Consider the following 57,053-nt stretch of genomic DNA (forward strand, 5'->3'; position numbering starts at 1 on the left):
AAGCAGTATTAATCCAATCGTCTTTTTTATTGGTTATTTTGCCTCCTGCTTTTTTGGTATTTATCTTTTTAAAAAATCGGATAGCCCCTCAGTGAGCTTTATTGGCTATAACTTTGTTGTGGTTCCCTTTGGATTCATTATTAACCTGGTTGTAAGTCAATATGATCCATCTATTGTATTAGAAGCGATCAGAGTTACCGGTATGGTAACCTTTGTTATGATGCTTTTAGGCTCGATGTATCCTGCCTTTTTCCAGAAAATAATAGGCGGACTTTCTATTGCACTGTTGTGTGTCATCGTGGTCGAGTTAATTGAGGTATTCATCTTTAATACCCATCACGATATCTTAGATTGGATCGTTGCTATTATCTTTTGCGGTTATATTGGTTACGACTGGGCGCGCGCTAATGCTATCCCTAAAACTTATGATAATGCTGTAGATAGTGCAGCTGCCTTATATATGGATATTATCAACTTATTTTTACGCATACTCCGGATTTTGGGTAGAAAATAGCCGAGCAACAAAACCGGTGGCATTAATGGCTAAGGGGATGGATGATGTTTAGAGCAACGGCGTTTGTACTTTTACTTTGTTTGCTGGGTTGCTCCGACGCATCGTCGTCCGCTGATCAGGAAGTGGGGCCGAACGGTGAGCCACCTAAAGCCCTTCAGCTTATCTATCAAAAACAGTTTGTTGCCGAAGAGAAAAACTACGTTCTGGCTTTCGGGTTTATCCATGCTTTTCTGGTTGAGAGACAGTTTTCTGTTAAATATTCTCGCTGTTTTGATGATGTGCTCGATGTGAGAAAACGAGGCAAAGGTTTCACTTGTCTTGCTCTACAGGCGGAACAAGGCCCTCCCACTAAGACCTATGTTCGGGTGAAAGTGGAAGAGGTTCTGTTTAACCAGTTAGATGATAATAATAGGTTGAGCTTTTCCGTTGAAATTTATGTGCTTGATGGGTACGTGAAAAATGGGAAAGGGGCACTGTTGGTGGATGGATTTACCACTGATGTCGAAACAGAGTTGGTATCGCTTTATAAAGGTAGATGATCTATATGCTGATTTTCTATTGAGAATAAAGGCTATTTATAGGGTTATAGCTTACGGGGATATTGAGTGATTATTTGGCCTGCGGTGATTAAATATGAGGGAGAAGGTGAGCTGGCTTTTGTCCCAAATGAATCTGAGTGGATATCGAATAGCGATTTGCATCTAGCATCTTATGTTGATGGGGATCTGTTAATTGATGCTATGGGAGCGATATATAGTTTACATGATAAAGCGAACACCCAGATCATGCCCAGTTTTACAGGTCTATATTTTGATAAAGCAAAGGTGAACCAGATAGTTAAAGAGCATATGTCTTGTCTTGACCAATGCTGTGTTGCTAAGTTTTCTATCGACTCAATAGCCGAGGGCTGGTTAGCGGTGGGGTTAACGGTTGTCGATAATGCGCCTTGATAAATTTGTTTGCAAAAGCACTGAGCTAACAAAAACTGAGGCGATCGCGCATATTCATTCGGGTGCTGTGCGTGTGAATGATACTGTTACAACGCAGGAGGCGACTCAGGTTCATGAAAATAATCAGGTTACGTTAAATGATCGTCGACTGAAGGCTCGGGATTTCCGCTATCTATTAATACATAAACCTGCAGGTACTATTTGCTCTAATATAGATGAACTCTATCCCTCTATTTTTAACTATCTTGATGTTGATAAAGTATCCGAGTTGCATATTGTGGGCCGTTTGGATGTAGATACCACAGGCTTAGTGTTGATGACGGATGATGGCCGCTGGTCATTTAATATTACGCGACCCGCTAAAGGGTGTTGCAAGGTTTATCGTGTACACTTGGCCAAAGAGATCTCTATTGAGGTCGTCTCTAAATTTAAAAACGGCGTAAACTTACAAGGGGAGCAACAGCCAACCCTACCTGCGCTATTAGAGATCATTACACCTAAAGAGGTGCTTTTGACGATTACTGAAGGCCGATTTCATCAGGTAAAACGTATGTTTGCGGCGGTAGGTAATCGTGTACGTTCACTCCATCGAGAACAGATTGGCGATATTCGTCTTGATGTAGATGTAGGTCAGTGGCGTTACTTGTGCCATGAAGAGGTTCAATCTTTTAGTAAATAACCCCATCTGTTGTTGTACAGTCACAATGGGCTAGCCTACCCACCAACAGATCAACACACTTAATTGTCCAGAGTTATTAAAGCGATACCATGACGAGAAAAATATTAAGTTTGAAGGTAAAAAAGAATAAAGACGTTAAGCCTCAGGTTGAGGATCTTTTTCCTAATGATCCAGAAAAACGTTTTTTAAATGGTGTTGCTATTCATCCATCCCCACGTATCTGCTTAGAATCGGGCTCGCAGCAACTGTCTATGAGGGCGATGGATCTGATCACACCTATAGGTATGGGGCAACGAGGATTAATTGTCGCACCACCGGGATCGGGTAAAACGACTACGTTAAAACATATTTGTCAGGCGGTAGGTACCGCTTATCCAGAGATCAAACTTTATGCACTGTTGATCGATGAGCGGCCGGAAGAGGTGACTGACTTTAAGCGTAACGTAACCGCCGAGGTGCATGCGTCCTCTTCTGATGAGAGCTATGCTCAACATGTTCGTGTGGCCAATGAGTTGCTTGCTAAAGCACGTAAAGAAGCGGGCGAAGGGCATGATGTACTGATTGTTATTGATTCACTAACACGGTTGTCACGGGTTCATAATGCGGAGCAGAAAAGCAGTGGTCGTACCATGTCGGGTGGGGTTGATGCGAGAGCATTGGAGATCCCTCGAAAGTTGTTTGGTGCAGCTAGGAAGATCGAGAACGGCGGTTCGCTTACCATACTTGCGACTATATTGGTGGACACCGGAAGCCGAATGGATCAGGTGATCTTTGAGGAATTTAAAGGCACTGGGAATATGGAAATTGTTTTATCACGGGATGCAGCTAATTATCGAATTTTTCCTGCGTTGGATATTGCTAAAAGTAGTACCCGCCGTGAAGAACTTCTATTAGACGGGAAGGACCTTGCTAAGGTGAGAACCTTAAGACGTTCACTCACATCATTGAAACCGGTTGATGGGGCGAGAAAGTTGGTTGAGCTACTGGAGGAGTATCCAACTAATGAGGCGTTATTAAAGGCGTTTGAGCCTGAGTAAATAAATCGCTGGCGTTTTAGAGAGTAAGAGCGCCTAAAGGCGCTCTTTTTGTATCTACCTTAGGTTGGTTTTAAGACTCTTTTTAACTGTAGTAACTCAGGTTTCAGTTGATCTTAACCCCATATATCTTTGTTTTTTCTATTCTCAGGTCTATCGGTTGAGGTTGTTTTTCGTGCCGACTTTTCTCTTGGTTTTGCTGTGGGAGGCTTGCTCTTGCGGACATAATTTAAGATTGAAATAGGTACAACTTTTCTTACAGGAAAACCTTCAATCTCTTTACGCTCGATTATATGGTCTAAACGGCTTTCAATCGCACAGAGATTTTTAAAGTCACCCATTGCGACAAAAGATATAGCTTCACCGGTGGCTCCTGCACGGCCAGTTCGGCCAATACGGTGGATATATTCTTCTGGTTTGAAGGGGAGGTCGTAATTGACCACACGGCTTAATTCACCAATATCTATACCGCGTGCTGCGACGCCTGTCGCCACTAAATATTTTAGTGCGCCTGACTTAAAATCCGCTAAGATTTTTTCACGCATGGCTTGGCTTCTATCGCCATGAATTGCTTCTGCTACAATCCCGCGTTTTGCCAATTGGTCGACCAGCTTGGCTGCGCCGTGTTTTTTCTCAATAAAAATCAGCGCTTGATCCCATTGCTGATCCTTAATTAAATGGCTCAGGAGTGCAGATTTAGTGTCTTTATCAACAGTGATTAGCCACTGATTTATGGTTGTAGCCGTTTTGGTTTTTGGTGAAACTGAGATCTCAACAGCAGGTTTACTAATTTTGCTATCAGAAAAATCGTCGGCTAGTGCGCGGACACCATCACTCATAGTCGCAGAAAATAAAAGATTTTGACGTTCTCTTGGCAGGCGTTCGATGATTTTATGAATATCATCCACAAATCCCATATCGACCATTCTATCCGCTTCGTCTAAAACTAATACTTCCAGTTCGTCAAAATGTAGAGCTCGCTGATGGGCTAAATCAAGTAGACGACCGGGCGTTGCGACAAGAATATCTACGCCTTGAATTAAACGCTCTTTTTGTGGCTCGCTATCTACGCCACCATAAACGGCTAATGAGCTTAGATTAAGGTGTTTACTGTATTCAGCAACATTGCCCGCCACTTGTACGGCTAATTCCCGTGTTGGGGTAAGAATGAGTACCCGTATGCGCTTGCCTCGAAGAGTGCGTTCTTTATTGAGCTTTTCGAGTATAGGTAGAACGAAAGCAGCGGTTTTACCTGTGCCTGTTTGGGCTGTCGCAATTAGATCTTTTCCCGCCAAAATAAGGGGAATCGCTTGCTTCTGAATTGGTGTTGGCGCGGTATAGGCCAGATCACTTATCGCTTGTAAAAGGGGATTGCATAACCCAAGGTTTGAGAATGGCATAAAGACTCGGATAGGTTGTCATAAGAAGAGTAGAGCGCAGTATAGCGTAAAACAAACCTCTCGTTGTTCTAACACTCAAAAAACGTTAGTTAAGGTTTATTGTAAGTTGATATGTGATGTTGATCTATAAAGTTAAGATCTGGAAAGTGGACCGTAAGGGCCTAGATGTTGTTAGCCATCTTCAGTTAATATATGAGCGTAATCGCCATAGGATGGCTCCTCGCATCAGGATGATGCTAATAGCTCCTTTCAGCGTTAAATGACTCAGTATCACCATTCATATCACAGGATAATAATGAAGAAGTTAATTTTACTTTGCTTAATTGGGGTAAGTTTTTATGCGTACCTTCAAGATAATCCTCAAGTTATTGAACGTATAGAAGAAACCGTAAATACGGAAAACTTATCTAATAGTAATACCTCCGAATACTCATCTAGTGATCGAGCCTTAGCGCAGGCCTTTAAAAATAAGCAGAGTGATCTACAAATTGGAGGTTCGGGAAAAGTTGTAAAGGTTCTTGCTGATGACTTGAAAGGTAGTCGCCATCAAAAATTTATTCTGGAATTATCAACAGGACAAACCTTGTTAGTTGCTCATAATATTGATTTAGCGCCTCGAATTAATGGGCTTAGCATAGGTGATAGGGTCAAATTCTTTGGTGAATATGAGTGGAGTGCCAGAGGCGGGGTGATGCATTGGACCCATCATGACCCACAAGGGCGTCATGAAGGAGGCTGGCTGCTGCACAATGGGAATATATACCAGTAGCAGAGATGATTTAGCCCTAAGCTGAGTCTGTATTATACTCGATGGGTACGTCACGCTTATCTTCTGTACAAGTAGGGCGCATAAAATTACACTGTGCCCTTGTATTATCTGTGAGAGCCCTATGAAAAATACCTTGAGAAAACTCTTTGCGCCTATCTTAAATATTTTCGAATCCGGTGAAGGTGAATATAGCTATAAAGCGTCTCATCGTAAGATTTTGATGTATATGGGACTCTTATTTTTTGTGCTTTCGACGTTGTCAGGTATTACAGCCATTGCTTCTGATCAATTAGGTGGTCTTATCCCTATTCTGGTCTTTTTCGTAATTGGTTTTGTGTGTTTAATCGTTGGTTTCTTAGGAAGTGATCGCGCGGTTGCTAAAATCTGGGGCAGTCGATAGTTCGCACTAAAGAGATAGAGAAAACGAGGATGGCTGGTAACCATCCTTATCGAATCCTCTTGGCTTCTACTTATTTAAACCTTGTTTCTCACCTATTCAAAATAGTCACTATTCAGCAGTAGAGGGCCTTGTAACGACTAGGCTAGATCTGATTGGCTGCGGGAATTTCTGCAAAAACGCTACTATCCATCCAACTATTTATATTATTAGTGAGTGCGCTCGGTCCTACAAGTTGTAGCTTTTGTGCACGAATCGCTGTTTTATAGGTGGTGTAACCCATCCAAATTTCGATCATGGTGCGAAGGTCTGTATTGAACCAGATATCTACCTCTTTGCCTGGATCCACCGTACATACGTCAACCTCTTCGTTACTGACAACAATCCACCATTTAGCCATCTGGTTTTGATCAGAAAAGTTAAATGAGATGATCGTATTATCGCCCGGTAGGTTGTGTGGGTTGATGCTGCGTTCTAGATAAAGCATGAGTAACTCTATATCGAGCTCTGAATTAGGTAGTTGACTACGTGTCCAACGCATTCCCCATTCACCTATTTGTTGGATGATAGGAGCTAACTCTTTGCCCGATTCAGATAGGAAGTATTCATAGCCCCGTTGACCGGATATCTTTTTACGCACGACTAGCCCGTTATCTGTTAATTCGTTTAGGCGCTTAGTCAACATGGTAGGGGAGATAGATGCCATGCCCCGTTGAAAATCATTAAAGCGTTTCCCTCCCATTAAAAGCTCCCTGATAATTAATAGTGTCCATTTTTCACATAAGAGTTCGGAGGCTTTGGCAAGGGGACAAAATTGTAGATATTGCATAGCGTTACTCAATCAGGTTTTCCTAACTACAGAATCTGTAGTTGAGTGCTACAGTTTACATAGCATTTTTAAGGGATAGTTGGTTCTAGTATAATGCACTAGATAACAACAAAAACATTATATGGAGTTCTTATACATGCCTAAGTTCATTATTGAGAGAGATATTCCGGATATAGGTTTGGCTGATGATGCAGCGTTAAGTGCCGCGGCCGAAAAATCAAATGAAGTGCTATCTGCTATGCAGTCAGAGCAAAAAGATATCAGTTGGGAAAACAGCTACGTTGTTGGAGATAAAACCTTCTGTATCTATAACAGCGCGGATGAAGCGTTAATTCATGAACATGCGGAGCGAAGTGGGTTTCCGGCTAATACCATCTCAGAAATTAAAAGTGAGATAGATCCTACGACCGCAGACGCCTAATTCAGGCCATTTCTTAAGCTTTACGTTAGGTAGTGGTTGTCGCCCTTTCATTGCCTAGCGTATCCTTACTTCGTTTGATCTTTCTATTCATCCGTTACTGCATAAACGTAACACTCAAAAAAGCCCTCAAACTTAACGATTTTAGAACATTTATCGCATCGCTGTTTGAGTCTAAGCGGTAGCTTAGTCGTGTGTGTCGCTATAAGAAATTGTTGTTTTTTGTCATATTTCTGTCATCTATCGGTAGTCTAATAACGCGCATTCGGAATTAATATTTCCGTAGAAAAAGGACGTTCATTTTTTAATCACATGTTGTAATGGCGTACAAATCTATGAAAATCTCTTTGCTGACTAAGCTCACCTCACTTGCTCTTTTCCTTATCCTTGCTGTGCTTACTATCTCTATAGTGTGGTCGCTTGATCGTCTAAACGATGCCTATCAGACCAGTACGAGCTATTACGAATATGAAGCGAGTACCCGTCACGCAATTGAAAAGCCTATAAACACCTACCTGCTGACAGGTGATGCAACACTGCTTAGTAAAATTAATAATGATATTAATGAACTGATTGGGGAAACACAGCAGAACCGTTTATTGCCGTCAGACATTAAAACCCCTGCGGTGGAGCAGATGATATTGGTGCGAGATAATGCTTTGAGTACTTTACGAGAAGCGGGGAAATTATCTAATCCGGAGCTTTTGCTAGTAAATAGTGAGCGAGAAATGTTCGCCGAGATAACGGCAATAATGGAATATGTTGCTAAAGCGGAGAACGCTCCAATCGATCTTAAGCAAAAGTATTTGAACTTGTCAGCTGAATTTATCAATTATCTAGTACCGACCATTTATGTGAGACAAAATAGCGCTTCAAAAGGCGATAGCTCAATATTAAAGAGCAGTGAAAGTTATTTAGTTGGCATGCAAGAGACGGCCGAAAAACTCTATGCTTTACCTCGTTTAGGTGTTTATAAAGAGGCTGAGGTTGAGGAAGATGAACTGGCTAGTGTATTAGGTTGGGATACCGAGGAAAGTAATGGCCCGGCAGAAGATATTGGTGAAGCATCTTTGCAAATTATTAAAAATTTAGCAGGGCGCTACCCTAAAGAGTTAGATAATATCGCTAAATTTACTGAGCAAAAACAGCAAGGTAGTTTGGCCGCAAAGGAGCAAGTGCTCAAGCTTGAACAGTCTCTCCAAGGTTTAGAAGGTACACTGGAAGAACACTATCAGAACATTTTACAGGATGTATACCTGTTACTGGCGGTCTGTGTTGTATTGATCATTATTACAGGCGCCTGTATGTCGATGATTAAATACCGTCTGGCTGCCATTCTTCATCGTGCAACTGATTATGTAAGTCGCTTATCTGAAGGTGATTTAAAAATGCAGATGGATATGCCTAGTAAAATCAGTGAAGTAGCAACGTTACGTATCTCTATCAACAGTTTAAAAGATTACTTCTCTGACCTGCTGACGAATATTAAGCGTGAAACTGGCGTACTTAAAGAGCTAGAGTCAAATATGAACACTAGTGCAAAAAACCTTAGTTGTATTGTGGCTGAGCAACAAGCTAGTACACGCAGTACTGCAGAGCAGATGGAGCAGCTAAAGAGCTCCTTTGTAGAAGTGGCTGACCATGCTGCTCATACACGTGAATACACAAATCAAGCTAATGATCTGACTCAGAAAGGTATTAGCTTGATGAGAGATACTCATAACAATATTTCTGAACTTTCGAGTGACGTTGCAGGTACTAATGATGCGCTTGTTTCCTTGAAAGGGGATACGGAGTCAATCCTACAGGCGTTGTTAATCATCGAGGAGTTTTCGGATCAAACCAATTTGTTAGCACTTAACGCGTCAATTGAGGCGGCAAGAGCCGGTGAGATGGGACGAGGTTTTGCGGTAGTTGCTGATGAGGTGAGAAATTTAGCAGGAAATACTTCGCGTGCTGCGAGTGATATTAAGAAATTGACCAATAAGCTTAATGCAACCACCAATGATGTAGTGGATCGCACTCAGCTCTATATGCAAAAAACTGAAGAAACTATGCAGATTGCAAATGAAGCGGAACAAGCGATTGGTGAAATAGCAGAGGCTAATTTGAGTATCAGCCAGATGAGTTCACAAATAGCTTCAGCAACAGAGCAGCAGTCTCAATTAACGGCGGAGATTGTTAATGTTATGTCGCAAAATACTGATTTAGCGAATAACAGCTTAAATGAAGCGGAAAATAATAGACGTTATGCAGACAACCTTGTTGTTATTAGTGGCAAGCTTAATCAGATGATTGTTCAATTTGAATAGATGTATTGTTTCTCTATCAGCCGCTGGCCTAAGTACCTTTTATGGTCAGCGGTGAAGTGAAACCAAAGGATTGCTATAACCTTGAATGGGGGAACGCCATTTAAGGTTTATAGATAACTTTTTAGCCTTATACCTGCCTGTTATTGTCCTTTCCCTTTCCCTTTCCCTCGTGATCTCTAAAAAGCTATATTGATTCAGTGCTATTAAGGGGGAGTTGTTATGTCTGATAAACAGCTAGTCACTACACATTATACGCATGGTGATTTACTGACATCTATTGAGAATGCGTTAGTTAACTCAGGAAAGTCTTTGCATGATCTTAATATCGAAGATCTGGCGAATGTTGATGAATTCCATATAGGTGGCCGCCAAGCTACAGATAATATCTTAGGCTGCTTAGGGCTTTCAGAGCAGGATCACTTGCTCGATATAGGCTGTGGTTTGGGAGGGGCTTGTCGTTATGTATCTAATCGATATAACAATCCTGTTACGGGTATTGATTTAACTGAAGAGTATGTTGAAAGCGGTAATGTCCTTTGTTCATGGGTGAAACTTGATCGGCGTATTAAATTATATACAGGTAGTGCGTTAGATATGCCCTTCGCTAGTGGATCATTTAACGGCGCTTATATGTTACATGTTGGGATGAATATTGAAGATAAAGCAAAGCTATGTGCAGAGGTTTATCGTGTATTAAAACCGGGTGCCTATTTTACTATTTACGATGTGATGCGGGAAAAAACAGGAGTGATTAGTTATCCGGTGCCTTGGGCTGATCGAGAAAGTATGAATTTTTTAGCCTCAAGTGAACACTATGCTGATGCACTAACCCGTGCTGGATTTGAAATTACGTTGGTGAAAAATCATTCTCAATTTGCTCTGGATTTTTTCAAAAAGGAACGGGAGAAAAACCAAGTAAAAAACGCTCGCTCTCCGCTTGGACTTCATACATTAATGAATGAAAATAGCGGAATTAAAGTTAAAAATATGCTCCAAGCACTGCGTGAGGGATATATTGCGCCAGTTGAGATTAAGGCTAAAAAGCTAAGGTAGTAGGGTGACGTAGTAGGGTGACTTGGCTTTCTTCAGGTGTTTGTTAGTAACTATCTAGTTTAGACAATCTTTACTAGTATTAAAAAGTACGCGGCATAATTGGGCGCGTCAGTTTTGCTTTTTAGGTTTAATGAGGGGTTTGGCATAAGCTTCTGTAGTTATGTAATATGCCGAAACGTTAAGATCGTTTTCTTATCCATAAGGGAAGTGCTATGGAATGCATCGAATATAAAAAAGGATATAAATATCAGATCGTTGATAGCTATGTAACTACTATTTCGTTTATGCCTGATAAGGATGTTTTATCTCCTTCTGGCTATATAGAATTAACGAAAGAGGGAGTGCTTAAGATAAAAAAGGGTTATGCATGGGATGGTCCTTCAGGCCCGACCTTTGATACCCGCGATTTTATGCGAGGCTCCCTAGTTCACGATGCTCTATATCAGTTAATGCGTGAGAACTTGTTGGATAAAGATAAAGACCGCGATGCAGCTGACCGGCTCTTACAGCAAATATGTAAAGATGATGGAATGTGGGTATTAAGGGCGTGGTGGGTCTATATTGGGTTGAAGTTTTTTGGTGATCCCGCCGCCGATCCTGCTAATAAACGACCAGTAACTAAAGCACCGACCGTATAACAATTAGCTTAGGTATACAAAAAAGAGGCCCGCACATAGGTGCGGGTTGGGGAAGTAGCGCACAGATTTTATGCATTACAGCAGGATAATATAGAGCTTCAATTTTTACTTAAAATCGATAAGCTCTACTTCAAAAACAAGCGTTGATCCAGGGGTGATTATACCTGCCGAACCATTGCCGTAAGCAAGTTCGCTCGGAATATAAAAGCGTGTTTTTTCTCCCACAACCATCAACTGTACACCTTCAGTCCAGCCCTTGATTACTTGATTTAGGCCGAACTCAATCGGTTCGCCACGTTCTACTGAACTATCAAAGACTGAGCCGTCAATTAAGGTGCCGTGGTAGTGTACTTTTACTTTTGATGTAGCTTTTGGATGTTCCTCCCCCGTACCTTTTGTTAACACTTCGTACTGTAAGCCGGAGTCGGTTTGTGTAACGTTTTCTTTGGTCAAATTAGATGCTAAAAAAGTTTTTCCTGCTTCTAGGTTATAGGCCAATTGCTGCTTTGAGTTTTGATTGTTTTTATAGAGAAAAAACAAGATGGCAATAATTAGGATAGGAAGCAGGTAATTCAGCATTGTATAGATCCGTAGTAGGTAAGTGTATTTGGGGCTTGTTGATTATCTAGATTCTGAGCAGTATGACATAGTGTTACTGGTTTTGATTGAAGTTGTCATTCCTTCTTCGGCTAGATAGTTTACAGTGAGTTTTTGAATTATCTATATGTGAGGCTGGGATGGATCTGGAAAATAGTAAGTTAATATATAGCTGTTCTATTCCTGTTCGTTGGGGGGATATGGATGCTTATGGGCATGTTAATAATGCGATGTATATGCGTTATCTTGAAGAAGCGCGGGTGCAGCTTTTAGATAATATGAATGTGGAGCTTGATCCTAATGGGCTGGCCCCCGTCGTAATTGATATAGGATGTTCATTTATTCGACCTGTTGTTTACCCTGACCTATTACGGATTGATTGCTATATTAGCGATCCTGGTCGATCCAGTTTTATGACCTATTACAAGGTTTTCAGTCAGCATGATGATAAAGCTGTTGTGAGCCAAGGGCATGCAAAGGTTGTATGGATTGATCACAGGATTGAGAAATCAGTTCCATTACCTGAAGTTGTTCGTGCCTTGTTTGATTAAGAGTTTTCTTTGTTCTATTTGTCGAGAACAGAGATTCTGGGTATTAATAAGGCCATAGGTAGGACACTCTCGGCGGGGATTAAACGCGTTTGTATAGTGTAAAAAATTGAGCTTCGTGGGCGATTTTTTAGCTAACTATGGCGTAATTATTAGCTAGAAGAGTCGTGACTATATCTTCCTCTACTGGTGCAGGGTCGTTGGTGATTGTTTTTGGGATCTCTGATTCTTCAGCAGAAATTTGTGCAAGGTTAAAATATAGATAGTCCTGCATCCATTGCTGATACTGTTGTAGCCAATCACACATTAACTCCTCTAAAGATGTTTCATCAATTGTGAAACCCGCTTTTAAGTCTGCTTTTGTATATAACGAGCCTTTAAGTAAATCTCCGTGCGTAGGGTAGTTTTTAGAGTAGTACTCTAGTGTGACATGGTCCGATAGACGGCTCTCTAATATGAAACTGACACGATCAAGGCTTAAAGGTGCATAGTTGATCGCTTCTATAAGTGACTCTACTTTTTGATCGAAGCATAAGATGGTTGAATCGGTATAAAAAGCAGCGACAAGAATTCCATCCACTCTAAACAAAGCCTGAATTTGTTTCTCTTGCTGAGCTAAGTAATATTTTTTTTGTGTAACGGGAGAGAACTGCTCGAGCATTGTTAAATAAAACTGATCCATCTGTTGGATAGAAATAGCGCTCTTAGTTGCAGGCAGGTGCTTTTTCAAAGGCTCATCAATAGGAATATGCGCCTGAGCATTAAATGATGCCAGTGTATTATGCATAGAACTGCTCTCCGTAAGTTTGCTGTACATAATCTATAGCAAAGGCAGTGCCAATTATCTAAGCCTATGTTTTTTAAAAGAGAAGTTATGTGAAAGGTGATTCTCGTCTATTTTAAGGCAAAGGGTTGCCGTAGAAGCGGCAATACTTAGCGGGAAGTTATTTTAGGCCTAAAGAGAGTTGTTAATATAATAGCCAACGTCGTTGCACAAGCACAAAGGAGGTAGCTTGATGTGAATGATTCGGTTTGTTCTGCTAAATACCCGGCTAATGTTGGCCCTGAAATTTGGCCTATAGCAAAGAAAAAGGTGACATAACCAAAGGCTTTCCCTGCAGCGGATATAGGTAAAATATCACTGATCGTTGCAGCGATGATTGCGGGAATGCTAAAGGCTGATATGCCAAATAATGCCATGGATAAAAATAGGGTGAATGTTCCTATTTCTGATGCCGCTAAAGAGTATGCAAGTGTTTGTAATATAAACACTAATATTAGGCCAAATCTGCGCCCAAACCGATCAGATAGACTGCCAAAAATAGCACCTGAGAAAATACTCAGAATGCCCATCGTCATCCATAGTGATCCAGCGTCACTTTCTGTGAAATGATATTGCTCAACCAGAGTTGTTACGATAAAAGTTGCATAGATCACATAGGTAAAACCAAATAAGAAATAGATTGAGCCTATATGAAGGATCAATTTACTGATGGATTTAGCTGCTTGTTTATCAGATTCTAAGCCTGCGGGTTTGGAGGTGGCTTGCAACGGATCGGTAGAGGATGAAGACTCATATCCATAAGGTTTTAAATTTAGTTTAGCTGGGTTGTTACGAAAGAGAAACGCTGTGATGCATGCGGCCAGAATGATGATTAATCCAAATGCTCCCCAGCCGACTTTCCAGCCATCGTCGAGCCATGTGCTATTTAGCCAAGGAATTAATGCGCCACTAGCAACAATGCCTAAGCCGTTACCCATGATCATAAATCCCGCTGCACGGCCTCGATGCTGCACAGTAAACCAATGGGCGACTAAGCTCATAACCGCTATGTTAGCAGTACCACTACCTATACCCGTTATGAAATATAGAAGTGTGATAATCATAAAATGGCTGCTGAAGCTGATTAGGAACATGCTTATGCCAACTAAGATTAAACCTAAGAATATAGAGTAGCGTGCGCCAAACTTATGAATAAGGTGATGACAAAGTAATACAGCGAATAGATAGCCAATAAAATTACCCGTACTGATAAGCCCCATCTGTGTATAGCTTAGTTGAAGGCTGCTGCCCATAGAGGGTAGTAACATACCGAGTGCAAAACGGCCTAGTCCTAAGCAAGCGAAGAGAGATATCGCGCCAGACAGAACAATAATCCAAGCATAGTGGAACTTATTAGTAAGCATCTATAGGGCCAATAAAAAATAGGAATTATTGATAATAACGAGTGCGTGAAATAAAGGTAAGAGGAGAGGATGTTATTCTAATTTATTGAAATAAAAAAGGACGCCGAAGCGTCCTTTTTTAGTCTGAAGTGCTTAACAATTAACCGAACTGGTTAGATGTGTTTTTCGCACCGCCAGCTTTAAGCGCATTCTCACCCGCAAAGTATTCTTTGTGGTCATCACCCATGTCTGAACCAGACATGTTCTGATGTTTAACACAGGCGATACCTTGGCGGATCTCTTCACGCTGAACATTCTTAACGTAGCCCAACATACCTTGCTCACCGAAGTACTCTTTCGCTAGGTTGTCTACAGACAACGCAGTTGTGTGGTAAGTCGGTAGAGTGATCAAGTGATGGAATACGTTCGCTTCACGTGATGTATCAGCTTGGAATGTACGTGTACGTTCATCAGCTACAGCAGACAACTCAGTTTCGTCATACTCAGCGCTCATTAGGTTAGCACGGTCGTATGCAGACACATCTTTACCTTCAGCAGCCCAAGTATCGTAAGTCTGCTGGCGGAAGTTTAATGTCCAGTTGAATGATGGAGAGTTGTTGTAAACCAATTTAGCATCTGGGTGAACTTTACGTACGTCATCCATCATGCCTTTGATTTCGTGTACGGTTGGTACTGCAGTTTCGATCCATAGTAGATCGGCACCCGCATTGATCGCTTCAATACAGTCAAATACGCAACGCTCATGACCTGTGCCTTGACGGAACTGGTATAGACCGGATGGTAGACGCTTAGGACGTACTAGCTTGCCGTCACGGTTGAAGCATACATCGCCTTCAGCCATATCAGCTACATCGATCTCTTCAACATCAAGGAAAGAGTTGTAAACATCGCCTTGATCGCCAGGTTCATTAACAACAGCGATCTCTTTAGTTAGGCCCGCACCTTCAGAGTCAGTACGCGCAACGATGATGCCGTTGTCGATACCTAGCTCAAGGAAAGCGTAACGTAGAGCACGTAGCTTAGCGTGGAAGTCAGCGTGAGGAACGGTTACTTTACCATCCTGGTGACCACACTGTTTCTCATCAGCTACTTGGTTTTCGATCTGCAGTGCACAAGCACCGGCTTCGATCATCTGCTTAGCCATTAGGTAAGTCGCTTCAGCGTTACCGAAACCAGCATCGATATCTGCAACGATTGGCACAACGTGAGTCACGTGGTTATCAATCTGATCTTGGATTTTAGCTTCAGTAGCAGAATCGCCTGCTTCACGTGCAGCGTCTAGTTCACGGAATAGACCGCCTAGTTCACGTGCATCAGCTTGACGTAGGAAGGTGTAAAGCTCTTCAACTAAGTTAGCAACGGTTGTTTTCTCGTGCATAGATTGGTCAGGAAGAGGACCGAAATCAGAGCGTAGCGCAGCAACCATCCAACCAGAAAGGTACAAGTAACGACGGTCAGTTTTGCCACCGAAATGTTTCTTAATGGAGATCATTTTTTGCTGACCAACAAAACCATGCCAGCAACCTAATGACTGAGTGTATAAGGATTTGTCTTTATCAAATGCTGCCATGTCAGCACGCATAATGTCTGCAGTGTACTGAGCGATGTCTAGGCCAGTTTTGAATTTATTCTGAGCGCGCATACGAGCTGCAGATTCTGGGTTAATAGCGTCCCAAGGGCTACCAGCAGCTGCTTTTGCAGCAGAGATAGTTTCAATGTCTTGGTTCAATGCGGACATGGTCAATCCTCTACAGAGTAATCTGTTCAATAAATTAAATTTTGGCGAGTCACAAGCCCAAGCCGGTATTTCCCTTAGCTCAACTTATATTTTTGATTACCGTGTAAACGATAATCTGACCAAGCAATGTTGTTGAATACATTGAGTGGTTATGTGAGTAAATAATGGGGGTATTTTAGAGCTTCGTAAAGCTACTTTTTGTGCACGTGCAAAACTGTAGTATTGCTACATAATGCCTATCTATAAAAAGGTAAATTAACTACAAGAAGGAAGAGCGGGAAATAGCATTAATCCCTATAGATAGGAGCTTTTAAAGCTCATCACTAAGTAGTAGCGACTTTGGTATAGCGCTTTATTTTACTCAATTACAAGATTTTTAGTTATTTAAAGTATGTTTTATATTCCAATTAATTCTAAGTGTTTTTGACTACATAAATCATATGATCGCTTGAATTTAAAGGCTTTCCAGCTATTTGCTGGATATTTTATAGATTGTTTAACGTCAAAATAAATTACAAAGCTATTTTGTCATTGGATTGATTCATATTATGAGATGAAGTTAGTCAGTAAATCGGCTTAAAGTCATCATATAATGGAGGAAAGTTTGTCAATATTACGTGGATTTCTTCCAAATGCCTCTACGTTATTTTTATTTGATCTCTTTGTTTTTACGCGTTCGCAGCATGATTTTTTTGGTTAGGATATAAGTTCTTTTTTTGGGTAGGTTTTATGAGCGCTTTTATAGCGCTTTAATTTCCGCCTGTTTTGTAAGAAATAGATTTTTAGATTGTGTTTTTTGTTTAAAAGGATAATCTCTGTAACCAGTTATTGGTTATGAAAAGAGAGACATTATTGTGGATTTAAAACGTAAATTTACAGTGCATTTAGATGCCTTGATTGTTATTGGCTTGCTCTTTATCTGTTCTATAGGATTTAACTTTGTTCAACTTCAGCAAGTAAAAGGCTTAAGTCGAGATGTGGTTAATTTAGAAGGTAAAGTTTTAGTACATGAATTAAATCTTAGCTCGCAGAAAGCTTATATTAATCAGTTGAAGTCTAAGTATGAGGGAGAAGAGGGTATTGCAAAGATTAAGGATGAGTAGGTGATTACAATGGGGTAGATCTAGTTGAATATAGCGCGGTTATGTAAATACTAAATAGTTGGGCTTCAAACGGATCTATCTATACAGAAACAATAATTAAAAAGGACGCCGTAGCATCCTTTTTGTAAATTATGTAGAACAAACTGGTGGGTATTAACTAGTGATGGTGTCTAGGTATACAGCATCAATATCGGTATTAATGTACGCCATGCCTAATTTGTTTAGGTATTCCATTCGGTCAGCTTTCATTAAATCTATTTCCGGCGCATCAAAGCCATTTTCTTGATAAATACCTGCAAGGTAGGCCATAAAGTGCTCGCCTTCTTTTACTAATAATAAGCTAGCCGCACCTACATCTGGTTTTACTTGTGTATTTAACGCTTCTGGAAGATTTACAGCAAGAACAACGGGTTGCTCATCACCTTCGATTCTTACACTGCGGTTTCTGATTGTTTGTTGTGCCCAGTAAAATGCTAATTCTTTACTTTGCGTCAAAAAAACAGGTTCAACTGATTCTGTATAGGCATTGCCGATTGTCGCCATCGTTTTCTTAGCAGCATCTTTTAGCGCTCTATCCCCTGAGCGTTGTAGCCCTTGTTTTTTTATGGAGTCGATCAGTGCTGAGGATGTTCCATGATACCAAGTATTACCTGTAGTAAATCCTTGCTCAGTTAACAAATCTTTAGCATCTTTAAGAAAATCAGGTGTATCAGTCATATTCGAAATCACTTAATCAGTTTGCAGTAGAAAACGGGGTAGAATTTTAACGTAAAAAGCCATTCGAGTCTTTCGACAGATCTTAGAAGTAATCTTATCTATAAAAAAGGCGGCCCTTACTACAAGGTGCCGCCTTATGCTCCAGTATAGGAGTCTGCCCTAATTAACGCTGGAAAATTAATTAAGGCAGTTAACGCTAATTATGCTTAGTTAAACTGGTTAGAGGTGTTTTTCGCACCGCCAGCTTTAAGCGCATTTTCACCCGCAAAGTATTCTTTGTGGTCATCGCCGATGTCTGAACCAGACATGTTCTGATGTTTAACGCATGCAATACCGCGACGGATCTCTTCACGCTGAACATTCTTAACGTAGCCCAACATACCTTGCTCACCGAAGTACTCTTTCGCTAGGTTGTCTACAGACAACGCAGTTGTGTGGTAAGTCGGTAGAGTGATCAAGTGATGGAATACGTTCGCTTCACGTGATGTATCAGCTTGGAAGGTACGTGTACGTTCGTCAGCTACAGCGGACAATTCAGAATCATCATACTCAGCGCTCATTAGGTTAGCGCGGTCGTATGCAGACACATCTTTACCTTCAGCAACCCAAGTATCGTAAGTCTGCTGGCGGAAGTTTAGTGTCCAGTTGAATGATGGAGAGTTGTTGTAAACCAATTTAGCATCTGGGTGAACTTTACGAATGTCATCCATCATGCCTTTGATTTCATGTACGGTTGGGATTGCAGTTTCGATCCATAGTAGATCGGCACCCGCATTGATCGCTTCAATACAGTCAAATACGCAACGCTCATGACCTGTACCTTGACGGAACTGGTATAGACCGGATGGTAGACGCTTAGGACGTACTAGCTTGCCGTCACGGTTGAAGCATACATCGCCTTCAGCCATATCAGCTACATCGATCTCTTCAACATCAAGGAAAGAGTTGTAAACATCGCCCTGATCGCCAGGTTCATTAACAACAGCGATCTCTTTAGTTAGGCCCGCACCTTCAGAGTCAGTACGCGCAACGATGATGCCGTTGTCGATACCTAGCTCAAGGAAAGCGTAACGTAGAGCACGTAGCTTAGCGTGGAAGTCAGCGTGAGGAACGGTTACTTTACCATCCTGGTGACCGCACTGTTTCTCATCAGCTACTTGGTTTTCGATCTGCAGTGCACAAGCACCGGCTTCGATCATCTGCTTAGCCATTAGGTAAGTCGCTTCTGCGTTACCGAAACCTGCATCGATATCTGCAATGATTGGCACAACGTGAGTCACGTGGTTATCAATCTGATCTTGGATTTTAGCTTCAGCAGCAGAATCGCCTGCTTCACGTGCAGCGTCTAGTTCACGGAATAGGCCGCCTAGTTCACGTGCATCAGCTTGACGTAGGAAGGTGTAAAGCTCTTCAACTAAGTGAGCAACGGTTGTTTTCTCGTGCATAGATTGGTCAGGAAGAGGACCAAATTCAGAGCGTAGCGCAGCAACCATCCAACCAGAAAGGTACAAGTAACGACGGTCAGTTTTGCCACCGAAATGTTTCTTAATGGAGATCATTTTTTGCTGACCAACAAAACCATGCCAGCAACCTAATGACTGAGTGTATAAGGATTTGTCTTTATCAAATGCTGCCATGTCAGCACGCATAATGTCTGCAGTGTACTGAGCGATGTCTAGGCCAGTTTTGAATTTATTCTGAGCGCGCATACGTGCAGCAGATTCTGGATTGATAGCGTCCCAAGGGCTACCAGCAGCTGCTTTTGCAGCAGAGATAGTTTCAATGTCTTTGTTTAGTGTAGACATGCTCATTCCTTCCATAATGTTCGAGCAACGTTTTGTGTTGCCCTTTGTAATAGTTTCGATGTGGATTTTAGTGTGTGGAGACGCATAATTGAAATAAATGGCTCTTATTTGCAGTATTTATTGTGTGAATGTAGATGTGGTATTATTAGCTTTCTTCAGTGTTTATGCGGCGTTGCTATGAATTTGGATAAGATCGACTTAAATTTATTAGTGTATTTAGATATTTTATTACGTGAACGTAATGTCACTCGCTCTGCCAGTTTATTAGGTATAACGCAGCCTGCTATGAGTAATGGCCTGCGTCGCTTGCGCGAAACATTCGGTGATCCTTTGCTGGTAAGAACTAGTGAAGGGATGGCGCCGACTGAGCGAGCCCAAAGTCTCCAGCCCCTATTGCGGCAGGTATTAGCATCGGTTGAGCAGGTAATTGAGCCGGCAGCCAATTTTGATGCAGCGTCCAGTGATCGTGTATTTCGTATTATGACCAGCGACTACGGTGAGTCGACGTTAATGCCGCGACTCTTAAACCGCCTAAGGGAAGAAGCACCTAATATTGTATTGGATATTCTTACACCGAGTGATATGAGTTTTCAGGAGGTGGAGCAGGGGCTTGTGGACTTGGTGATTAACCGCTTTGATACGATGCCACAATCATTTCATCAGAAAACATTATGGCGAGACAGCTTTTCCTGCCTTTTTTCCGTTGATAACCCTATAGCCGATGATTTCCGTTTAGAAACTTACCTGCTTGCACGCCATGTTTGGGTTAGTAAAACAGGGATGGGGGCTGGAATGGGGATTACGCCGAAGGATACTAAACGTTTAGGTTGGGTTGATGAGGCATTAGAGAAGTTACATGCGAAGCGTCATATCTCCGTTTTTACGCGCCATTATCAATCAGCAGCGTTGTTGGCTGAGGAAAAAGGGTTAATCGCCACTATACCGACTAAAGCGGCAGCCCAGTCCCAATCGAATAACTCGCGTTTAGTGATGAAAACGCCACCTTTTGATGTGCCTGAATTTGAACTGAAAATGGCTTGGAGTCCGCTTCTGCAGCATAACGTGGCGCATCAATGGATACGCCGTGTCATTACTGAAGTAGCACAAAATCATACTGAATAACTTCTGGTTGTAAGGGGAATTGCGCCCGTTTCACTTTCTAGTATTGTGACGTTATTCAAAGCATTAGGTAGTAAAAACTGACGGGCTGTCGGATTTTTAGATAATCATTCAATTACAGATGTGCGTACTTTAGTTAATCTGTTATAAGTATATTTATATCTTTGATAGGGTGCTTATCGAGTCAGTAAAGACTTTATGTCTTCTCATTAGCGCCTATCGAATTTAAGACTAAGATAACCTGTTGATTGATTTTATTATTTAGGGTGAATATTGTGAAAAAAGGATTACAAAAAACATTATCGGTTGCTATGGCTTGCTTAGCACTGAGTGCTAATGTGGTTTTAGCGTCGCCTGATAAAGCATGGAGTTTAGAAGGTTTTGATGAGCCTGAATCGGTTTTAGTGCATCCAACAAAGCCATTGCTTTTTGTTTCCAATGTTAATGGCCATCCTGCTGCGTTAAACGGTAAAGGTTATATTAGTCTGTTATCGGATGAAGGTAAGGTTATTCGTCACGTTTGGGTTAATGGAATGGACGCACCTAAAGGGTTAGCAATGGATGAGAAATATCTCTATGTTGCTGATATGCAGCAAATGCATATTGTTGACCATGAAAAAGGTGAACTGGTTAAATCAATCAAAGCTGAAGGCAGTGTTATGCTGAACGATGTAGTTATTGATGATAAAGGTGTTGTTTACCTGAGTGATATTCTTGGTGGTGGTGTTTATCGTTATGAAAATGACGCACTGACTAAGTGGATTTCGGCTGAGGCGCTACCCCATCCTAATGGACTTCTTTTTAATCATGGACAATTAACTGTTGCTACTTGGGGTACGGGTCTGCACGAGGACTTTACAACGGATGTTCTAGGCGGCCTTTCTATTATTGATAGAGATACGAAACAGATAACCGCTTATAAAAATGCGGAAGCCTTTGGTAACCTTGATGGTATTGCTGAGATAAAGGGTGCGCTCTTTGTTAGTGACTGGATGAATGGCAATATTTTTAAATATAAAGACCAAAAGCTAGAGTTACTTTTTAATGAACCTAAGAAGTTTACCGGTGACCTTTCCTCGAAAGGAGACCTTTTATTTGTACCTTTAATGTTCTCACAGCGTATTGATGTTTATAAAATTGAACCATAAATAAAAGCTTTTTAGCTCGTCTGTTTTAGACAAAAATAGACGATTATGGACAAGATATAGAGGTCTGCTTGCAGGCCTCTTTTTATTGTCTAAAAGGTTTGATGACGGGCTATTAATAATCGAAAGGGGATATCTCCCCTGAATAGCTTAGCTTTTCTCCGCAATGCCGACAGTAGCCTGAGTTCGCTTTTTCTTGGGAATCGCAAGCGGGGCAGTGTACCGTGATTGTATCGCGTTCCGCTCGATCAGAGATGACCTTTGCCATCTCTCCTTTGAGGTCCGATCTAGAGTCTAACTCACTATCCTCAAGTAGATTCCAGAGTGACTCTGTAATAATCGATAAGGTTTCTAGCTTTAACTCAAGTGCGTTTATACGGGCTGAATTGATCTCTGATTCTAAAGAGGGATTAGATTCGACTACTTTCTCTTGTTGGCTGTTGTTTTCTGAGATCATCGGTTTATATGCCCTAGTGTGTAGCTGTTACGGGGTAAGTTGTACAGGGGTCTTTGTTCATGCATTTTATTGTCGGGATGGCTTATAGCCAGATACTGGCAATAATAAATGCTGAAATTATTATTGAAGAGGATGACAAGTAGAGACGCCAACCTTTGCAATTACCTAATGCAACTAGATTTGCAATGTAAGCACAACTGATAAGTAGTATAGGTAGTGCCATTTGAGCGGCCACATAGATAAAAGTGTGGGTGTCACTAAGTCGTTCGCTTGTGTAGTAGATCGAACAGGCAAGTAGGGGCACTAGGCAAATTACAGTGGCTTTAATCAGTATATTGGCTGATTTCATTTTATCCTTATTGCGTTAAGTTTGGCTTTTTAGGCTAACTTCTTCATTTAGCACGAATCTTGTTAGTGTGAGATCACTCCTTATCAAAACTGTCGACGACAATAGCCCCCATTGAAGCAGGCATAGTGATTACAATAATACGTTTAAAGGATGTCAGCGGATCTTCAAATAATGGAAGCTTGTTAAGACAAAATAGGACTAAGGCTACTACAAGCGCAGTCATAAGGTATGCGATGGCGATTCGGGATATAAAGACAAGCTTTCTAGCCTTAACATCGGTTTGAAATACACTCTCATAGGTATAAAGGCCAAGAAAAGTGATGGATAGGATAAACAACATCAATAGGTTATAACCGGGTAGGGTTTCGCCTAATCGCCAAGCTTCTTCAGAAAATGATATAGGTACAGCAAGCGCAAAAGCGCCTACAAATATCTGACTTGCGTCTTCAACGTTAAAACTTAACTTCATGTGAGTTCCTATTGAATCACTTAGCTACTGAGAGTGTGTAACCCTCAGCAGCTATTTATGGGCTATATGTTAACGATGGAGCTCGCCCGCTCGTTCTGGTTGGTATAATACTTCTGTTAGCTTAACTTTTAGATCCCCACCACCAGGTTTTGGCCATTCGATTTCATCTCCTATAGATAGGCCTAAGAGGGCGCTACCAATGGGTGCTAATATAGAAATCTTTTGACCGTCAGCATCTACATCTTTTGGGTAAACGAGGGTTAATTCAAACTCATCATTAGTTGATTCGATAACAAATTTAACGGTCGAGTTCATAGTAACGATTGTTGGCGGAACTTCGTCAGGCGCTACGACATTGGCCCGTTCAAGTTCAGCTTCTAGCTCCGTTTGGCCGGCAAAGCTGTTTTTTGGCAGGGACTCAATCAAATTATAGAGCCGATCTGCATCTAATGAAGTAATTGTTATTTCTGGCCTTGTGTTCATTTTTCTCTCTCAAGGTATTATTTGAAGCAATCTGTTATTAAATATTCACACCGATACATAAAAGCTTTTGTTCATCTTTTATGACCGCCCTCTATTCAATGTAATGACAGACCATAACCTTGTATCAATAAGGTTGGGCAATCGCTATATCCATTTAGTCTATTCTTTAGTATTGGTTTGATATCTGCTGTTCAAAAAATAATTATGGAATAGCTATCAGGTTAATCTAAGAATCGGTAAGGCTAAAGGTATAATGTTTACATTATGTGTTGGATTTAACTATATGTTTTTAATGGAATTTTATTCTCATTTTTGTTTTCGTTTTACAGAGGTTTTTGTGAATATCAGAGGATTATTCTTTTAATCTTACTCAACTCTAAGCTAGCTGATGTTGTGTTTAAAAGCTAGTTTAAAAATGATGATTTATTGAATGTTCGAGCGGCTTTTTTATAGCTCAGAGAGGGAGAGAGCTAAAGACAAACAGGCTAGCAGTGTTTGTCTTTAGCTAAGGTTGGGCTATCTATTCATCTTCTAAGAAGTAGACAGAGCCTTGTAGAAGTAATGCCTTGAGTAGTTCAATATTTTCTTCACTAGGATCTATTTTTTCTTGGTATAAATTTGCACATAAACTTTCCGCTAATTGAATCTGACCTTGGCTACAGGCGCAGCCTTTACCATCGACGAAAAGGATAAAGTGATTATCTACTCTATTAAAAGCAAAGCGAGAGCCTTCGCTTCGGCATAAAGGAGTCTCGTCATCTAGCAATTGTTTAATTTCAGCTTCATCTAGCTCGCAGCTTTGATCTGCACCTTGTTCCTGGTTTTTGGGCTCTGTCATAAATTGACCAAACCAGTGGGCGAGGAGTTCAGGGCTGTCGATATATTCGTGCATAATCGCTTTTACGCGATCCAGCGCTTCGCGGGTGATTTCACCTGGATTATCTTGCTGTTTCAGATCAGCATCACTGTAGCGGTCTTCAGCGGTAGTTATATTGTCTAGATAGTCAGTGAAGTCTGCCATCATCTCTTGATGGGAGGGCGCTCTGAAGCCTACGGAGTAGGTCATACAGTCATCCCCAATGGCGTAACCATTATGGCCAAGCCGAGGCGGGACGTAGAGCATGTCACCTGGATTTAAATCCCAGCTTTGTTCGGGGATCCATTCAGGGAGAATCATAACGGGGACATCGTTACGGCGGGGTGAGTCTTCGCCATAAGTGCCACCAACTTCCCAGCGTCGAGTCCCCGATGCTTGGATTAAAAATACATCGTAATTGTCGCAATGAGGGCCAACCCCGCCACCATCAGTAGCGTAACTTACCATAAGGTCATCAAGTCGCCAGTTCGGTACAAAGCGGAAATATTCTAATAACTCGTTAGCCTCGGGAATCCAATGATCGACCGATTGCACTAAGAGTGTCCAATGGCTATCCGGTAGATCTGTAAAAGTGCTTTCGCTCAGAGGACCATGTTCAAGTTTCCAGTCTTTGCCATCTGGGGACTGGATAATTAAACGTGATTCTACTTCCTCTTCTAAGGCCATGCCTGCTAGCTCGTCAGGGCTTACTGGGGCTTCAAAGTTAGGAAAAGCATTACGTATGAGCAATGGCTTTTTCTGCCAGTACTCGCGTAGGAAGGTTTCTACACTGATATCGCCAAATGGGGAGTTCACTACTTTATAAACTCCATTAACTCTTCAACGGCTTTCTCCATTTCGTCATAAACTTTACGTTTATCACGATTGGCTAAAGCTGCAATCTTATTATTCCCTACTTTTTTAAGGCATTTTTGTATTGTTTCGGCGCTTTGGCGTATACCTACAGCGTTGTAGCCCATCATTTTTGATTCGTCCTGCATCTGTTTGATGCCTGCACGAAGTTCATCCGTTTGTTTTAATAAAGATTGTAGAGTGTCTTCCATCGTATTTGGTCTCAAGTAATCGTTCAGTGATGAAACTGGTTTAATAGTTACTTTTTTAGCTTTTCTACGGTCTCTTCAATCGAAGTTAATATACCTCGAAGCATATTAAGCTCTGTACGCTCTGGACGAGAGCGATTGAAAAAACGACGTAACTTATCTAGTACTTTACCCTCATGTTGAGGAATTATAAATTCCGTTGTGCGTAACACTTTTTCTAGATGGCTATAAAACAGAGTCATCTCTTTTTGGCGAGGGTATTCTTCTTCAATAGGGGTATACGTTTTTTCTTCTGCTGCCACATAGACTTCATAGCAAAGCAGTTGGATCGCTTGGGATACATTGAGTACGGGATACTCAGGATTGGCAGGAATGTAAATATGAACATTGCATTGCTGTAGTTCATCGTTATGTAGTCCCATGGTTTCTCGGCCAAAAACCAGTGCTACATTGCCTTGTTCTGATTCTGCTACGATCCGCTCAGCGCCTTTTCTCGCATTGAGGAGAGGAAGGTCGAAGGTGCGTTTGGTTCGTGCGCTGGTACCTATCACTAACTGGCAGTCTGAAATAGCTTCTTCCAGTGAACTGACGATTACCGCATTGTCTAACAGATCTTTGGCACCCGCAGCTCGGGAATCCGCTTCACTGCTTGGAAACTCTCTCGGTTCCACAAGGTATAAATTGTTTAGACCCATGTTTTTCATAGCGCGGGCTGCGGCGCCAATATTACCTGGGTGGAAGGTGTTGATTAGTACAACTCTAATGTTTGATAGCATTTCAGGAGATCTCACAAAGCATCAACAAAGCGGTTAAGGTTATAGATAAATTTTTGTCTATGCCACAAATGGGGTGAGTGGTCCGCGCTAGGGTAGACAAGCAATTCGGAATTTTCAATATGTTGATGAACCCAGTTTTGTAACTTTGCGCAATAAAATTGGCTTTCTTCACCATAAATTAGCAAGGTCGGTGTATTTATTGTAGGTAGGACATCACGATAATCCTGCTGTGTAATGTTTTCCCAACACGCGATAAGTAATGGCGCATTTTGCTTTTGTAAATAATCGCGCATTTTTTGAAAACTGTGGGAGTTTTGTTGGAAGTTTTGTAACGATTGATAGTGCATACCATAGGCTATGAGTTCTAAAACACTTTGAGTGAAGTCTTGTTTTAGTAGTTGGATAAAGGTTTCATTGTTTTTGCTGCTAAATTCACCATAAACACCATGATTCCATTCATCGTCGGTAAGTAGTTTCGGCGAGTGATCAACCATACATAACCCTGCAATACGGTCTTGGCCATATTTACGAATATATTCCCAAGTCGTTAAAGCGCCCAGAGAGTGGCCAATAATGACAGCTTCTTGAATATCTAAATAATTAAGTAGTGTATGAAGATCGTCAGCCATTTCGGGGAGTGTCATATTCGTGCCTTCGGAATAGGGGTGCTCTCCGTGTCCTCGCGCATCCCAACAGACGACTCGGTGCTTCTGGGCTAGCTCTGAGGCAAAGGGTAGCCATTCACGTACACAGGCGGTCCAGCCATGAAGGAATATTAAGGTCTTGTTTCCTTCACCAAGTGAGACGAAATGAATCTTAGTTAAGTCGGGGCGAGTAAGGTATTCCATAAGGCTTAATCCATAATAATAAAAACGGGGCCATAGCCCCGTTTTTAAAATCTAAATTGAGCCCAAAGCACCATTTTTAGATTTTCTTCGCCTGATCTACCGCATTACCAATATAAGTGTGTGGTGTTAATGCCTTAAGAGACTGTTTGGCTTCTTCTGGCATATCAAGCGTATCCACGAAGGCTAGAATGGTTTCTTTATTCATATCCTGACCTCGGGTTAGTGCTTTCAGCTTCTCGTAAGGTTCTTCGATAGCGTAACGGCGCATAACGGTCTGGATTGGTTCAGCAAGGACTTCCCAAGCATTTTCTAAGTCTTCATTTAGCTTAGCAGGGTTTAGCTCAAGTTTGCTGATCCCTTTTAAACTAGATTGATAAGCAATTAGGCTATAACCAAAGCCGACACCCATGTTACGCAGCACTGTGGAATCTGTTAGATCGCGCTGCCAGCGGGAAACGGGTAGTTTTTGTGCTAAGTGACCCATGATCGCATTCGCTATACCTAAGTTACCTTCGGAGTTCTCGAAGTCGATAGGGTTAACTTTATGCGGCATAGTGGATGATCCAACTTCGCCGGCGATTGTTCTTTGTTTGAAGTAACCCTGAGAGATGTAACCCCAGATGTCACGATCGAAATCGATCAGGATCGTGTTGAAACGCGCAACAGTATCAAAGAGCTCTGCAATGTAGTCGTGAGGCTCGATTTGAGTTGTGTATGGGTTGAAAGTTAAACCTAAGCTTTCAACAAACTCTTGTGCATTTTGTGCCCAATCTATATCGCTATAAGCGGATAGGTGAGCGTTGTAGTTACCTACAGCACCGTTGATCTTGCCTAAGATCTCAACAGCTTTTAACTGTTTAATCTGGCGTTGCATGCGGTATGCAACATTTGCAAACTCTTTACCTACTGTTGTAGGTGATGCTGTTTGACCGTGGGTACGGGATAGCATTGGTTGTTCTGCGAATTCGCGGCCAAGGGTTGCTATCTCATCAGCGACTTGTTGCATCTGTGGTAAAACAACATCTAAACCATGTTTAAGCATTAAACCATGGGATAGGTTGTTAATATCTTCAGAGGTGCAGGCAAAGTGAACAAATTCATTAATTGCCATTAATTCGGCGTTATCTTTGAATTTGTCTTTGATGAAGTATTCAACTGCTTTTACATCGTGATTTGTTGTACGTTCGATGTGTTTAACAGCTTCTGCATCATCAGGACCAAAATCAGTCACTATAGCGTTTAAAACAGAATTAGCTTCAGCGCTTAATGCTGGAACTTCACTAATCTGGGCGTGAGCCGCTAGTTTCTGTAACCAACGTACCTCTACTTCTACGCGAAAGCGTATTAGGCCATATTCACTAAATACATCACGTAGGTCAGCTGTTTTGCTGCCATAGCGCCCATCAATCGGCGAAACGGCCGTCAGTGCGGAAAGCTCCATGAAACGATCTCTATCTTGATTAAAAAGAAGGCGCGCATTATACCTGAGTAGGCGTCACTTTCGTAGGGTTAGTGCCGACAAATCCAGACAATAAACTAATGCAGGGGTAGAGAGCGTTATAAGGAGCAACTTAACCCATTATTTTTTTCAATGAAGGACGAAGGCGTGATTTAAAAAAGAGTAGGTGCCAACGTTTTCCGCCTTTTTGTCGCCACAACATCGCACTACGAATACCTGCAAGGAGCAGGGCGCGAATTTTTGCCGCATTTTCACTGTTCTGTAGATGCCTTGGATCGCCTGTTACTTGGATACGGAAGCTGAATGAGCTTATGGTGTCTTGATAAAGGCTTGCAAGATTTGCGACAACGTTCGGGTGGCAGTATGTTGATGGCGTCAAAGCAAGCTCTTGCTCTGGCGCTAAATTTGCTTCGGAGTACTGGTTTTCGAAATTAAAGTATTTTGCTTGTTCTGTGACTTGCTTCAAACGATGGGCAATGGTTTGAAGCATTTCGGGATTTGAGCTTAACTTACGCTCCAAATGCACCATGCTAAGTACGTAGCGAATAACATCTTTATTATGTTCAGCCCGCGGCTTATCAACGATATCTTTAAGATTTTGTAGGCCTAAGTGTAAGTTGTAGGGGAGGTCATCCACGCCACCATAAATATCTTCAGAACAGGCGGGATCGAGCTGCATAATACTGTAGATAGAGGTTTCAAGGCTGTTTTGGGCAACCATTCCGCGTGTAGCTATCTGCTCGACTAAGGCTGCTGCTTGGAAAATTCCGGCCAGGCCTAATGTTTGTTCATCATGTTGACGTGACACCTTAAACCTCTCAGCTATCTAACGATTCATTCTTGCCAGTGTTTTCTATTACGCCACCACCCAAGCATACATCATCACTATAAATAACAACGGATTGGCCGGGTGTGACTGCTCGTTGGGGTTCATTAAAACGGATGAGGTAACCGGAATCACCGTGGCGTTCAATAATACACTCTTGATCAGATTGACGATAACGTACTTTAGCTTTGCAACGATAAGGTAGTGGTGGCTCTTCGCCATTTATCCAAAAAATCTCATCGGCGGTTAGCCAATCGGTAAACAGTAGATCGTGCTGCTTACCTTGTACGGCGATAAGTACATTGTGCTCTAGATCTTTGCCCGCGACAAACCAAGGTTCTTCTGGGTAATCTTTAAGCCCACCAATATGCAGGCCTTGGCGCTGCCCTATGGTGTAATACATTAAGCCCGCGTGTTCGCCTATCTGGTCGCCTGTCGGTGTTTTTATCTTACCGGGTTGAGCTGGTAGATACTGTTTCAGAAAATCACTAAAGCGACGTTCGCCAATGAAGCAGATGCCGGTGCTGTCTTTTTTATTATGCGTAACCAGATCATGAGCTTCTGCGAGCTTTCTGACCTCTGGTTTTTCCAATTCTCCTACGGGGAAAAGGGTTTTCTCTATCTCTGGTTGGCCTACTTGATGTAGGAAGTAACTTTGATCTTTATTGTTATCAAGCCCTTTAAGTAAGCGGGTTTTCCCCTCACGTAGACCTCGGCGAACGTAATGACCGGTAGCGATCATATCCGCGCCCAACTCTATAGCGTACTCAAGAAAGGCTTTAAATTTGATTTCACGGTTACAAAGGATATCGGGATTGGGGGTGCGACCTGCTTTGTACTCTTCAAGGAAGTGTTCAAATACATTGTCCCAGTACTCTGCTGCAAAGTTGGCGGTATGTAATTTAATACCTAGCTTATCGCAGACGGCTTGCGCATCAGCTAAATCGTCTTTAGCTGTACAGTATTCAGTACCATCATCCTCATCCCAGTTTTTCATAAACAGGCCTTCAACCTCATATCCTTGCTGTATAAGGAGTAGGGCTGATACGGATGAGTCAACGCCGCCGGACATGCCGACGATCACTTTAGTCTGGCTATGATCAGTCATGGGTTTTTTCGATTAGTTACTGTATTCGTGAATGAGTTCTAACGGGTATTGTTTGCCTGCAATATAGTCATCAATGCACTGTAAGACCATAGGGCTACGTAGCTTATGCATATTACTTTCAACTTCATCACGGGTCATCCAAACGGTTTGAATAATACCTTCATCTAAGGTTCTATCCGCATCGTGTTTGATAGCTTCTGCGTAGAAACAGGCGCGATGATAAGTTTTGTTGTTTGTGCTCGATCTATAAACATAAAAACCGATAAGGTAGCGGGGTTTTACATGCCAAGCGGATTCTTCTAGTGTTTCTCTACAAGCCGCTTGAACAAAGGTTTCCCCTTCCTCAATATGGCCGGCTGGCTGATTGAATACAATTTCACCGGAAGATTGTTCTTCTATGAGTAGAAATTTTCCGTCTTTTTCAACGACGACAGCAACAGTGGCATGAGGATACCAATCCATCATATTCCTCAGAAATTTGATCGTAATTATTCGAATTTATACGTATAAAATAAGCGCCACACAATAGCATCAAATGCTGTTGTTTGATAGATAAAAACACTCGTCTATGGTGACGCATCTCTATGCGCCTTAGTGCTATGATCGGTGTTATTAGTTTAAGAGGCAAAGTGATATGGCAACGACTCAGGTATATGTCCAAACGGATGACTTTGATATAGGGGATCTTTCTGAACGTGTGAGAGCAAATGACGCGACTAGCGGTGCCATTGTTACATTCACCGGAATAGTACGAGAATTGGCGACTACAAATGATACATTAGATGCACTGTTTTTAGAGCATTATCCAGGCATGACTGAACGGGCTTTAGAGAAAATTTCTGAGCAAGCACGGGAGCGCTGGAATCTAGGTAATATAGTGATTAGTCATCGTGTAGGGCGGCTTAGGCTTAATGAAAATATCGTCTTTGTCGGGGTGGGTAGTGCGCATCGAATCGACGCTTTTGAAGCCGCTCAATTTATCATGGATTATCTAAAAAAGAGTGCGCCTTTTTGGAAGAAAGAGATCTCTTCTGGAGGAGAAAGCTGGGTTGAGCAGAAACAGAGTGACTTAGATGCGGCAAAAAGATGGTAGGCGAGACACCTATAATGGCTTTGCCTAAAAAGTTAGCCTGTTAATGCTGATTAAATCGGTAACCTATACCGTGCACCGTCTGAATGACTTTAGGCGCTTTGGCATCGACTTCAATCACTTTTCGTAATTTAGAAATATGTTGATCGAGTGTGCGACTGCTTGGTAAATAGTCTCTTCCCCAACATTCGTTGAATAGCATGTCCCGATCAACAACTTTTCCCTGTTCGCGGTGGAGGAGTTGGAGAATTTTAAGATCTCGCAGGCTTAATTCAAATGTCACCTCTTCGCGTTGTGCTCGTAGTTGAGCTGGAAAAACGTGTAGATCATCCATCCAGAATGTTTCCGCTTCTTGTTGATCACTCGGCTGCTGCGTTTGTAGGCAGCGGCGTGTGACTGCTTTTATACGTGCGATGACTTCTCGGGTGCCAAATGGTTTTTTGATATAGTCATCAGCACCGAGCTCGAGTCCAAGAACTTGGTCGATCTCTTCTGATTTTGCCGTAATAAAGATCACTGGAACGGTTTCGTTAAGCTGGCGAATTTTCCTACACAGGGTGTAACCATCCATTTTGGGCATCATAATATCGAGTAAGATCAGGTCGGGTTGATGTTCAATATATAAGTGAAGGGCGCTCTCGCCATCATCGGCTTCTATACAAGTGTAACCTTCATTATCAAGTAGATCGAAAAGTCCCATCCTAATATTAAGATCATCTTCTGCAATAAGAATTTTCATAAACTACCTTTAGCGGGTGAATGGCTTAGGCTTACGGGTGTGTAGAGGCTAAGTAGGAAACTGGCGCCTTGAGTCGTTGATTCTAAAATCAGATCACCGCCATGCTTGCGTGCCAGTTCGCGCGCAATGCTTAAACCTATGCCGGTACCGCTAATACCATCAGTAAGTTTGTTACTGGCGCGATAAAATTGTTCAAAAATAGATCTTGATGAGTACTCATCTATACCGGGGCCGTTGTCATGGATGCGAATAAAACTGTAGTCACCTTCCTGCCAGCACTCTATCTGTAGAACACCGCTATTAGCTGCGTATTTCTCAGCGTTACTGAATAAGTTATTTAAAATCTGTTCAGTACAGTGAGGATCTAATAAAACGTTTGTGTCGCAGTGGCTGGTAAGCTTAGGGTCTAATCCTCGCTGAGCAAAGGCAGGGGCAAATGCCTCTAATGTGTTATTAATACATTCTTGAACAGTACCCATCTGCAGATTTAGGTCTAGGCTGTCACGTTCTAACTTTGAAAAGCTGAGTACGTTATCGATTAAGCGTGTGAGGCGCTTGCTTTCGTTATTAATAATATTTAAGTAACGCTTTTGTTTAACCTGTTCATCATCAAGTTGGTTTTCCAACATCTCGGTATACATGCGTACATTGGTCAGTGGTGTTTTTAATTCATGGGAGACCTGATTAACAAAATTTACCCGTTGGAGGGCTAAACGTGACTCGCGGGTTTGCTCTCTGTATACGAGCCAGCCAAGTACCGATAAAGCACTTAAGGTTATTACTATAATGAGCAGTTTTTCTAACCAGTTTTGCTGGGGTTTGTTAAGACTAGTCGTCGTGTATTCTAATCGCCAACTACCTAGAGGGTGGCTAAGGTTTAATGTTTTGACCGGCGTTAGGTGATCGGAGCTTTCCTTTGCGTTGCCCCATTCGTAACTGACTTCACCACGACTGTTTTTGAGGGTGATAATTGAGTTGTTCAGAGGGTGCTCTGCTGTTATCTCTGACTGATCAGGGAGTAAATTAATTAAATCAGAGAGTAAGCGGGCACGGCTAATGGCAAATCCCATAACACGATTATCGGCTGTTGTTTGCCAGTAGATATGCTGAAGTTGGGTGTTGTTATACCAAGCGATCCAACCGGAATCTGTAGGCTCTACCTGTTCTACTTGCTTGTCGCTAATATTGGAAGAGGCTATAGGGCTATCAGCAGCTATTGATGATGTTGCTTGGGAGCGACGACTGATAAGGGGAGCTATTTCAGTCTCAGCATTAATGCTTTTTTCTGTTGAGCGTGTTAACCGTTGTGTTTGTGGCACTGATTTCAATTGTGCGCTGTAAGGCGCTTGGGCTACTAGCTGCGCTGGCCCATTAGCTTTTTGTATTGTGGTATTACTTTCTTGCGAGTGGGTAAAGAGAGAAGGTGTTTCCAATAAGGTTTTTGTTTGCTGAAGAAATTGGATTTCCTGAGCAGTAGCATTCGTTGGGGTGGGGTAGATGGGCTTTCTTGTTGGATCAAGAATGAAAACTTGCTCTATATAAGGACTTGATTTACTGAGCTCTCTAAGTGCTTGAGGTGAAGCGTTTTGCTTGAGTTCAGACGCTTCTGATTTTAAAACCGCCTCTAAACGTTGAAAGTGGCCTTGGAATAAGCCATCAACAGATTTTAGTTTAACTTCCACTAAGGCTTGGAATTGATGCTGAATCAGCTGCTGTTGGTTTTGTTCTAGACGCACAGATAACCAGCCAAGAATAAGGATAGGTATCAAAATCAATCCACAGAGTAACAAGGCTGTTTTTTTCAAATCATTCTCGCTTTGCTGATTCAGCCCCCAAGATCTGAGGGCTGATTTATTGGTGATTAAACCTTTATGTGGTCAAATTAGCTTAGTAGCTTTGCTGTTTAGAGCGTTTGAACTGACGTTCTTTTAGCTCTTTACGTTTTTTACTCCACTCTTGCTCATCATCAAGTTCGTCTGCATCTTTAAGCGCTTCCTCTTTCTGCTCGATCAATTTGGGTGAAGCTAATGCTTGGCCTAAATTATCTAAGTAGTCAGCGCTTTTTTGCAAGATACTTTGTGCTCCTTGAATATCACCTTGATCTCTTTTTTCTACCGCCTCACGATTGAACTCATTAGCGACTTGTTCTGCAGCGGCTTCATAAGTTTCAGTATCTACCGCCTCATCAATCTGCTCTTGAGAGCGACTAAACTGTGCAACAACGTTACTCGATAATTGCTCGTTACGTTGATTAAATAGATCATTATAACGGATATTAACATCGACAAGTTCTAAGTTTGAGCGATCTTCTTGGGCGGGGACCTCTACCTCTAGGATGATAAACTTCTCTTGTTCACTATAAAGCTGGTTCATTCGTGTGCTAACCATATTCCCGCTGATATCAGCCTCACGTCCTAAAACACGTAATGGGCGTACGCCGTTTTTACATTTTATGCGTATCTCAACGCTTTGTGCGACAACAGAGAGAACATCACCAAACTCATACTGAAAAACCTTGGCTAGATCTTCTGCCTTCTCTACAAAGGCATGGTTACCATCACTGAAACCTGCAAGTTGGGTCATTAAGTCCTCGTTATAACCTAAGCCAAGACCAATCGTTGTAACACTAATCCCTTCTTTCGCAAGGGATAAGCCTAGTTTTCCAAGTTCATTAGGGGTGCTAGGTCCTACATTAGCTAAGCCGTCGGAGAGAAGGATGACTCGGTTGACTTTGTTCATATCTAAAAACTTTCGAAGTTCTTGCGATCCTTTGCTTACACCGGCAAAGAGGGCTGTATTTCCACTGGCGTTGATCTGCTGAATTGAATGAGCGATAAGTTCGGTATCGCTCGCTTTTGTTGCGGGTACGACAACATTAACGCGACTGTCGTAACTGACCACTGAAACAATATCGTTAGGACTTAATCGATTGATGGCCATGATGGCTGCTTTCTTTGCATGGTAGAGCTTGTCTCCCTGCATGGAACCTGATTTGTCCAGAACGATAGCAATATTGGCAGGAATACGTTTTTGTGGTTGATCTTGTTTGAAGGCTTCTAAGGAGATTTTAATAAAAGCATTGTGTGTACGCTCAGCCTCCATAACAGGGGTAGCAAGATTGACTTGGAGGTCAATCTGTTTAGCTTGAGTTAGTGGCGCAAGCGTTGCGCTAAAGCATAGAGCAAGTAATAGGTGTTTAATATTCGTTAAGCGGTATCTGTTCATGGGGGTGTCCTCTATTGATCCCTTTGTTACCGATAATGTAGGGCAATACCGCGGGGTAAAAGTCAGATAGATATATAAATCTTGTAAAAGATTTGTAAAAAGAGTTCAAGTTTCGAAGTACTAGGATAACTGATTTAACATAAGGTAGAGATGCTATGTTGAGTTAAGTACGGGCTTGGAAGGAGTTTGTTACTGATTTATATCAGTGACAAACGATGCTTAAAGCAGCACTATGCTGACGGCGGCTAAAGAAAAGGAACATTAGATGGCTATTACAAGCGAGTTGATTTGGCAGGATCAACAACATCAAACGTTGTTTCAATTGATTGATGAGATTAAGGCTGAACAGGTTGATGTATCAACGTTCACTCGTCTAATTGATTATGCGGAACATCATTTCTCTTTAGAAGAGTGTTATATGCAAGCACTCAATTATCCTGATTATGAGACCCATCGGCAGGCTCACAATAAGTTTCGGAATGAATTGGTTAAGATGCTTGATGGTCATCAAGAGTACACGCCAGAGCTTAGAGAGATGTTAGCTAGTTTTCTATCGGAGTGGCTAAAGCGGCATATATTTGGCATTGATAAGCGCTTAGAGCTCTATATTCTTGAATCGGAACGTAAGTAATTTTTTTCGCTGTCCGCAATTTTTCTTAAATGGGATTGAGTTTATAGTGCAGTTGCTCTAAGTTCCCTCTACACCAAATTATAGTGAGATTGTGGATGGCGCTTATCTGTATTAAATCATTGCCCTTTGAAGAGGATGTTGAGGTGCCGGCAATGATTAAAAGCATTACTGAAGATTTATCAAGAGGGACGGATATTAGTATTGAACATATAACGGTTACTTGGGAGTTTATACCGTCAAGGCAGTATGCAGTGGCTGGATTAATGCCGAGTACTCAGCCTCAGAGTGGGAGCCATCCTATTCTTGTGGACCTGCATGTGCCGAGCTTTCACAATATTAGTAGTGTTGAGGCGATGATGGAGTGCATTGCCTTTTCTATCTCTAAGCGAAGCCGTGTTGCATACAGTAATATTTTTATCAATTACCGTAAAATAAGTTCAGGCCATGTGTTTGATCACGGAAACGTAATGCGCTGGAAGTAGGTTTAGATTAGTGTTTTTAAAAAAAAGAGGCGTTTAGCCTCTTTTTTATTTAAAGCCGATTAGTGCAGCTTCATTTTAGGCCGAACGACTTTACTGACTTTTTCTGCGATATATACCAGCATGGCTTTAAAGAAACCATGTATAGCTATCTGATGCATGCGGTAAAGTGAGATATAGACAACGCGGGCTATTTTACCTTCGATGAACATCGAGTTTTTTGTTAGGTTCCCCATAAGGCTACCTACAGTACTATATCGGCTGAGATTGACTAGTGAGCCATGGTCTTTATAGATAAATGATTTTAACGGTTTGCCTTGCAGTTTTAGCTTAATATTCTCTTTAACAAGGGAAGCCATTTGATGGGCTGATTGTGCTCTCGGTGGTACCCAGCTGCCATCCTCTTGCTCGCAGGCACAGCAATCACCAATAACAAAAATATTGTCGTGTAGGCTGCTTTGTAATGTGGGCTTAACCAGAATTTGATTGGTTCGAGTGAGCTCAAATTTATAAAGGTCAGCAATGAAATCAGGTGCTTTCACACCGGCAGCCCAGATCATCATATCGGCTTCAATCAGGTCGCCCTCGGAAGTCGTGAAGCCTTCGGGACTTGCTGATTTGATCATTGTGTTTTCTGCGACCTGTACACCTATATCTGAAAGCTCTTGGCGGGCTGAGTTTGATATACGCTCAGGTAGGGCAGGTAGTATGCGTGGTCCCGCTTCAATCAAGGTGACTTTTAACTGCTGAGCGGTCATATTAGGTAAACCATAAGAGCGCAGCATATCCGTGACGTTATGTAATTCAGCTGACAGCTCTACCCCTGTGGCACCCCCACCAACAATAGCGATATTGAGTACACCATGATCTTGTTGATTGATGCGCATAAAGTTATTGATCAGGCTATTGTGGAATCGCTCTGCTTGCTTTGCTGTATCTAAAAAATAGCAATGTTCAGCTACGCCAGGTGTTTTGAAATCGTTACTAACACTGCCGATACCTAAAACAAGGGTGTCATATTTTAGGTAGCGTTCAGGTAAAATTACACGTCCATTTTCGTCTACTTTCTCACTAAGTGTCACGGTTTGAGACTCAGTATCTAAGTCAGAGAAACAACCGAGTTGAAATTCGTAATGATGTTTTACTGCATGGGCATGGTAAGTCACTGCATCAGTGCTAGGGTCAAGGGAGCCTGTAGCTACTTCATGGAGTAGTGGTTTCCAAATATGGGAACGTTTTTGATCAACTAGGGTGACAGTGATATTTGGTTTTTTCCGGTAACGGTGGCCAAGCTGGGTAACAAGCTCTAATCCGCCGGCACCGCCGCCAATCACTAAGATCCGATGCGGTTCTGTCGATAGTGTCATGGTTTAAATCCTCAAAAAATATGGGATTAGTCACAGAAGGGCGTTCTTCGTCGCTATAACTAATCCCATATTCATTCGTCGTGTTTTTTTGAACTTGATGACTTTGGTATGATTTTAATAGAAAGTAAATCAGTAAGCTTACTATTTAACTCTAAAGAATGAAGCCGCCTGTTAGAAGGTATGAGACCTCTGTGCTACTTACAGATTAAAGGCGGCCTTTAATAACGTACGTGTATATTCTGCTTGAGGGTTATTAAATATATCAGAAGCTTTGCCTTGTTCAACAATATCACCATGATGCATAACAATTAAGCGGTGGCTTAAGGCTTTAACTACGGCTAGGTCATGGCTAATGAATAGATAGCTTAAGGCATATTTCTCTTGTAGGTTGCGAAGTAGCTCTACAATCTGCTTTTGCACTGTACGGTCAAGAGCAGAGGTGGGTTCATCCAGAATAATAAGCTCAGGTTTTAGTACTAGAGCACGTGCTATAGCGATACGTTGTCGTTGACCACCAGAAAATTCATGGGGATAACGGTGACGGCTATCAGGATCTAAACCTACTTCGTTGAGTGCCTCTATTATTTGCGCTTCATGTTGATCTTTACTGTTAGGCTGGTGGATCTGTAACCCTTCAGCGATGATTTCAGAGATAGACATACGTGGACTTAGGCTACCAAAAGGATCTTGGAAGACGATCTGGATACGACTGCGTAGCGGCTTCATTTGCTTTTGATCGAGCAGTTCGAGTTCCTGCCCCGCAAAGTTAATTCCGCCTATACTACGAATGAGCTTAATGATCGCCAGTCCAAGCGTCGTTTTGCCTGAACCTGACTCGCCTACAATACCTAAGGTCTCACCTTTATTAAGAGTGAAACTTACATCGTTCACTGCTTTGATATGATCAACAGTGCGTTTTAGAAACCCCTGTTTCACCGGGAACCATATTCTTAATTTATCAGTGCTGAGCAAGGGTTGATCTGTTAATGACTGTTGCGCAGGCTGACCTGAAGGCTCCGCATCTAAGAGCATTTTGGTGTATGGGTGTTGTGGGTTGGCGAACAATGAGTCAGTGTCTGAGCTTTCGACCTGCTTGCCCTGATAAAGGACGCATACATGATGGGCGTAGCGCTTAACAATATTTAGATCATGGGTGATCAATAGTATTGCCATACCTAGTTTATTTTGCAGCTCTTGGAGTAACTGTAGAATCTGTTCTTGAATGGTAACGTCGAGTGCTGTCGTTGGTTCATCCGCAATCAGTAGCTCGGGATCATTGGCAAGCGCCATAGCAATCATGACGCGCTGACGTTGACCACCGGAGAGTTCATGGGGATAGCTTGTCAGACGTTTTTTAGCATCTTTTATGCCGACTAGATCAAGCAGTTCTAATATACGTATTTGTGCTTGTTTACCGGTCATGCCCCTGTGGAGTAACAGGGTTTCACCAATCTGTTTTTCAATTGTGTGTAGAGGGTTTAAAGATGTCATCGGTTCTTGGAAGATGACACTGATTTTATCCCCACGCATTTTGCACATTTGGCGTTCGTTCAGTTGGAGAAGGTCTTCGCCTTTATAGAGTATTTTGCCTGAAGGGTGATTCGCTTTAGGGTAGGGAAGTAGTTTCAGTATAGACATGGCTGAAACTGATTTTCCTGAACCTGACTCTCCTACAAGCGCAACAGTTTTTCCTTTAGGGATATCAAAATTAATCTGCTTTACTGCATCGACAGCTTGCTGATTATCTTGTTCAAAACGAACGGATAGGTCTTGAACGCTGAGAAGTACCTCAGACGGAGATAATTGCGTATCACCATTTTTCATGTCGGCATTTGTTTCCATCATGAAACTTTCCTTGGGTCGAAGGCATCGCGTACGGCTTCACCAATAAATATTAGAAGGGTCAGCATTATGGATAGTGTCATAAAAGCGGTGATACCTAGCCAGGGTGCGTGAAGATTAGTTTTACCTTGAGACACGAGTTCACCTAAAGAGGGGCTCCCAGGGGGTAAACCAAAACCTAAAAAGTCGAGTGCCGTTAAGGTAACAACGGAGCCGTTAAAGACAAAAGGCATAAAAGTAAGCGTAGCAACCATCGCATTGGGAAGTATATGTCGGAACATAATCATTCGGTTGTTTAAGCCCAGTGCTCTTGCGGCTCTAACATACTCAAGGTTACGTCCACGTAAAAACTCAGCTCGTACTACGTCAACAAGCTGCATCCAAGAAAATAGCAGCATAATGCCCAGTAACCACCAGAAGTTAGGCTCAACTATACTCGCTAGAATAATTAACAGAAAAAGTACGGGCAGACCTGACCATATTTCGATAAAACGTTGGAAAAATAGATCAACTTTACCACCGTAGTAGCCTTGGATTGCACCGGCGATCACACCGATAATTGAGCTAGCAATAGTGAGTATTAAGGCGAATAGAATCGAGATCCTAAAACCATAGATAACACGGGCTAAAACATCGCGGGCTTGATCATCTGTGCCCAGTAGGTTTTCTAGGCTAGGAGGTGAGGGGGCAGGTACAGGTAGATCATAATTGATCGTATTGTAGCTATAACGAATAGGTGGCCATAGGATCCAGCCATTCCCTTTTTCTTCAATTAAACTTTGAATGTAGGGATCTTTGAAATCAGCGGGGCTTTCAAAGTCACCACCAAAGGTGAGCTCTGTATACTCAGTTGCAACAGGAAAATAGAGACTACCTTGATAGGAGACGACTAAAGGGTCGTCATTGGCAATTAATTCAGCAAAGAGAGACAGTAAAAACAGCGCAATAAATAACCATAAGGACCAATAGCCTCGGCGGTTATGCTTGAAGTTCTCTATGCGCCGTTGATTTAATGGGCTCATCTTACTAAAGGAAAATGGGTTTGATATTCGAGCCATGATTACAGCTCCCTGCTTTCGAAATCAATTCTAGGATCAACTAATACATAAGTAATATCGCTGATCAATTTTAGAATAAGACCAAGAAGGGTGAAGATAAAAAGGGTGCCAAAGATAACTGGGTAATCTCTATTGATGACGGCTTCGTAACCGAGTAGACCTATGCCATCTAGGGAGAATATAACCTCTATCAGCATAGAGCCGGTAAAGAATATTGAGATCAGAGCCGCTGGCATACCCGCAATAATAATCAACATAGCATTACGGAACACATGGCCATAAAGCACTTGGTTTTCTTTCAGGCCTTTTGCCCGCGCGGTGAGTACATATTGTTTGTTGATCTCATCTAAAAACGAGTTTTTAGTTAGCATTGTCAATGTGGCAAAGCTACCAATCACTGATGCGATCACGGGTAAGGTTATATGCCAGAAGTAATCTTTTACCTGACCCCATAAGCTTAATTCCTCGAAATTAGAGGAGGTTAATCCTCTCAAGGGGAACCAATCTAACCAAGTTCCGCCGGCAAAAATTACGATTAAAAGAATAGCGAATAGAAAGTTTGGTATAGCGTAACCGACAATAATTGCACTGCTGGTCCATATATCGAAAGGAGTACCATCACGTACAGCTTTGCGAATGCCTAAAGGAATAGAAACCAAATAGGTGATTAAGGTTGCCCAAAGCCCTAATGATATTGATACCGGCAGTTTTTCGATAATTAGATCGATAACTGATTTATCACTAAATAGGCTTTTACCAAAATCAAAAACGGCATAGCTTTTTAACATTAGCCAGAAACGCTCATGGGCTGGTTTATCAAAGCCGTATAGGGCTTCAATCTCTTTAACCAATTGCGGATCTAATCCACTGGCGCCACGGTAGGAGCTTTCACTGCTATTGGCTTTTGGCTGGTTAGTCGATAGGTCGCTTTGTGCGCCGCTGATTCTGGCCGTTGCGCCTATATTAATACCTTGTAACTCAGCAATTGTCTGTTCAACCGGGCCGCCTGGCGCCGCTTGAATAATTAAGAAGTTAATAGTCAATATGCCGAGTAAGGTTGGAATAATCAGCAGCAGGCGCCGCAAAATATAAGCGGCCATTATTTAGCGTCCTTATCGGGCTTTATCCACCACGTATTGAAACCTAGCGCATATTTGGGACGTGTTTCTGGCATGGCAAATTTATCCCAATAAGCCACACGATACTTATTGATATGATATTGAGGAATAACATAATGATTCCACTGCAGCACACGATCCAATGCTCTTGTTCTTAAAACCAGCTGTTCGCGGTCTGGTGATTGAATAAGCTGCTCTACCAAATAATCAATGGCCGGGTTTTGAATGCCTATGAGATTTCGGCTGCCCTCTTTGTTGGCGCTAGATGAATGCCAGTAATCTCGTTGTTCATTGCCCGGTGATGATGATTGTCCAAAGCCGCTAACGACTATGTCAAAATCATAGCTTCGTAAGCGGGCTATATACTGGGATACATCGACTAAGCGAATATTAGCTTCTATGCCTAAACGTTCTAAATTACGTATAAAAGGTGAAACAACACGCTCAAATGCAGGCGAGTAAAGTAGCATCTCTATTTTTAGAGGTTTACCTGATTCTGCATTGATCAACTTCCCTGATTTGAAGGCCCAGCCTGCTTCTTGTAATAACCGTTTTGCTTGGCGAAGTTGAGTGTAGATTTTACCATCGCCATTGGTTTCAGGTGCTTTATACACTTGAGTAAATACTTGTGGAGGCACTTGGTCACGTACAGGTTCAAGAATCTCAATCTCTTCTTTAGTTGGCAGTTTCGTTGCCGCCATTTCTGAGTTCGAGAAGAAGCTATGTGTACGGGTGTAAGCATTGAAGAATATATTCTTATTGGTCCACTCAAAGTCGAACGCTAAAGCGAGTGCTTGTCTTACACGTGGATCAGAAAACTGTTCGCGGCGATTGTTGATGACAAAGGCTTGCATACCTGTAGGGTTTTGATGCTCTAGCTCTGCAATTTTAATTCGGCCATCGTCGAAAGATTGTCCGGTATAACTTGTCGCCCAGCGTTTCGAAGAGTTTTCTTGGCGGAAGTCATATTCACCCGCTTTGAATGCCTCCATCGCGACTGTACCATCTCGATAGTAGTCAAAAATTTGGATGTCAAAGTTGTCATAGCCAACCTTCACTGGAAGATCTTTTGCCCAGTAGTTTGGATTACGCTTATAGGTAATGCTGCGACCCGCATCGTAAGAATCAATTATGTAGGGGCCTGATCCTATAGGAATATCTAAGGAGGGCTTTTGAAAATCTTTTCCCTGCCAATAATGTTTGGCAAGGATTGGGACTTCACCAACAATGAGTGCAAGCTCACGGTTAAGCGCATTTTTAAAGGTAAACTTAACGCGGTGCGGATTGAGCGCTTCAATCTTATCAATGTCTGCGTAGTAAGCTTTATAAAAGGGCGCACCTTCACTGCGGAGCTTCTCAAAACTAAAAACAACATCCTCAGCGGTTAGAGGATGGTTATCACTAAACGTTGCGGACTTACGTAGATTGAAAATAATCCAACTGCGATCCTTAGGGACTTCAATGTTTTCTGCAATCAAACCATAGAGTGAGAAAGGCTCATCTAAGGCGCGACCTAGCAGCGTATCGTAAATTAGTCCTAGGCCATCTGCAGAGTTACCTTTAACGATAAATTGATTGAAACTATCAAATGTACCGATGGCGGACTGGGTTACTTTACCGCCTTTAGGTGCCTTGGGGTTGACGTAATCAAAGTGACTAAAGCCTTTAGGATACTTAAGGTCGCCATGCATAGAGATGCCATGGCTAACTTGGACTGCATCGGCATGGGATAATACGGGGGTTGATAAAATGCCTATGGTAAACCCGACGGCTGTAATTAGTTTTGTACTAAAACGTAAAGTCGCAACAGGTAAGTTTAACAATAGGGTTTCCTTTTCAATATGCTACTTGGACTTGCTTATGCTAATCCAGCTAGGTGGATTGCGTCCTTCAATTGTTTCTTATGCAAAACCTTGTTGATCTATCACAACACTAAAATAATAAGACTCGTTAAGTGTTGTTTTGTTCAAACTGTTCTGCAAAATCAGTTAGTTGCTGGTGAAAATGCTTGCGCTTTATCTTTTGTTTAACTAACTCTGCATGCTTATCTGTGAGAAAAGCATGTTTCTCTTTGTTTTCACCGGCCAAGCCTTTAATGAGATCTTGATCCATCCATTTTTGAATACGTTTAAACAACACTAGCTTAAAAACAATAGCAAGTCCGGTACTAACAACAATGATGATATAGGCTGTTGTGTCCATGATCTATCCTATTTTGAGCGTGTAACATCGACATACAAGGTTAAGCTTTGTCCCGGTTTTAGGTATTTTGCTTTATCTAAATTATTCCAATGTAAAATATCGGCGATACGCACATTAAACTTTTCGGCAATCCTTGCAAGAGAATCACCGCTGCGAACTTTATAGCCAACTTTACGGATGATCTGCCTATCTGCGCTGCTTAATACGGATTGAGTTGGTTTGCTCCAAATAACCAGTCGTTTACCTATAGGCAGAGCATCATTAGGTGCCATGCTATTCCAGCTAGCTAATTGGCGTACGCCCACTTGATTTTTTTGAGCAATGCTCCAAAAACTATCACCTGATTTGACAGTGTAGTAGGTATCTTTTCTGTCGGTGCTTCTTGAAATGGTTTTTTGCTTTTGAATATGGCGTTGATGCTGACTAAGTGCATATTCACTTGCTTGTTGCGTGGCTGTTGGAACTAAGATGGTTTTACCCGCGCGAATGTTGTTTCCTTGAATATTATTTGTTTTACGGATGAGGCTGGTGGTTGTTTCAAATTTTTTCGCAATGGCGATTAGAGAATCACCTGATTTGATTTTATATCGTGTCCATTTTACCCGCTCAGAAGCAGGAAGTTGAGCTAAGGCTTCATTAAACTGTACAGCGTTTTCTATAGGGATTAATAAGCGATGAGGGCCCTCAGGGGCTGTTGCCCACCGGTTAAAACCAGGGTTCAATAGGTACAGCTCTTTTGTGGTGATGCCTGCCATCGATGCCGCTTGGGCAAGATCTATCTGGCTTTGAGTATCAATGGCTGTGAAATAGGGTTGGTTACTGATTGGTTGTATAGCAAGGTCATATTGTTCAGGGTGTTTAATTAATTCAGCGATCGCAAGCAGTTTTGGTACATAAGCCATTGTTTCTTTAGGTAGATTCAGTGACCAAAAATCGGTTGGTTTACCTTGGCGTTTATTTCGCTTTATTGCACGAGAGACATTGCCTCCACCTGCATTATAAGCGGCTAACGCGAGCAGCCAGTCACCATCAAATCGTTTGTTTAGTTGTGCTAAATAGGTGTAGGCGGCGTCAGTTGAACTGATAATATCTCGACGACCGTCATACCACCAGTTTTGCTCTAAACCGAAATGCTTTCCTGTCGAAGGTATAAACTGCCATGCACCAGCTGCGCGACCGTGGGAGTATGCGAAAGGATCAAATGCACTCTCGACTATAGGTAATAACGCTAATTCAGTGGGCAGACCCCGCTCTAAGGCTTGGGTCAGAATGTGGTAGTAATAAGGTTCTGCACGTTTAACGACCCTGTCGATATATTTAGGGTGTTTGCTATACCATTTTATCTGCGATTGAACCCGCTGCTTATCGATGCTGAGGTCCAACGCCATATTCTCTCGGGTGATTTGCCAAAGATCCGACGGTTGAGTGGCGTCCACTTGTGATGGTTTTGTCTCTTTAGCCGTCACAGTATTTGAATAGCTACTATCGGACGCTTCAGTAAATTTAATATCGTTACTGCTTAACGATACGGGCTTCTCTGTAACCGTTTGACAACCTGTAAGTACTATACTTGACAGGATAAAGGAGAAGACCGCTTTGTTGGATATGTGCATATTGCTCCGAGTACGCTGGAGATGAAAATTGATCCATTCTAACAGTGGCCTACGGGCGGTCAATAGGACGATGCTTTTTGTTGCTAAATGTTATTTAGAATTGATTCTTCCATTCTCGGATAGAAGCAAAAACTTCTACTTCTGAGTGTAGGTTTTTTGCACTAAAAGCGCTGGCGGCGTTGATAACAGCGTTTTGCTCTGTGCGCATAAATGGGTTGATCTTTTTCTCTTGGCCGATGCTTGTTGGGAGGGTCGGTTGATTTTGCTCGCGAAGGAGAGTGCAGTCTTTTATAGCGAGCTGAATCTCGTTGTTATCGGGTTCTACCGCTGCGGCAAAACTCAAATTTGCTAATGAGTACTCGTGAGTGCAATAGACCTCAGTATCATCTGCTAATTGGGAAAAATAATGCATCGCTTGCAGCATCTGCTTTGCTGTTCCTTCAAACAAACGGCCACACCCTGCTAGAAATAAAGTATCACCACAAAAAATCTGAGCAGGCTCGCTTTCTACTAAATAACTGATATGGTCGAGCGTATGCCCTGGAATCTCACGTACTTTAAAGGTACTGCCTAGCAGCTCAATCTCATCGCCGTTACGAAGTGCTGTTGTTATACCTTTGAAGGGAGAGTTCGCTGGACCGTAAATAGAAATATCACGATGGGCCGTTAATTCAGCTACGCCGCCAGTATGATCATTATGGTGGTGTGTAATTAATATGGCGGATAAGGTTAAGTTGTTTCTTGTTAGATATTGCTCTACTGCTTGCGCATCTCCTGGATCAACAACAATGATTTTATCGTCCCCATCCACCGAGATGGCCCAGATGTAATTGTCAGAAAAGGCAGGAATAGGGGTTACGGTAAACATTTTAGTACCTCAAACAAAATTGTGATTTGCAGTAGCGTAAAAGAGATATAATACTGCTTATATTATGTTGAACCAGTATTTATTTGGGAAAACTCATGAGCTTTCGAAAACAACCATCTATTGATCTATTAGTGCCTCAATTGAAAGAATGGTTCGATTCTGAGCTTGGCGCCGAATTTTTAAATGCAGAGAGGGCTGTAGTGGACCGCATCACTTCAACCTTGTTTGGCATGCATTTGGCGCAATTCTCTGTGGATTCGCGGGTTAAGCTATTTGAAGAAAGCCCCGTTTCCCATTGCTTTTCTGTGGTTCCGGCAACTGAATTAGGTTTGTCTGACAATAATATAGTAGCAAAAAATGATGAAATCCCACTTGCCCATGAAAGTGTTGATGTCGTTATTCTACATCATGCGTTGGATTTTACTGATTCTCCCCATCAGGTATTACGTGAGGCATCTAGGGTATTAAGGCCTGGTGGGCACGTTGTTATTATAGGGTTTAATCCGAATAGTTATTGGGGGATTAAACACCTGTTTGGGTGTAGTAAGCACACCGCGCCATGGTGCGGTCACTTTATCAGTCACGGAAGGTTATCTGATTGGCTACAACTGTTAGAATTGACTGAACTACAACACCTTTCGGGTTATCATCAGCTGCCATTTGAAATGTTAAAATGGCGTAAGCGTTTTAGGTTCTTTGATGGGCTGGCGAATTGTTTCCCAGGTCATCATGGTGCTTTTTCGGTTTTATTGGCCCGAAAAGATATAGCAGGTATGACGCCTTTACGTTCTGGTTGGGGACTTCGTCGTTTGATTTCAATTCCTGTGGTAGAACCATCTACTAGGGGAACATTAAGGGAAACTCGTGAACATCGTTGAGATATATACTGATGGTGCCTGTAAAGGTAATCCAGGCCCTGGAGGCTGGGGCGCCGTTATGCGCTATGCGGATGCTGAGAAACAGTTGTTTGGTGGTGAGCCAGATACGACTAATAATCGTATGGAGTTGATGGCTGCCATTATGGCACTTGAAACCTTAAACCGCCCTTGTGAGGTTATTCTTACAACCGACTCACAATACGTTAGGCAAGGTATTACTGAGTGGTTAGCTGGTTGGAAACGAAAAGGTTGGAAAAATTCGCAAAATAAACCAGTAAAAAATGCTGATCTTTGGAAGCGTTTAGATCTTGCCACGCAGTCACATAAAATTGACTGGCGTTGGGTTAAAGGACACAGTGGCCACCCAGAGAATGAACTGGCTGATCAATTGGCAAACAAAGGTGTGGAGGCGCTGAACAAAGTATGAGACAGGTTGTTCTTGATACGGAAACTACAGGCTTAGAACCATCGGAAGGCCATAATATTATTGAGATTGGCTGTGTTGAGATGTTTAACCGCCGATTGACTGGGCGGACTTATCATCAATATATAAAGCCTGATCATGCGATTGATGCTGGGGCTATGCAAGTTCATGGTATTACCAATGAGTTTTTGGCCGATAAGCCCAAGTTTCATGAGGTTATGGATGAATTTGTAGAGTTTATTCGAGGGGCCGAACTTATTATCCATAATGCCGCGTTTGATATTGGGTTTATCGACACTGAATTTGAGCGTAATAATTTCCCTGAAAGGGTTGAGCACTTTTGTCCCGTAACTGATTCTTTATTATTAGCTAGGAAAAGACATCCGGGGCAAAAAAACAATCTGGATGCATTATGTAACCGTTACGGTATCAATAATGCTCACCGTGAACTTCATGGCGCTTTACTCGACTCAGAGATTCTCGCAGATGTTTATCTAGCGTTAACCGGTGGGCAAACCAATTTATCTCTAGGGTCTGAGCTTGATGGTGGAGAAGAGGGAGGAATAACCCGAATCTCAGGGGCGGATGATCTGCCTGTGATTCATCTATCGGAACAAGAATTGAAACTTCATACTGATTTTCTGCAAATGTTAGAGAAGAAAACAGGCGGGGAGTGTCAGTGGTTACATAGTGACGAAGTGGCGGAAAGTTAACGATCAGTAGATATTCTAAGTAAATAAAAAAGCTCCGTAGATACGGAGCTTTTTTATTTGTCGCTAACTTTTTAGTTGGGCTTACATTTTAGTGTGAAATCATCAGCGCAGTGTAGGCGGTGATACTCATCACTATAGTATAAGGCAGTGCCATCAGTACCATGCGTCCGTAGGATAGGCGGATAAGCGGGGCAATGGCAGAGGTAAGTAAGAATAGGAATGCTGCTTGCCCATTCGGTGTTGCAACGCTTGGTATGTTAGTACCTGTATTGATTGCGATCGCTAAAACATCAAAATGTTCACGGCTAATATTGCCTGCGTTATAGGCATCAACAACTTCATTTATATAAACCGTCGCAACAAATACGTTATCACTAATGGCTGATAAAACGCCGTTAGCAATAAAGAAAACACCGGGTTGAGAGTCTGGGTCCATATCTAACACGGTTTGAATGATCGGTTGGAACAAATGCTGATCATGAATGACCGATACAATCGAGAAGAAAACGACCAGTAGCGCGGTAAAGGGAAGGGCTTCCTCAAAGGCTTTACCAATTTGGTGCTCTTCTATAATACCGTTGAAGGCTGTAAGTAAGATAATAACTGTAAGACCGATAATACCTACTGCGGCTAAATGTAAAGCTAGTGCCACAACGAGAAATAGGGCAACAACTGCTTGGATTAGGAGTGTGGCTTTATCGCGCATTGTGCGTTTAGCATCTTCTTCGCCAGCATAATCCAGCAAGACGTTACGGACATTTTCAGGTAGCAATGTGCCATAACCTAATACTTTGAATTTTTCGAGCAAAGCACAAGTGATCAGCCCTGCTACAAGTACAGGCATTGTAATGGGCGCCATTAAAACAAAGAACTGGATAAAGTCCCAACCTGCTTTTTCGGCGATAAGTAAGTTTTGAGGCTCACCAACAAGCGTACAGACACCACCCAGTGCTGTACCCACTGCACCATGCATAAGCAAACTACGAAGAAACTCTCGGAATTGCTCAAGATCTTGTTCATGGTTTTGTTGAACCGCGTGGTCATCGGCATGATCATGATCAGGATGATGATAGGTTTTACCTGATGCAACCTTATGGTAAACCGCGTAAAAACCAACACCGACGCTAATAAGTACAGCTGTTACTGTAAGTGCATCAAGGAAGGCTGATAGTAAGGCTGCGGAAAAGGAGAATAAAAGAGAGATCGCAATTTTAGATCGAACTTTAAGTAATATTTTGGTGAAGACCCAAAGGAGCATACTCTTCATAAAATAGATGCCCGCCACCATAAACATCAATAGAAGTATGACTTCTAGATTAGCTTCTACCTCATGAGATACGGATTCTGGGCTAGCAAGACCAATAACTATAGCTTCAATGGCTAGTAAGCCACCGGGCTGAAGTGGATAACACTTTAGAGCAAGCGCTAAAGTGAAGATGAATTCAAATATAAGCAACCAACCTGTTATCACAGGCCCCATAGTGAACAGGACAATAGGGTTTAGTATGAGAAACCCTATAATTGCTTGTTTGTACCAGACGGGGGAGTTACCCAGAAAGTTTTTAACTAATGCTTGTGGTAGCGTATTTGTCATTGATTGTTCTTCCCTATGCCAGAACAGCCAGTATTTAATAGTTATAATAGTTGAAATTATCACTGCGTTTGTTTTTTATAATGTGGCTAAGATTAACAGTTGAGCCCTTAAAGCAGAAGACTAATGTACTGTCTCAGCGCATGTTTTTGATTTTTTAGGGCATAATAAAGGCTTGGTTTTGATTCCATATGCGTATTTTATTGGCCAGTTAATTTTAGGGGAGGCGCTCATTGTCTGATTCTCATTGTGTATATTTATTAGCGACTAATGAACATTTAATCGGTACTGCGTCGGGGGTGACGACATTTAGTGAGTCCGATTTAGTGAATACTCCTATTATTGCGAGTTACCCTTTAGGATTGATTGAAAATGCTGATTATCGCGTTGCTATAGTTGCAGAGGATGATCTACCTACCAGTGTCGATCGTGACGCTTTATGTGGTTTAAGAACTATGCTTGCTGCTGTTGAGGATGAGAGTACTTACACTTTGCTTTCGTCTGCAGCGCAGATTGTTACTTGGCATGAATCGTTTAAATACTGCCCTCGCTGTGCTACTCCTTTGGAAGCGCATCAAGATGAACTAGCTAAAGTATGCGGTTCTTGTTTGCATCGTCAATACCCCAGAATCTCGCCTTGTATTATTGTTTTGGTTCGAAAAGGGGATCAATGCTTATTAGCGCATGCGAGTAAGTTTGCACCAGGGCGTTATAGTGCTTTAGCTGGCTTTATTGAGGCTGGAGAAAGTGCTGAGAATGCAGTGGTGCGGGAGGTGAAAGAGGAGGTGGGTATTCGTGTAAAAAATCTTACATATTGTTTTAGTCAATCTTGGCCGTTCCCGCACTCTTTTATGTTGGGTTATATGGCTGAATATGACAGCGGTGAAATCACACCGGATGGAGAGGAAATACTCGATGCAGGCTGGTTCTCCGCGAGCAACTTACCCGTACTTCCTCCCAAATTCACAATAGCGCGTAGACTTATTGATCGTTTCTTAATTGAGATAGGTGAGAGCTTGCCTGAGGATTCAACTTTGTTTTTCACGGCTGAATAATTTACTCAGTTTTGTGGCAAGTAAGACGTTACCCTCTGCTCTTAACTTACCTGACATAAATGCGCTCATACCATCTTTTTGGCCCGTAATAACTTCAACCATTGTTTCGGAGTCCATAATAAGGGTGACGTTTGGATCAGGATGCTCCCCTAAGTTTATGCTGCATCTCTCATCCGATATGGTTATGTGGAAATCTTGATCGTCATCAAGAGTAAATTGAAAGGTCGCGGAAAAATCTTGTGCATTTTCCTTAATAAAGCGACTTGGTAGCTTTTCAATAACGTTTGCAACGGAGATGTTCTGGCTCATGAAAGAGAAGTCTCAAACTGGGTGGGTAACGGATAGAAATATGATACATTAGCGCTCTTCAAACTTACTAGTTTATTTCGGAGTTTTCTCGGTGATTGAGTTTCTGAGTGATTACAGTCTTTTCCTTGCAAAATCAGTAACTATTGTCTTTGCCGTACTCGCTGTTGTGGCTGGTATTGCTATAGTGTCAACACGTTCACGTAAAGATGCTAAACAGGGTGACATCGAGGTGATTCATTTTAATGATGAACTTGCTGAGATGAAAGAAGCGTTGGAAGGATCAATTCTTGATGAGTGTGAGCTAAAAGCTATGCTCAAAGAGGAGAAGAAAAAAGCGAAGGCGGATAAAAAAGCCCAGAAAAAAGCACCGCCTGCAGATGATCAGCCGCGTCGCAAACGTATTTTTGTACTTGATTTTGATGGTGATGTTAAAGCCAGCGAAGTTGAGCCTTTACGCCAAGAAATTTCAGCTGTCTTATTGATGGCAGAGAAGCAAGATGAAGTACTAATTCGCCTTGAAAGCCCTGGTGGTATGGTGCATGAGTATGGTTTAGCTTCATCACAAATTGAGCGAATTAAACGTAAAGAGATTCCGTTAACAATCTGTGTGGATCGCGTTGCTGCCAGTGGTGGTTATATGATGGCATGTTTAGCTGATAAATTGCTCGCCGCGCCTTTCGCTATTGTTGGATCTATTGGTGTTATTGCTCAACTACCTAACTTCCATCGTTTGCTGAAAAAGAACGATATCGACTATGAAGTATTAACGGCGGGAGAGTACAAGCGCACTTTGACTGTGTTTGGTGAAAATACAGATAAAGGTCGTGAAAAATTTGTTGAAGAGCTAGAAGAAACTCATGAGCTGTTCAAAAACTTTGTTCATGAGTACCGCACTGAAGTTGATATAGACAAAGTTGCCACCGGCGAAATTTGGTTTGGTAAGCAGGCGCTGGATGTTCACTTAGTTGATGAATTGATGACTTCGGATCAATATATGATGGATGCTGCTGATAAGGCAGATATCTATATTGTTCGTTATGAGCAGAAAAAATCGTTACAGGAAAAAATCTCTGAATTAGCCGTTTCCTCAAGTGATAAAGTGCTGCTGAGATGGTGGGGACGTTTGACGCAGTCAAAAATCTGGAGTCGTTAGTCTGACTGCTAGTGCTTGATTACAATTTTAGCTATGGCTGATGTTTTTTGTCAGTCGTAGCTGAATAAGTGAATGGATTTTTTCCTTATAATTTGTCACTATCTGTTTTAAACGCCAGTTTGGAGCTTGGATGAATCATAAAGGAACATCTGCGAGTATTATTAAGGCAGCAGAAATTCTATTTGCGGAGCAGGGATTTGCTGAGACAACCGTGCGCCAAATTACCAGCAAGGCTGATGTCAATTTAGCGGCGATCAACTACCATTTTGGTTCTAAAAAGGGGTTGATTCAAGCGGTGGCAGAGAAGTTTTTGACCCCGCTGTGTACTGAATTGACCTCAATGTTAGAGCATCGTAATCTATCCACTGATGCCGGTCAGGTGACTTTGGATGAGTTACTCGAAATTCTGATGCGAACACTCTTAGTCGTTAATCATGACAATGTGAATGCCCTGGCCGTATTTATGCGTTTGCTTGAACTCTCCTATATGCAAAACCAAGAAGAGCTACGTGATTTTCTGATTAGTCGCTATCAAGATACCTTACAGCCTTTTATTCAGTTACTTCGTGCCGATGCTGCGCCTATGGAAGATGATGAGTTTTTCTGGCGACTTCATTTCTGCTTAGGCTCTATCACTTTCACTCTCTCTAACTTCCAAACGCTTCACGGCATAGAAAAACGTGAGTTTGATAGTGGTGCTGAGGTTGAGAAGATCCTACACCGTATGATTCCTGTACTCTCTGCAGGTTTGCAGGCTCGAGCGGATAAAACCTATTTCTGTCGCGTTTAATCCTATGCTGCAGCTCGTTATCTCTATTGCTAACCAGCAACTATCATTAGTTGATGGGGAGCAGACTCTTGCGATTTATTCGATTTCTACCGCATTGAATGGGGTCGGTGAACTCAAAAATAGTGGATGTACCCCTCGGGGTAAGCATTATATTCGAGCAAAAATTGGCTCGGGTTTACCTGTCAATGCTGTATTTGTTGGCCGTCGTTTTACGGGGGAGATTTACTCCTCTGACTTGGCAGCGAAGTTTCCTCAACGGGATTGGATACTGACCCGTATTTTATGGTTATCAGGGTGTGAGCATGGCTTTAATCGCTTAGGGGATAAGGATAGTATGCAGCGGTATATTTATATTCATGGCACTCCCGATTCAGAGCCTATGGGTATTGCTCGCTCCCATGGTTGTATACGTATGCGCAATTCTGACATGCTTGAGCTGTTTGAAAGGGTTTCTTATGGCGCTCCGGTTTTTATTCAAGAATAAGTAATTAGGCTTATCTATATGCATGCTTCTCTGTTTCTCGATCTAGATGGCACTGAGCTAACTCAGGCTGAATCTGTTCTATTAAAACATCCGCTTATTGGGGGTGTTATTCTTTTTGGGCGAAACACAAAATCCGCCGACCAAGTTAAGACGTTAATCAAACAGATTCGTGAGATACGTCCAGAGTTAATTATTAGTATTGATCAAGAGGGTGGGCGGGTTCAGCGCTTAAAAGAGGGCGTTACTCTGCTACCTCCGGTAAAAAGTGTTCATGCGTTATTCTGTTTGGACTATGCTCAGGGGTTGCAGGCAGCATCTCAGTTAGGTTATTTAATGGCGGCAGAAATGCGCTTATTGGATGTAGATCTTAGCTTTGCTCCCGTGCTAGATGTGGATTATGGGCGTAATTCGGTTATTGGGAATCGTGCCTTTGCTACAGACTCTAAGGCGGTTACTCAGTTATCTGAAGCGTACATATCCGGTATGGCAGATGCGGGTATGGCAGCCACCGGAAAACACTTTCCAGGTCATGGCTGGGCTAATGCCGATACACACCATGCTGACGCAATTGATGATCGCTCTTTTGCCCAGCTCTGGGATACAGATATGCTGCCATTTCGGCGAGCAATTAAGAAGGGTGTGCAGGCAATGATGTTTGCTCATGTACTCTATCCTGAGTGTGATTCAGCACCGGCGGGCTACTCTACTTTTTGGATGCAAAAAATATTACGAGAGCGGCTAGGCTTTAAGGGCATTATTTTTAGTGATGACCTTAGTATGAAAGCAGCCCATAGTGTAGGTGGCTATGGACAACGAGCGGAAAAAGCGCTGCAGGCAGGCTGCCAGGCGATACTTTGTTGTAATGATAGAGCGGGTACAATAGAGATATTGTCCTATTTGGACGCTTCAGGTTATAAAGCATTACCTGAGCTTCTTGAGCTGAAAGGCTCGGATTGGGCTCTAGACGATGAAAGATTAGTATCTGCGCGCTTGTTAGCAAAAAAATTGATGGATAACGGAAAATGATAGAACTACTGAATCAGTTATTGACTGAATATTTACCTTCGTATGACGCATCCGCGTGGATGATTTTGTCGGTCGCTATCTGCGTAGCCGCTGTTGTCGCCGATATTGTGACGCGTGTTTTGCTTGGCCAGCTTATGGGGCAAGCAGAAAAGACGCAGATGCTATGGGATGATGTGATCCTTAATGCCTTTAGTCGTCCACTGTTGTTTCTTATTTGGCTGAGTGCAGGTTATTGGCTTGTACAGATTTTCCAGGCCCATCTATCAATCCAAGTATTAGATGATGATAGCCCTCTGCCTCGTTCCGTGCTGATTGTTATTATTGCGTGGTCGTTTTTCCGTTTCCTTAATGGAATCGAAGAAGTCTTGGTGATGCCTGATCGCATGGTTAAGCCTATGGACCCGACAACGGTAGGCGCACTGGGCCGTTTAGTTCGTTTGATCCTGTTAGTCATTATCATCATGATTGTGATGCAGAACTACGGTTACAGTATCTCAGGGATTCTCGCCTTTGGTGGTATTGGTGGTATTGCCGTTGGTTTTGCGGCTAAGGATATTTTAGCGAATTTCTTTGGTGGTTTGATGATCTATCTAGATCGTCCGTTTAAAGTGGGTGATTGGATCCGTTCACCAGATAAGCAGATAGAGGGTACAGTAGAAGATATAGGTTGGCGCCAGACCCGTATTCGTACTTTTGATAAAAGACCGCTCTACGTACCTAATGCGACCTTTGCCAATATATCGGTGGAAAACCCATCCCGTATGACTAATCGCCGTATCTATGAATACGTGGGTGTACGTTATGATGATGCCGCCCAACTAACGGATATTGTATCGGCCGTTAAAGCTATGTTGTTGGAGCATCCTGAGATCGATACAAGGCAAACATTGATTGTCAATTTTGATCGTTTTGGGCCTTCATCTTTAGACTTCTTTATCTATACCTTTACCAAAACAACCAATTGGATTCACTTCCATGAAATTAAGCAGGATGTAATGGTTAAGGTTATGGATATTATTGAGCAGAGAGGGGCTTCGATTGCCTTCCCAACAACAACTGTTCATTTAGCAAGTCAGCCGCCTTTCGCTATGGATGAGCCGGTTATGACTGGAGAGTTTTCGGAGCCACGTTAATATTTGTTGCACATAAGGCTCGAGTCTTCGGGCCTTATGTGAGTTTTGAGTATATAACGTTTTATTTTTTATTCCTTTACGGCAAAGATCCCAGGGGCATTTCGCCAATAGCCTTTGTAGTCCATGCCGTAGCCAAAAATATAGCGGTCTTCAATTTCTAGGCCGACAAAGTCAGCTTTTAATTCAGGGTTAGGCTTACGGTCATGGTTTTTATGTACAAGTACCGCAACCTTTACCTCGCTAGCGCCTTCCGATCGACAATAACTAACAACCTCAGCTAGGGTATGTCCCTCATCTAAGATGTCATCGATAATAAGCACCGCGCGCCCCTTAAAATCAATCTGAGGTTTAACTATCCATTCGAGCTGATGGCCTGATGTTGTATTGCGATAACGAGTTGCATGCAAATAGCCAGCCTCAAGAGGGAAGTTCAATTTAGTGAGCAGCTTACCTCCAATGACTAAACCGCCATTTAATACGGGAAATACCACAGGGGTCTTGTCCATCATATCTTCAGTGATTAGCGCGGCTAATTTGTTGATAGCGTGTTCGACTTCAGCTTCTCCGTAGAGTAAGTCTGCTTGGATATAAACGCGCTTAATCTCTTCGTCATCTATTTTA

General features: G+C 42.2%; 60 protein-coding genes (2 of these 60 cut by a window edge). 27 read left to right on the forward strand and 33 right to left on the reverse strand.

All coding sequences use genetic code 11. The features are described from left to right. The 5 genes from Q4486_RS10760 to rho form a co-directional block, all read left to right on the forward strand. Positions 1-514: the 3' portion of a Bax inhibitor-1 family protein gene (locus Q4486_RS10760; protein ID WP_303519411.1), read on the forward strand. 143 nt of this gene lie to the left of the window's left edge; only the last 514 of its 657 coding nucleotides appear in the window; the start codon falls outside the window, past its left edge; it ends in the stop codon at positions 512-514. 41 nt (positions 515-555) lie between these two features. After that, positions 556-1,053: a hypothetical protein gene (locus tag Q4486_RS10765; RefSeq protein WP_303519413.1), complete on the forward strand. Its 498-nt coding sequence runs from the start codon at positions 556-558 to the stop codon at positions 1,051-1,053. A gap of 66 nt (positions 1,054-1,119) precedes the next feature. After that, on the forward strand, positions 1,120-1,464 hold the full coding sequence (locus tag Q4486_RS10770) for a DUF4144 family protein (protein ID WP_303418328.1): 345 nt from the start codon (positions 1,120-1,122) through the stop codon (positions 1,462-1,464). Then, positions 1,454-2,143, forward strand: coding sequence for a pseudouridine synthase (locus tag Q4486_RS10775; RefSeq protein WP_303418326.1), 690 nt, complete (start codon positions 1,454-1,456; stop codon positions 2,141-2,143). The genes Q4486_RS10770 and Q4486_RS10775 overlap by 11 nt, the downstream gene beginning before the upstream one ends. An 89-nt stretch (positions 2,144-2,232) precedes the next feature. Then, complete coding sequence (rho, locus tag Q4486_RS10780; protein ID WP_303418323.1) at positions 2,233-3,180, forward strand: transcription termination factor Rho; 948 nt, start codon at positions 2,233-2,235, stop codon at positions 3,178-3,180. 113 nt (positions 3,181-3,293) lie between these two features. Here rho and Q4486_RS10785 read toward each other — a convergent pair whose 3' ends face one another. Further along, on the reverse strand, positions 3,294-4,577 hold the full coding sequence (locus Q4486_RS10785; protein ID WP_303519416.1) for a DEAD/DEAH box helicase: 1,284 nt from the start codon (positions 4,575-4,577) through the stop codon (positions 3,294-3,296). Positions 4,578-4,872: 295 nt separating this feature from the next. Here Q4486_RS10785 and Q4486_RS10790 point away from each other — a divergent pair, with 295 nt between their 5' ends. Both Q4486_RS10790 and Q4486_RS10795 read left to right on the forward strand, forming a co-directional pair. Beyond that, complete coding sequence (locus Q4486_RS10790; RefSeq protein ID WP_303519417.1) at positions 4,873-5,346, forward strand: DUF3465 domain-containing protein; 474 nt, start codon at positions 4,873-4,875, stop codon at positions 5,344-5,346. Between the two features lie 121 nt (positions 5,347-5,467). Next, on the forward strand, positions 5,468-5,746 hold the full coding sequence (locus Q4486_RS10795) for a hypothetical protein (RefSeq protein ID WP_303418318.1): 279 nt from the start codon (positions 5,468-5,470) through the stop codon (positions 5,744-5,746). Positions 5,747-5,888: 142 nt separating this feature from the next. Here Q4486_RS10795 and Q4486_RS10800 read toward each other — a convergent pair whose 3' ends face one another. After that, on the reverse strand, positions 5,889-6,572 hold the full coding sequence (locus Q4486_RS10800) for a helix-turn-helix domain-containing protein (RefSeq protein WP_303519474.1): 684 nt from the start codon (positions 6,570-6,572) through the stop codon (positions 5,889-5,891). A 136-nt stretch (positions 6,573-6,708) separates the two neighbouring features. Between Q4486_RS10800 and Q4486_RS10805 the strand changes: the two genes are divergently transcribed. The 4 genes from Q4486_RS10805 (at position 6,709) to Q4486_RS10820 (ending at position 10,993) form a co-directional block, all read left to right on the forward strand. Further along, entirely contained in the window at positions 6,709-6,993 is a 285-nt protein-coding gene (locus Q4486_RS10805) for a DUF4242 domain-containing protein (protein ID WP_067865613.1), read from the forward strand. Positions 6,994-7,325: 332 nt separating this feature from the next. Further along, positions 7,326-9,302 carry a methyl-accepting chemotaxis protein gene (locus tag Q4486_RS10810; RefSeq protein ID WP_303519418.1) on the forward strand — a complete coding sequence of 659 codons (1,977 nt, stop codon included), beginning with the start codon at positions 7,326-7,328 and terminating at the stop codon, positions 9,300-9,302. Between the two features lie 219 nt (positions 9,303-9,521). Continuing rightward, positions 9,522-10,355, forward strand: coding sequence for a class I SAM-dependent methyltransferase (locus tag Q4486_RS10815; protein ID WP_303519419.1), 834 nt, complete (start codon positions 9,522-9,524; stop codon positions 10,353-10,355). A 212-nt stretch (positions 10,356-10,567) separates the two neighbouring features. Then, positions 10,568-10,993, forward strand: coding sequence for a DUF1353 domain-containing protein (locus Q4486_RS10820; protein WP_303519420.1), 426 nt, complete (start codon positions 10,568-10,570; stop codon positions 10,991-10,993). Between the two features lie 105 nt (positions 10,994-11,098). Here Q4486_RS10820 and Q4486_RS10825 read toward each other — a convergent pair whose 3' ends face one another. Then, the gene (locus Q4486_RS10825) at positions 11,099-11,572 is read right to left on the reverse strand and encodes an FKBP-type peptidyl-prolyl cis-trans isomerase (protein WP_303418309.1); all 474 of its coding nucleotides are present in this window, start codon (positions 11,570-11,572) and stop codon (positions 11,099-11,101) included. Between the two features lie 158 nt (positions 11,573-11,730). Between Q4486_RS10825 and Q4486_RS10830 the strand changes: the two genes are divergently transcribed. Beyond that, complete coding sequence (locus tag Q4486_RS10830; RefSeq protein ID WP_303418307.1) at positions 11,731-12,141, forward strand: thioesterase family protein; 411 nt, start codon at positions 11,731-11,733, stop codon at positions 12,139-12,141. Between the two features lie 127 nt (positions 12,142-12,268). Here the strand turns inward: Q4486_RS10830 and Q4486_RS10835 are convergent, their stop codons facing one another. The 3 genes from Q4486_RS10835 to Q4486_RS10845 form a co-directional block, all read right to left on the reverse strand. Then, positions 12,269-12,925 carry a hypothetical protein gene (locus Q4486_RS10835; RefSeq protein WP_303519422.1) on the reverse strand — a complete coding sequence of 219 codons (657 nt, stop codon included), beginning with the start codon at positions 12,923-12,925 and terminating at the stop codon, positions 12,269-12,271. A gap of 146 nt (positions 12,926-13,071) precedes the next feature. After that, on the reverse strand, positions 13,072-14,325 hold the full coding sequence (locus Q4486_RS10840; protein WP_303519424.1) for an MFS transporter: 1,254 nt from the start codon (positions 14,323-14,325) through the stop codon (positions 13,072-13,074). 139 nt (positions 14,326-14,464) lie between these two features. After that, positions 14,465-16,063 carry an isocitrate lyase gene (locus tag Q4486_RS10845; protein WP_303519425.1) on the reverse strand — a complete coding sequence of 533 codons (1,599 nt, stop codon included), beginning with the start codon at positions 16,061-16,063 and terminating at the stop codon, positions 14,465-14,467. Positions 16,064-16,917: 854 nt separating this feature from the next. On the opposite strand from Q4486_RS10845, the gene Q4486_RS10850 reads away from it, so the two are divergent. Beyond that, positions 16,918-17,166 carry a hypothetical protein gene (locus Q4486_RS10850; RefSeq protein WP_303419845.1) on the forward strand — a complete coding sequence of 83 codons (249 nt, stop codon included), beginning with the start codon at positions 16,918-16,920 and terminating at the stop codon, positions 17,164-17,166. A 153-nt stretch (positions 17,167-17,319) separates the two neighbouring features. Here Q4486_RS10850 and Q4486_RS10855 read toward each other — a convergent pair whose 3' ends face one another. Beyond that, positions 17,320-17,883, reverse strand: a complete 564-nt coding sequence (locus Q4486_RS10855; protein WP_303519427.1) for a hypothetical protein — start codon at positions 17,881-17,883, stop codon at positions 17,320-17,322. A gap of 206 nt (positions 17,884-18,089) precedes the next feature. Further along, the gene (locus tag Q4486_RS10860) at positions 18,090-19,688 is read right to left on the reverse strand and encodes an isocitrate lyase (RefSeq protein ID WP_303519429.1); all 1,599 of its coding nucleotides are present in this window, start codon (positions 19,686-19,688) and stop codon (positions 18,090-18,092) included. 177 nt (positions 19,689-19,865) lie between these two features. On the opposite strand from Q4486_RS10860, the gene Q4486_RS10865 reads away from it, so the two are divergent. Both Q4486_RS10865 and Q4486_RS10870 read left to right on the forward strand, forming a co-directional pair. Next, the gene (locus Q4486_RS10865; protein ID WP_303419180.1) at positions 19,866-20,810 is read left to right on the forward strand and encodes a LysR family transcriptional regulator; all 945 of its coding nucleotides are present in this window, start codon (positions 19,866-19,868) and stop codon (positions 20,808-20,810) included. A gap of 272 nt (positions 20,811-21,082) precedes the next feature. Then, complete coding sequence (locus Q4486_RS10870) at positions 21,083-21,955, forward strand: hypothetical protein (RefSeq protein ID WP_303519431.1); 873 nt, start codon at positions 21,083-21,085, stop codon at positions 21,953-21,955. 112 nt (positions 21,956-22,067) lie between these two features. Here Q4486_RS10870 and Q4486_RS10875 read toward each other — a convergent pair whose 3' ends face one another. The 11 genes from Q4486_RS10875 to Q4486_RS10925 form a co-directional block, all read right to left on the reverse strand. Next, positions 22,068-22,409, reverse strand: coding sequence for a hypothetical protein (locus Q4486_RS10875; RefSeq protein ID WP_303519432.1), 342 nt, complete (start codon positions 22,407-22,409; stop codon positions 22,068-22,070). 422 nt (positions 22,410-22,831) lie between these two features. Then, positions 22,832-23,227 carry a DUF2391 family protein gene (locus tag Q4486_RS10880; RefSeq protein ID WP_303419172.1) on the reverse strand — a complete coding sequence of 132 codons (396 nt, stop codon included), beginning with the start codon at positions 23,225-23,227 and terminating at the stop codon, positions 22,832-22,834. A 69-nt stretch (positions 23,228-23,296) separates the two neighbouring features. Continuing rightward, a complete protein-coding gene (gene rnk / locus Q4486_RS10885) occupies positions 23,297-23,710 on the reverse strand; it encodes a nucleoside diphosphate kinase regulator (RefSeq protein WP_067865564.1) in 414 nt (137 codons plus the stop codon). A 520-nt stretch (positions 23,711-24,230) separates the two neighbouring features. After that, the gene (locus Q4486_RS10890; RefSeq protein WP_303519433.1) at positions 24,231-25,382 is read right to left on the reverse strand and encodes a cupin domain-containing protein; all 1,152 of its coding nucleotides are present in this window, start codon (positions 25,380-25,382) and stop codon (positions 24,231-24,233) included. Continuing rightward, complete coding sequence (locus Q4486_RS10895) at positions 25,382-25,630, reverse strand: hypothetical protein (protein WP_303419165.1); 249 nt, start codon at positions 25,628-25,630, stop codon at positions 25,382-25,384. Before Q4486_RS10895 ends, Q4486_RS10890 begins: the two co-directional genes overlap by 1 nt. Before the next feature lie 47 nt (positions 25,631-25,677). Then, positions 25,678-26,403 (reverse strand): tRNA (cytosine(32)/uridine(32)-2'-O)-methyltransferase TrmJ, encoded by a 726-nt coding sequence (trmJ, locus tag Q4486_RS10900; RefSeq protein ID WP_303419163.1) that lies wholly within the window; start codon positions 26,401-26,403, stop codon positions 25,678-25,680. An 11-nt stretch (positions 26,404-26,414) separates the two neighbouring features. Continuing rightward, positions 26,415-27,251: an alpha/beta fold hydrolase gene (locus Q4486_RS10905; protein WP_303519435.1), complete on the reverse strand. Its 837-nt coding sequence runs from the start codon at positions 27,249-27,251 to the stop codon at positions 26,415-26,417. 76 nt (positions 27,252-27,327) lie between these two features. Beyond that, on the reverse strand, positions 27,328-28,692 hold the full coding sequence (gene purB / locus Q4486_RS10910; RefSeq protein ID WP_303419159.1) for an adenylosuccinate lyase: 1,365 nt from the start codon (positions 28,690-28,692) through the stop codon (positions 27,328-27,330). A gap of 130 nt (positions 28,693-28,822) precedes the next feature. Beyond that, positions 28,823-29,518: a lysogenization protein HflD gene (locus tag Q4486_RS10915; RefSeq protein WP_303519437.1), complete on the reverse strand. Its 696-nt coding sequence runs from the start codon at positions 29,516-29,518 to the stop codon at positions 28,823-28,825. Positions 29,519-29,528: 10 nt separating this feature from the next. Continuing rightward, complete coding sequence (mnmA, locus tag Q4486_RS10920) at positions 29,529-30,644, reverse strand: tRNA 2-thiouridine(34) synthase MnmA (protein ID WP_303519438.1); 1,116 nt, start codon at positions 30,642-30,644, stop codon at positions 29,529-29,531. 12 nt (positions 30,645-30,656) lie between these two features. Beyond that, the gene (locus Q4486_RS10925; protein ID WP_303419187.1) at positions 30,657-31,106 is read right to left on the reverse strand and encodes an NUDIX hydrolase; all 450 of its coding nucleotides are present in this window, start codon (positions 31,104-31,106) and stop codon (positions 30,657-30,659) included. 172 nt (positions 31,107-31,278) lie between these two features. On the opposite strand from Q4486_RS10925, the gene moaE reads away from it, so the two are divergent. Beyond that, complete coding sequence (gene moaE, locus Q4486_RS10930) at positions 31,279-31,737, forward strand: molybdopterin synthase catalytic subunit MoaE (RefSeq protein ID WP_303519440.1); 459 nt, start codon at positions 31,279-31,281, stop codon at positions 31,735-31,737. A 40-nt stretch (positions 31,738-31,777) separates the two neighbouring features. Here moaE and Q4486_RS10935 read toward each other — a convergent pair whose 3' ends face one another. The 3 genes from Q4486_RS10935 to Q4486_RS10945 form a co-directional block, all read right to left on the reverse strand. Beyond that, a complete protein-coding gene (locus tag Q4486_RS10935) occupies positions 31,778-32,473 on the reverse strand; it encodes a response regulator transcription factor (RefSeq protein ID WP_303519442.1) in 696 nt (231 codons plus the stop codon). Next, complete coding sequence (locus tag Q4486_RS10940; RefSeq protein WP_303519443.1) at positions 32,470-34,278, reverse strand: sensor histidine kinase KdpD; 1,809 nt, start codon at positions 34,276-34,278, stop codon at positions 32,470-32,472. Before Q4486_RS10940 ends, Q4486_RS10935 begins: the two co-directional genes overlap by 4 nt. An 82-nt stretch (positions 34,279-34,360) precedes the next feature. Next, positions 34,361-35,698 (reverse strand): VWA domain-containing protein, encoded by a 1,338-nt coding sequence (locus Q4486_RS10945; protein ID WP_303519444.1) that lies wholly within the window; start codon positions 35,696-35,698, stop codon positions 34,361-34,363. A 265-nt stretch (positions 35,699-35,963) separates the two neighbouring features. Here Q4486_RS10945 and Q4486_RS10950 point away from each other — a divergent pair, with 265 nt between their 5' ends. Both Q4486_RS10950 and Q4486_RS10955 read left to right on the forward strand, forming a co-directional pair. Further along, the gene (locus tag Q4486_RS10950; protein WP_303419142.1) at positions 35,964-36,329 is read left to right on the forward strand and encodes a hemerythrin family protein; all 366 of its coding nucleotides are present in this window, start codon (positions 35,964-35,966) and stop codon (positions 36,327-36,329) included. 95 nt (positions 36,330-36,424) lie between these two features. Further along, positions 36,425-36,811 (forward strand): hypothetical protein, encoded by a 387-nt coding sequence (locus Q4486_RS10955; protein WP_303419139.1) that lies wholly within the window; start codon positions 36,425-36,427, stop codon positions 36,809-36,811. 59 nt (positions 36,812-36,870) lie between these two features. Here Q4486_RS10955 and Q4486_RS10960 read toward each other — a convergent pair whose 3' ends face one another. The 8 genes from Q4486_RS10960 to gloB all read right to left on the reverse strand — a co-directional run bounded on the left by Q4486_RS10960 (position 36,871) and on the right by gloB (position 46,876). Then, complete coding sequence (locus tag Q4486_RS10960; RefSeq protein ID WP_303419136.1) at positions 36,871-38,175, reverse strand: NAD(P)/FAD-dependent oxidoreductase; 1,305 nt, start codon at positions 38,173-38,175, stop codon at positions 36,871-36,873. Positions 38,176-38,373: 198 nt separating this feature from the next. Further along, positions 38,374-40,020, reverse strand: coding sequence for an ABC transporter ATP-binding protein (locus tag Q4486_RS10965; protein ID WP_303519445.1), 1,647 nt, complete (start codon positions 40,018-40,020; stop codon positions 38,374-38,376). Further along, complete coding sequence (locus Q4486_RS10970) at positions 40,017-41,039, reverse strand: ABC transporter permease (RefSeq protein WP_303519476.1); 1,023 nt, start codon at positions 41,037-41,039, stop codon at positions 40,017-40,019. The genes Q4486_RS10965 and Q4486_RS10970 overlap by 4 nt, the downstream gene beginning before the upstream one ends. A 38-nt stretch (positions 41,040-41,077) precedes the next feature. Then, complete coding sequence (locus Q4486_RS10975; protein ID WP_303519447.1) at positions 41,078-42,175, reverse strand: microcin C ABC transporter permease YejB; 1,098 nt, start codon at positions 42,173-42,175, stop codon at positions 41,078-41,080. After that, on the reverse strand, positions 42,175-44,016 hold the full coding sequence (locus tag Q4486_RS10980) for an extracellular solute-binding protein (protein ID WP_303519448.1): 1,842 nt from the start codon (positions 44,014-44,016) through the stop codon (positions 42,175-42,177). The genes Q4486_RS10975 and Q4486_RS10980 overlap by 1 nt, the downstream gene beginning before the upstream one ends. Before the next feature lie 127 nt (positions 44,017-44,143). Further along, on the reverse strand, positions 44,144-44,395 hold the full coding sequence (locus tag Q4486_RS10985; protein ID WP_303419126.1) for a hypothetical protein: 252 nt from the start codon (positions 44,393-44,395) through the stop codon (positions 44,144-44,146). A gap of 8 nt (positions 44,396-44,403) precedes the next feature. Then, on the reverse strand, positions 44,404-46,008 hold the full coding sequence (locus tag Q4486_RS10990) for a LysM peptidoglycan-binding domain-containing protein (RefSeq protein ID WP_303519450.1): 1,605 nt from the start codon (positions 46,006-46,008) through the stop codon (positions 44,404-44,406). 94 nt (positions 46,009-46,102) lie between these two features. Next, positions 46,103-46,876 carry a hydroxyacylglutathione hydrolase gene (gene gloB / locus Q4486_RS10995; protein ID WP_303519452.1) on the reverse strand — a complete coding sequence of 258 codons (774 nt, stop codon included), beginning with the start codon at positions 46,874-46,876 and terminating at the stop codon, positions 46,103-46,105. Between the two features lie 95 nt (positions 46,877-46,971). On the opposite strand from gloB, the gene Q4486_RS11000 reads away from it, so the two are divergent. The 3 genes from Q4486_RS11000 to dnaQ are packed head-to-tail and all read left to right on the forward strand — an operon-like array spanning position 46,972 to position 48,891. Next, the gene (locus tag Q4486_RS11000) at positions 46,972-47,754 is read left to right on the forward strand and encodes a class I SAM-dependent methyltransferase (protein WP_303419118.1); all 783 of its coding nucleotides are present in this window, start codon (positions 46,972-46,974) and stop codon (positions 47,752-47,754) included. Next, positions 47,741-48,181 (forward strand): ribonuclease HI, encoded by a 441-nt coding sequence (rnhA, locus tag Q4486_RS11005; protein WP_303419115.1) that lies wholly within the window; start codon positions 47,741-47,743, stop codon positions 48,179-48,181. The genes Q4486_RS11000 and rnhA overlap by 14 nt, the downstream gene beginning before the upstream one ends. Then, positions 48,178-48,891 (forward strand): DNA polymerase III subunit epsilon, encoded by a 714-nt coding sequence (gene dnaQ / locus Q4486_RS11010; protein WP_303419112.1) that lies wholly within the window; start codon positions 48,178-48,180, stop codon positions 48,889-48,891. Before rnhA ends, dnaQ begins: the two co-directional genes overlap by 4 nt. 88 nt (positions 48,892-48,979) lie before the next feature. Here dnaQ and nhaB read toward each other — a convergent pair whose 3' ends face one another. Continuing rightward, positions 48,980-50,485 (reverse strand): sodium/proton antiporter NhaB, encoded by a 1,506-nt coding sequence (gene nhaB, locus Q4486_RS11015; protein WP_303419110.1) that lies wholly within the window; start codon positions 50,483-50,485, stop codon positions 48,980-48,982. A 230-nt stretch (positions 50,486-50,715) separates the two neighbouring features. On the opposite strand from nhaB, the gene nudC reads away from it, so the two are divergent. Further along, on the forward strand, positions 50,716-51,537 hold the full coding sequence (gene nudC, locus Q4486_RS11020) for an NAD(+) diphosphatase (protein ID WP_303519453.1): 822 nt from the start codon (positions 50,716-50,718) through the stop codon (positions 51,535-51,537). Here the strand turns inward: nudC and Q4486_RS11025 are convergent. Then, complete coding sequence (locus Q4486_RS11025; RefSeq protein WP_303419105.1) at positions 51,511-51,846, reverse strand: SCP2 sterol-binding domain-containing protein; 336 nt, start codon at positions 51,844-51,846, stop codon at positions 51,511-51,513. The genes nudC and Q4486_RS11025 overlap by 27 nt on opposite strands. A 91-nt stretch (positions 51,847-51,937) precedes the next feature. Here Q4486_RS11025 and sohB point away from each other — a divergent pair, with 91 nt between their 5' ends. The 5 genes from sohB (at position 51,938) to Q4486_RS11050 (ending at position 56,432) form a co-directional block, all read left to right on the forward strand. Then, a complete protein-coding gene (gene sohB, locus Q4486_RS11030; RefSeq protein ID WP_303419102.1) occupies positions 51,938-52,999 on the forward strand; it encodes a protease SohB in 1,062 nt (353 codons plus the stop codon). Positions 53,000-53,129: 130 nt separating this feature from the next. Continuing rightward, the gene (locus tag Q4486_RS11035; RefSeq protein ID WP_303419099.1) at positions 53,130-53,789 is read left to right on the forward strand and encodes a TetR/AcrR family transcriptional regulator; all 660 of its coding nucleotides are present in this window, start codon (positions 53,130-53,132) and stop codon (positions 53,787-53,789) included. A gap of 4 nt (positions 53,790-53,793) precedes the next feature. Continuing rightward, positions 53,794-54,273: a L,D-transpeptidase gene (locus tag Q4486_RS11040; RefSeq protein ID WP_303419096.1), complete on the forward strand. Its 480-nt coding sequence runs from the start codon at positions 53,794-53,796 to the stop codon at positions 54,271-54,273. Between the two features lie 18 nt (positions 54,274-54,291). Next, a complete protein-coding gene (nagZ, locus tag Q4486_RS11045) occupies positions 54,292-55,299 on the forward strand; it encodes a beta-N-acetylhexosaminidase (RefSeq protein WP_303519455.1) in 1,008 nt (335 codons plus the stop codon). Beyond that, positions 55,296-56,432 (forward strand): mechanosensitive ion channel family protein, encoded by a 1,137-nt coding sequence (locus Q4486_RS11050; protein ID WP_303419089.1) that lies wholly within the window; start codon positions 55,296-55,298, stop codon positions 56,430-56,432. Before nagZ ends, Q4486_RS11050 begins: the two co-directional genes overlap by 4 nt. Before the next feature lie 68 nt (positions 56,433-56,500). On the opposite strand, the gene Q4486_RS11055 is transcribed toward Q4486_RS11050, so the two are convergent. Continuing rightward, positions 56,501-57,053, reverse strand: partial view of a hypoxanthine-guanine phosphoribosyltransferase gene (locus Q4486_RS11055; protein WP_303419086.1) — the 3' portion only. Its footprint extends 5 nt past the window's final position; 553 of the gene's 558 nt are visible here — the last part of the coding sequence; its start codon lies beyond the right edge, outside the window; its stop codon occupies positions 56,501-56,503.

Origin of the sequence: Neptuniibacter sp. 2_MG-2023 (assembly GCF_030547495.1) — a bacterium.
Classification (GTDB): Bacteria; Pseudomonadota; Gammaproteobacteria; order Pseudomonadales; family Balneatricaceae; genus Neptuniibacter.

Coding starts and splice junctions, on each gene's coding strand:
- Q4486_RS10765 (WP_303519413.1), top strand. CDS start 556: ATGATGTTTAGAGCAACGGCGTTTGTACTTTTACTTTGTTTGCTGGGT.
- Q4486_RS10775 (WP_303418326.1), top strand. CDS start 1,454: ATGCGCCTTGATAAATTTGTTTGCAAAAGCACTGAGCTAACAAAAACT.
- rho (WP_303418323.1), top strand. CDS start 2,233: ATGACGAGAAAAATATTAAGTTTGAAGGTAAAAAAGAATAAAGACGTT.
- Q4486_RS10785 (WP_303519416.1), bottom strand. CDS start 4,577: ATGCCATTCTCAAACCTTGGGTTATGCAATCCCCTTTTACAAGCGATA.
- Q4486_RS10790 (WP_303519417.1), top strand. CDS start 4,873: ATGAAGAAGTTAATTTTACTTTGCTTAATTGGGGTAAGTTTTTATGCG.
- Q4486_RS10795 (WP_303418318.1), top strand. CDS start 5,468: ATGAAAAATACCTTGAGAAAACTCTTTGCGCCTATCTTAAATATTTTC.
- Q4486_RS10800 (WP_303519474.1), bottom strand. CDS start 6,572: ATGCAATATCTACAATTTTGTCCCCTTGCCAAAGCCTCCGAACTCTTA.
- Q4486_RS10805 (WP_067865613.1), top strand. CDS start 6,709: ATGCCTAAGTTCATTATTGAGAGAGATATTCCGGATATAGGTTTGGCT.
- Q4486_RS10810 (WP_303519418.1), top strand. CDS start 7,326: ATGAAAATCTCTTTGCTGACTAAGCTCACCTCACTTGCTCTTTTCCTT.
- Q4486_RS10815 (WP_303519419.1), top strand. CDS start 9,522: ATGTCTGATAAACAGCTAGTCACTACACATTATACGCATGGTGATTTA.
- Q4486_RS10820 (WP_303519420.1), top strand. CDS start 10,568: ATGGAATGCATCGAATATAAAAAAGGATATAAATATCAGATCGTTGAT.
- Q4486_RS10825 (WP_303418309.1), bottom strand. CDS start 11,572: ATGCTGAATTACCTGCTTCCTATCCTAATTATTGCCATCTTGTTTTTT.
- Q4486_RS10830 (WP_303418307.1), top strand. CDS start 11,731: ATGGATCTGGAAAATAGTAAGTTAATATATAGCTGTTCTATTCCTGTT.
- Q4486_RS10835 (WP_303519422.1), bottom strand. CDS start 12,925: ATGCATAATACACTGGCATCATTTAATGCTCAGGCGCATATTCCTATT.
- Q4486_RS10840 (WP_303519424.1), bottom strand. CDS start 14,325: ATGCTTACTAATAAGTTCCACTATGCTTGGATTATTGTTCTGTCTGGC.
- Q4486_RS10845 (WP_303519425.1), bottom strand. CDS start 16,063: ATGTCCGCATTGAACCAAGACATTGAAACTATCTCTGCTGCAAAAGCA.
- Q4486_RS10855 (WP_303519427.1), bottom strand. CDS start 17,883: ATGACTGATACACCTGATTTTCTTAAAGATGCTAAAGATTTGTTAACT.
- Q4486_RS10860 (WP_303519429.1), bottom strand. CDS start 19,688: ATGTCTACACTAAACAAAGACATTGAAACTATCTCTGCTGCAAAAGCA.
- Q4486_RS10865 (WP_303419180.1), top strand. CDS start 19,866: ATGAATTTGGATAAGATCGACTTAAATTTATTAGTGTATTTAGATATT.
- Q4486_RS10875 (WP_303519432.1), bottom strand. CDS start 22,409: ATGATCTCAGAAAACAACAGCCAACAAGAGAAAGTAGTCGAATCTAAT.
- Q4486_RS10880 (WP_303419172.1), bottom strand. CDS start 23,227: ATGAAGTTAAGTTTTAACGTTGAAGACGCAAGTCAGATATTTGTAGGC.
- rnk (WP_067865564.1), bottom strand. CDS start 23,710: ATGAACACAAGGCCAGAAATAACAATTACTTCATTAGATGCAGATCGG.
- Q4486_RS10895 (WP_303419165.1), bottom strand. CDS start 25,630: ATGGAAGACACTCTACAATCTTTATTAAAACAAACGGATGAACTTCGT.
- trmJ (WP_303419163.1), bottom strand. CDS start 26,403: ATGCTATCAAACATTAGAGTTGTACTAATCAACACCTTCCACCCAGGT.
- Q4486_RS10905 (WP_303519435.1), bottom strand. CDS start 27,251: ATGGAATACCTTACTCGCCCCGACTTAACTAAGATTCATTTCGTCTCA.
- purB (WP_303419159.1), bottom strand. CDS start 28,692: ATGGAGCTTTCCGCACTGACGGCCGTTTCGCCGATTGATGGGCGCTAT.
- mnmA (WP_303519438.1), bottom strand. CDS start 30,644: ATGACTGATCATAGCCAGACTAAAGTGATCGTCGGCATGTCCGGCGGC.
- Q4486_RS10925 (WP_303419187.1), bottom strand. CDS start 31,106: ATGGATTGGTATCCTCATGCCACTGTTGCTGTCGTCGTTGAAAAAGAC.
- moaE (WP_303519440.1), top strand. CDS start 31,279: ATGGCAACGACTCAGGTATATGTCCAAACGGATGACTTTGATATAGGG.
- Q4486_RS10935 (WP_303519442.1), bottom strand. CDS start 32,473: ATGAAAATTCTTATTGCAGAAGATGATCTTAATATTAGGATGGGACTT.
- Q4486_RS10945 (WP_303519444.1), bottom strand. CDS start 35,698: ATGAACAGATACCGCTTAACGAATATTAAACACCTATTACTTGCTCTA.
- Q4486_RS10950 (WP_303419142.1), top strand. CDS start 35,964: ATGGCTATTACAAGCGAGTTGATTTGGCAGGATCAACAACATCAAACG.
- Q4486_RS10955 (WP_303419139.1), top strand. CDS start 36,425: ATGGCGCTTATCTGTATTAAATCATTGCCCTTTGAAGAGGATGTTGAG.
- Q4486_RS10960 (WP_303419136.1), bottom strand. CDS start 38,175: ATGACACTATCGACAGAACCGCATCGGATCTTAGTGATTGGCGGCGGT.
- Q4486_RS10965 (WP_303519445.1), bottom strand. CDS start 40,020: ATGATGGAAACAAATGCCGACATGAAAAATGGTGATACGCAATTATCT.
- Q4486_RS10970 (WP_303519476.1), bottom strand. CDS start 41,039: ATGAGCCCATTAAATCAACGGCGCATAGAGAACTTCAAGCATAACCGC.
- Q4486_RS10975 (WP_303519447.1), bottom strand. CDS start 42,175: ATGGCCGCTTATATTTTGCGGCGCCTGCTGCTGATTATTCCAACCTTA.
- Q4486_RS10985 (WP_303419126.1), bottom strand. CDS start 44,395: ATGGACACAACAGCCTATATCATCATTGTTGTTAGTACCGGACTTGCT.
- Q4486_RS10990 (WP_303519450.1), bottom strand. CDS start 46,008: ATGCACATATCCAACAAAGCGGTCTTCTCCTTTATCCTGTCAAGTATA.
- gloB (WP_303519452.1), bottom strand. CDS start 46,876: ATGTTTACCGTAACCCCTATTCCTGCCTTTTCTGACAATTACATCTGG.
- Q4486_RS11000 (WP_303419118.1), top strand. CDS start 46,972: ATGAGCTTTCGAAAACAACCATCTATTGATCTATTAGTGCCTCAATTG.
- dnaQ (WP_303419112.1), top strand. CDS start 48,178: ATGAGACAGGTTGTTCTTGATACGGAAACTACAGGCTTAGAACCATCG.
- nhaB (WP_303419110.1), bottom strand. CDS start 50,485: ATGACAAATACGCTACCACAAGCATTAGTTAAAAACTTTCTGGGTAAC.
- Q4486_RS11025 (WP_303419105.1), bottom strand. CDS start 51,846: ATGAGCCAGAACATCTCCGTTGCAAACGTTATTGAAAAGCTACCAAGT.
- Q4486_RS11035 (WP_303419099.1), top strand. CDS start 53,130: ATGAATCATAAAGGAACATCTGCGAGTATTATTAAGGCAGCAGAAATT.
- Q4486_RS11040 (WP_303419096.1), top strand. CDS start 53,794: ATGCTGCAGCTCGTTATCTCTATTGCTAACCAGCAACTATCATTAGTT.
- nagZ (WP_303519455.1), top strand. CDS start 54,292: ATGCATGCTTCTCTGTTTCTCGATCTAGATGGCACTGAGCTAACTCAG.
- Q4486_RS11050 (WP_303419089.1), top strand. CDS start 55,296: ATGATAGAACTACTGAATCAGTTATTGACTGAATATTTACCTTCGTAT.